Source organism: Alteribacillus sp. YIM 98480 (assembly GCF_009765375.1).
Classification (GTDB): Bacteria; Bacillota; Bacilli; order Bacillales; family Marinococcaceae; genus Alteribacillus.
The window spans coordinates 461,371-519,041 of record NZ_VTOK01000001.1; the positions used below are offsets into that span (position 1 = coordinate 461,371).

The window sequence follows — 57,671 nt, forward strand, 5'->3', positions numbered from 1 at the left end:
AATAATTAGCAGTTGAAATAAGGGTTTCTCAAAAGTGTCAATGCTTGCGGGAAACCCTTCTTGTATTCGTCAACTCTTTGTACATACATCTGATTGATGAAATTATAGAAAAAGTATGATATGTTTGGGAGAAGAAATAGGAGGGATAGTAATGGAAAACCTCGATTACTTGATTATTGATGGCAAAAAAAGAATATCGATTCAGCCGCAAAGAATGGCAGTTTACCTCCAAAGCAAGATTGTAGAAACGGTAGATAAAAATAGAGGCGTTTATTATCTTTTCTTCTATAAAGACGAATATCTTACTGCTTTAAAAGCAGCAAGTGTACGACGGCGTTCTCACTTAGAAAAAGCTTTTAAACATGGAATGACATTTCCTTCTGCCCACCCTTTTTGCCGCACGGTTTTATCTTCTGAAGGAACTTTTCAAAAACGAAGCTTCAATCAGATGCACGGAAAACTGCAAAAACAGTATACCCCTCATGAAACCGCCCTTATTCTAACTTTCTTCGATGCGTTTATCCCAAAGAGAAAACTTTTTAAAGACATTCAAGCCTACTTTTATCAATATCGCCGCAATGGCCAATTATTTGCTGCTTACCGTATTTTGCGTATATTGTTGGATTTTACGCCAAAGCACAGCTGGGTAAAGCAAACAGCAAATGAATTAGGATATGCAAAATTCAAAATGATGTATCAAGAGATGGCCGGCACTTTATGGGAAAAAGACCCTTTATTTGTGGAAAAAGCTTTGTTTGCCCGTCGGAAAAAACATCCGGAAAGAGCCGAGGAGCTTATCGATTTTCTTAATAATGAGGAGCGTTGGATAGATGCTCTGGCTTTGTTAATGAATCAGCTTATCCAAACTTCATCTGCTGTTTATTACAATCAACTCCAGCAATTACTTAATAAGCAATACACACATACTGATCTTCTTTTTATCTTGGAAGATTTATATCAGCGCATTCCGAATTTAGAATCCCTTCAGTATGAGTTACTCCGTTTTTATCTAAAGTATCATCATCTTAATTCATCCGTCCAATTAATGAACAAACACCACATGTCTCTTAAAGAAGAACAATGGTCGACGTTAGAAACAATGTTAGAAAACATAGATGTTGTTTCAGCGGATATTCAAGTTGAAGAGCTCAACTCCTACCTTGCCTCTCTTTTTAAAACACAACCAAGAAAAGCAGAGACCATTCTGCAAAAGTGCGTCACTCAATTAATGGAAAGCCGCGACCTCTCTTATATTTCCAATTGGCTTGATCCTATTAAAGAAATTTATTCCCAATCGTTAGTGGTAAAACGTATAGAACAAATGAAACAGCTCAGTGATGATCCCGATAAACAGCGGCAGTTAGGTGAGTTATATTATCATTTTGATCAGCTTGATCAGGCCATTGAGTGTTTCAGCTGGGAAATGGAGATGGACAAATCAGATCCTCTTCCTGTACGCTGGCTTTCAAAAATATATTTAGAAGCAGGGAAAAAAGAGGAGTCAAAAGCATATCAGCAGCTTTATCGAGATATGCAAAATAAGGCAAACGCATAACAGACCGTGCTGAAACTCGCCAATAGGCGGGTTTTTTTATTTAAACAAGAAGGGATTGATCTTTCCTTTTTAACAAAATAACCTTTACATATTGGAAAAAATTGATTAAAATTATCTGTGTTAATACAAATAATACAGATGAGACAAAAATATAAAAAGGAGGGGATGTTTTGTTTGAATTAGATGTGCGAAGCCGAAAGCCAATATATGAGCAGCTCATTGATAATATTAAAGAACTGATTGTTTCTAAAGTATTGAGCCCAGATGAAAAGCTTCCTTCTGTTCGTATGCTTTCTAAAGAATTAACGATAAATCCAAATACAATACAAAAAGCCTATCGCGAACTAGAAAGAGAAGGCTATTTATACTCAGCAAACAGAAAGGGGTATTTTGTGGCTCCCATTGAATGGATATCAAATGATAAAAAATTAGAAGAATTAAAGGGGCAGTTTCAAGCTTTGTTGAAAGAAGCTATTTATTTCGGCTTGACGAAAGAAGAACTAGAGCATTGGTTTGAGGAAGTGCAAGAGGAGGGAGAACAAGATGATACACGTTGAAGGAGTAACGAAAAAATTTGAAAAAGAAACAGCAGTAGATACGATTGAATTATCTATCAAGACAGGGTCTATATATGGTCTGCTTGGTTCCAATGGAGCGGGGAAAACGACATTGTTAAAAATATTGGCAGGCATTTATCAGCCTGATCATGGAAATGTTCACATTGAAAAACAATCAATCTATGAAAATGTATCTTTAAAACAAAAAGTAGTTTTCATTCCAGACAGCCTTTACTTTTTTCCGCAAGCCACAATACAACAAATGGCAGATTATTACAGATCGTTTTATCCAGATTGGAATCAAGAACGGTATCAAGCATTACAGCAAGTATTTAATATAGATCCATATCGAAAAGTACAACGATTATCAAAAGGGATGCAGCGTCAAGCAGCTTTTTGGTTATCTCTATCTTGTATGCCGAATGTTTTGATACTAGATGAACCAATTGATGGACTTGACCCTGTCATGCGCCAGAAAATTAAAAATTTATTGTTTCAGGATGTAGCAGAAAGAGATTTAACGGTAATTATCTCTTCTCATAATCTAAGAGAAATTGAAGATATTTGTGATCATGTTGGCATTATGCATAAAGGAAAATTAGTCATTGAAAAAGAGTTAGACGATTTGAAAACAGATACACATAAAATTCAAGTTGCATTTTCATCATCAGAACAAGAAACAACCGTGCTAAAGCAGTTGAATATTCTTCATCAAGAAAAAAGAGGAAGTGTAAATCTTTTAATTGGAAAAGGTCAAAAACAACACATAGAAGAAATCATTCGATCTTCCCAGCCGTTGGTATTTGATATGCTGCCGCTTACGCTAGAAGAAATTTTTATTTATGAGATGGGAGGGGTCGGCTATGAAATTGAAAACATCCTTATTTAATCCAGGTATACAAAAACAAAATATGAAGCAACATGGATGGATTAGTCTCATTTACCTTATAGGTCTGCTATTTTCTGTTCCATTGCAAATGGTGTTATATGCTGCTGATGAAAATCGCACGCAATATCAACATATCGAACATTTATTTAATATAGGATTTCCTATGCAATTACTAATGTCGTTCATTGTACCGATCATAGCAGGTATTTTTCTGTTTCGATATTTACAGACAAAGTCCGCAGCCGACATGATACACAGTTTGCCGATAAAAAGAGGTGCTTTGTATGTCAATCATATGATCACCGCTGCGCTTATGTTAATGATTCCTGTATGGATAACAGCAATTGCTGCTTCAATGGCAGTTAATGCTTATTCTGTGTTTGAATCCATTTCTGCTGCTGACGTATGGATCTGGACCATTGTTATGACAATCATGTCATTATTTTATTTTTGTTTTTCGGTATTCATTGGCATGATGACAGGGATGTCTGTGGCTCAAGGTATTCTAACTTTCATTATTTTGATGCTTCCGGCAGGTTTGTTTGTATTAATTAGCACCAATCTTAATTATTATATGTATGGATTTTCTAATCAATATTATACAGGAGAAACGGTTACCAGATGGGCACCAATTGTTATGATGAGTGAGTTTAATCACATTCCGGACATTCCGGTCGGAAAAATACTCATTTACTTGCTTTTAACTGTGCTGTTTGGCGCAGCTGGTTATATCCTATACAAAATCCGTCAAGTCGAAATGGCTGGCCAAGCGATTACCTTTCAACCGCTGCGTCCCATTTTTAAATACGGAGTAACCATTTGTGCGATGCTCTTGGGAGGTGTATATTTTGAACAGTACGGAACAATGGGATGGCTGATGTTTGGTTATATATTCGCTTCGCTCCTCGGTTATCTTATCGCAGAAATGATTCTTCAAAAGACATGGAGAATTTGGAATGGGAAAACGTTTTTTCATTATGCTGGTTATGCTGGTGTGATGGTCATACTAGCATGTATTATTAATATGGATGTTCTCGGTTATGAGTCCAATGTTCCAGATCATAATCAAATCGAAAGTGTATACTTTGGCAACGATGTGTTCCCATTGACAAACAAGGAGAATTCTGACGTTTTTATTTCGGATGAGAGCTATATTAAAAATGTTAAAGAAATACATGAACATATTGTAAATACAAAGCCTGAAGAGGTAGATGCCCATACGCCATATGGGAACAACCGATACGTGATAGCCTATCAGCTGGAAAACGGTTCAACGCTTGTACGTCAATATGAGCTGCCGATCGAGGCAGTGGAGGAAAAATTAGCTGGTATTATGGAGTCAGAACCGTATAAACGAATGCAATATCACGTTGATGAACTTGATCAAGAGCTTGATAACATCGTTATTACAGCAAGCGGGCCTATACAAAAGAACGTTACAATAACGAATACAGACGAAATAAAAGAACTTCAGCAAATATTAAAATATGAAATTTCTTCAATGAAACTAAATGAAATGACCGCAGCTGGGATGAACTGGGGACATATCTTGTTAGAATCTACGACACAAGAAGAGAATCCATCACTAAATCAACCACAGCCTGATATTCCATGGAAAAAATCGTTTTATGAATTAGAACAATGGCTAGACGAAAAAGGATATTTAGAACAGGCTCGATTAATGCCAGAAGACATTAATGCACTAGAAATACTGCGGGTGCCTGGTGGAACGCGTGGCACACCATATCCCGATCAAGTTTTTAGAGAACAAAGCGAACAAGGCATGGAGCAATCTGTTAAAGTGGAAGATACAGAAGTAATAGAAGTAGCATTAGAACAATACAGAAACATTGGAGAAGGGGAATATTTTGTTCGGTTCCTTACCAATAATCGTAGAATAGAATTGTACGGTGTTTTTCCTGAAAATCAGGTGCCAGACGAGATTATATCAGCTTATAACAACGAATAGATAAAAAACTCGCCGAAATGGCGAGTTTTTCTTAAAAGGTAAGAAATTATAAATAGTTGGCGTTTTAATGTCTAGCGCAAGCGCCTACTCGCTCGAGATTCCTTCGGTCCATCAATGGAAAGCAAAGATCAACTTTCCATATGCCGGCCCTCCAGGACTTGTCGCTCGTGAGCAAGGCGCTTGCGCTTTTCTTATTCCCGTTTGAATCCTTCTTTTTCCAAGTAATCTGCTGCTTCCGGATAAGAGTTGAAGGTGCCATCAAGATCGGTGTCTGCATACACATTCCATTCATCTCCTTCCTTAAGAAGGACAAGTACTTGGTCATTGTCATTAATCCATTCTTCTAAATACATTTCCTGGTCTGAATCATTGGCAGATAGAGATGAAATAGAAGCATTAATAATAGAGCGAAGTTCTTCTTCAGAAAAGTTCCGAATGTTAACCAGCCCTTTTTCATCAGAGTCGTATTCTTCAAGCAAACCGGCATAAACAAAGCCATTACCATTTGGATGTAAATGATAAACGACATTCTTTTTATCATATACACTATCTTCAAACTGAAAATTCAATCGTCCCAGTGACACTTCTTTTTTTGTCAATTCTGGAAAAGTTTCTATAATTTTTATTTTCTCTTCAAATGTCAGCATATATCCTCCACAAGTTTTTGATATCTAAGTATTTATTATAGCATGGTTCAAGCCAATCCGAAAAATGGCGTGCTTTCCTTTCAGGAGCCTAAAAACGTAATCTTTAATGTATAAGAACAGGACTTATGATATAGTGAGAAAAAATGACATAAGGACGGAGTTAAGGTGGGAATCATTGGCCGTATGCCCATTCGCGGCAAGATCACATTTTTGGTTTTTAGTATTGTATTATTTACTTTTATAATGATAGGCATTATATTGCTTGGTTATGCATCAGACGTAAAAGAAGAAGAGTTAACACAACGAGCAATGATTACTTCTCAAAATTTAGCTCAAAATCAAACTGTTAAAGAATCAGTAACTGAGCTAGATGGTGCTGATCAAATACAACCCATAGCTGAACGAATTCGTAAATTGAACAAAATCGATTATGTCGTTGTTTTAAATATGAATAAAATTCGTTTATCACATCCAATCCCGGATAGACTTTATTCTTATTTTAACAGTGATGATGCAGAAGCAGCTTTTTCAGAGCATGTTTATACCACAAAAGCAAAAGCAAATGACGATATTACGGTAAGAGCATTCGTACCCATTATGAATGATAATCAGGAACAAGTAGGTGTCGTAGTAAGCGGTAATATTTTGCCATCTACTATGTCACTTATTGAAGAATTCCGTAATCCTGCCATACTTATATTTATCATTACGATTCTATTTGGAACGTGGGGAGCATGGCTTTTAGCATCCCATATTAAAAATCAAACGTTTGAAATGGAGCCAGAAGATTTAGCGCGGGTTTTAGTGGAACGAACAGCCACATTTCATGCCATCCATGAAGGGGTCATTGCCATCGATGAAAAAGAAAAAATAACGGTTATGAATCATGCTGCAAAAAAGATGCTTAGTGTTGCAGGAGAGCCTATCGGTCGACCCATTAAAGAAGTTATCCCTGATACCAGACTTCCTGAAGTATTGGAGATGAATCGAGCAGTTTTTCAAAAAGAGTTTTACGTACAAAACAGAGCTATTTTAAGTAACCGCATTCCTATAAAAGTGAATAATAAAACTATAGGGGCTGTAGCTATTTTTCAAGATAAAACAGAAGTGAACCGGTTAGCCGAAGAATTAACTGGGGTAAAAACGTTTGTGGATGCGCTTAGAGTTCAAAATCATGAATATTCAAATAAACTTCATACCATTGCTGGCTTGATTCAAATGGATGAAGGTAAAAAAGCGCTTGAATTTATTTATGATGTAACAAATAGTGAAAACAATTTTATAAAAAGGGTAAGTGATCAAATTCATGATGATAGCATCACCGGGCTGTTAATTGGAAAATCAAGTAGAGGAAGAGAGCTGGGGATTGAACTGTCTTTGAATAGAAACTCTTATTTTAATCAATATCCGGAAGGAATCCATTCCAACGATTTAGTCGTTATTCTTGGAAATTTAATTGATAATAGTTTTGACGCGATGAAAAATATAGAAGATAACGACAAAAAAGTCTTTGTCCATATTCTAGAGAGCGAACAAGCATTATTAATAAGAGTAGAGGATAATGGCACTGGAATGAAAGAAACTGTATTAAAACATATTTTTGAAAGAGGATATTCTACGAAAAGCAATGAAGGACGGGGTATTGGTATGTTTTTGGTTAAGTCGATTGTAGACAGAATAGATGGGCAAATAGATATTACATCTGATAAGCAGGGCACAGAAATAACGATCATACTTCCTATGAAAAGAAAGGAGGGCCATCAGAGTGAAACAAGCTAAAACAGACATCCAAATCCTGTTAATTGAAGATGACCCGATGGTACAGGAAGTTAATAAAATGTTTATCGAAAAAGTGGATGGTTTCTCCGTAGCTGGAGTAGCAGCCGATGGCCAAAAAGGCAGGGAACTTGTGAACGAAATCGAACCTGACCTCGTATTGCTCGATGTTTATATGCCTAATGAAGATGGTATAGAGTGTATTCAGTATTTAAGAGAAGCAAGAATTAATATCGATATCATAGCTGTGACAGCTGCAAATGATACAGCAACCATTCAAGACTTACTAAGAGCAGGTGTCATTGACTATATTGTAAAACCGTTTACGTTTGAAAGAATGAAAAGGGCATTAACTCAATACCGACAACGAAGTGCACAATTTCTTAACCGGGAAGAGATGTCCCAAAATGAGCTTGATGAGATGATTTTGTCTGGAGAAAATCAAGACCAGCAGCAAGATGAACTTCCTAAAGGTTTACAAAAAAAGACCCTAGAGCAAGTCGTTGATTTTCTCAATAAAATACAAACACCTCTGTCAGCAGAGGACATTGGTCAAGATATCGGGCTGGCACGGGTAACCGTAAGAAGATATTTAAATTATCTTGAAAGTATAGGAAAAGTAAAAATTGAATTAACCTATGGACAAATTGGAAGACCGATTCAGTTGTATAAAAGGATAGACAACTCAGAGGAGTCAGGTTAATGAAGAATTTAATTACCATTGCTGCTTTTGTCGTAATTGGTTTAATGACATCTTTGTATATTGGTTTTGGTTATGAGGAAAATCAAAACATCGCAGCTGAAGATGAAGAAGTGAAAGGTTTAAATGAAAAAGTGACTTTGAAATTTAGTTATGTAACAGCAGAAAACACACCTAAAGGGAAAGCTGCTCGTTATTTTGCCCAGGCAGTGAAGGAAAAAACGAATGGCTGGGTCGAAGTGGAAGTATATCCGAATGGGATGCTTTACGAAGCGCAAGAAGAGTTTGAAGCTTTACGTAATAATCAAGTACATTTTATTGCACCGGCTTTTTCTGAAATAGCTGTTCGTGATAATAAATGGATGGTAATGGATTTCCCATTTGCTTTTGAGAACGAAAGAATGGTAAAAGAAGCTTTTCAAGGAAAAATCGGTGAATTACTATTTGAGAGTATTGAAACTTCTCATTATAAAGGGCTTGCCTTTTGGGAAAACGGATTTAAACATATTACGAACAATATTCGTCCCATTACAGATCCTAAAGATTTGAAAGGGCTTACGATGAGAGTGATGCCAAGTAAGGTCTTGTCAGAAACGTATCATAAGGTGGATGCCAATCCAAAAACCTATCCATTTAATAGTGTTTATTCTTTGCTCAGCGATGGGAAAATAGACGGAACAGAAAATACACTTTCTAATATTTATTCTAAAGGTTTTTATGAGCAGCAGCGTTATATGACGATAAGCCGCCATAACTATTTAGGGTATGCTGTACTTACGAACAAGTCTATGTGGAACAGGCTGCCGGTTGAACATCAGCAAGCTATAGAGGACGCAATGGATGAAACAACAGAATGGCTGCGGACCCATGCAAAAGACATTAATAATGAAATGTTAGAGAGAATGAAAACACAAAATGTGATGGAAATACATGAATTAACTGCTGAAGAGAAAGAAAAATGGAAAAAGACGTTTACACCAGTTTATAAACAATATGAGGAAAACATCGGACAAGAATTAATAAAAGAATTAAAGAAATTACAGAAAAAATATGATATCTCCTAATCCAGCACTCTATTTTCAGCTATAGAGTGCTGTTTTTATGTTCATGAACAAAAAGACCAAAAAGATATTTAAGACCAAATACTGAAATTATAATGTAAACGCTTTATAATTCAAAAAGTGAAAATATTCTATATAACACAGGGGGAAAAATCATGGAAAAATATTTAAAACGTACGCTTTTATCTGCAGTGAGCGGTGCTGGTATTTTATTTGCTGCGGCTTGCGGCGGGTCTGATGACAGCGGCGCAGAAGATGGTGCTGATGGAAGTGCAGATGGAGAAGAGCAAGCTTCCGAAGAAGAAATCTCTTATGATGACTATCCTTCTACCGTCAAAATTGGTACAGCATCACAAGGCGGTACTTACTATATTTATGGCGGTGGAATTGGTTCATTATTGGAAAGTGAATTAGATATTACGGCAAACGTAGAAGTGACTGGTGGTCCTGTTCATAATATGCAGTTAACAAATGGAAAAGATCAAGATATCGGTCTTGTAACACTTGGACCAGGATATGAAGGAGTAACAGGGACAGGGGAATGGACAGAAGGAAATAAAATGGAAGATGTTCGCGTAACCTTCCCAATGTATACAACTCCATTTCACTGGTGGTCTCTTGAAGATAGTGGTGTAGAAAGTATAGACGATATGGATGGTATGAAAGTTGGTGTTGGACCTGCAGGTGGAACGTCCGGAACGTATTTACCACTTATTCACGATGCGCTTGAATTGAATGTTGATCCCGTACAAGCTGGGGCTAGTGATATGGTAAGTCAACAAATGGATGGACAGCTTGATGTAATAGGATTTGCGGCTGGTATTCCAATCTCTGCGGTAAGTGAGGTAGAGGCTCAGCGTGATATTAATTTCTTTGGTATTAACGGAGAACAGCGCGAAAAAGTCATCGAGGAATATCCATATTTCTTTGAATACACTATTCCAGCAGACACCTACAACCAGCTGGATGAAGATTTAGAAACAATTGCAATGTTTAACTTTGGAATTGTGCATAAGGAAGCAAATGAAGAATTCGTGTACGACTTAGTAAAAGCATACCATGAAAACCAAGAAAAATTGATGGATACGCATTCTGCTGCAGAAGAAGCTGAAATTGAAGCAATTCTTCAAAATGATGTAATGCCATTGCACCCTGGTGCTATTAAATTTTACGAAGAAGAGGGTATTGATCTGCCAGAAGATGTATACCCGTCTGAATGGGAAGAGTAATAAATAAATGTGGGGCGGGCCTGTTAAAAAGGCCTGCCTATTATTGAAAGGTATTTCAGTCTTCAATAGGGTGTTGAACCATACGATACTCAGGTTCTTTTCGTATTGAAGGCTGAAAAGTTACCGTCTCATAAAACGGAAAGGAGTAAAAAATATGGCAGAGAAAGACCAACGTTCACCAGACGAAAAAGAATCGTTATTATCAGACGATCAAGCAAAACAAATAGAAGAGGCAGCAGATGGGGGACCGAATACGCGTGAGTTGTCGGGAGTTGTCAAAATTGCGTTTACAACGATAGCAGTAGCTGCTGTTATTTTTCATTTATACGTTTTAAATTTAAGTCCAATGGAGCCGTGGGTATTTCGGACCATTCACTTAGCATTTGGTGCGATACTAGGATTTATATTATATAAAGGCTGGAGTACAACATCGAACAAAATTCATGCAATAGACTGGTTATTAATTGCTGCTACTCTTTGGGTAACGTATTATATTACAACGAATGTTTCTTCTTTATTGTTTAGAGTAGGTGTTATGCCTGAAATGCTCGACACGGTAACAGCAGTCATAGGGTTAGTTATTGTTCTTGAGTTAACACGGCGTACGAGTGGCTGGACACTGCCTATTTTAGCTGGTGTTTTTATCGCTTATGTATTTTTGGGACCTTGGCTTCCTGGTTTATTAAATCACAGTGGATATGGATTTGACCGGTTTGTTACGTATATATTTGCTGTGGATGGTGTGTTTGGTGTGACACTCGACGTATCATCGAAATATATTTTATTATTTATTGTTTTTGGCGCTTTTTTACAAATGTCAGGAGTCGGTCGTTACTTTATAGACTTTTCGTTTTCCCTTGCTGGCGGAATGCGTGGTGGTCCGGCTAAAGTGTCCGTTCTTTCTAGTGGTTTAATGGGAATGATGAATGGTACGTCTGCCGGAAATGCTGTAGCAACCGGATCCCTTACTATTCCGTTAATGAAGCGTGTAGGCTATAATGGACGATTTGCGGCGGCTACAGAAGCGACCGCATCAGCTGGCGGACAAATTATGATTCCTATTATGGGAGCTGGTGCTTTTATTATGGCAGAAGTGACTGGTATCCCTTATGCTGAAATCATTGTTGCCGCTACAATACCTGCTTTTTTATATTTTATTTCGGTCTATTTTATGGTAGATTTTCAAGCTCTAAAAAGTGGGATGAAAGGTATTAAGCGGAAAGATTTGCCTTCTTTTAAAGGAATTGTAAAACAAGCCTATTTGTTTCTGCCAGTAGTGCTTCTTATTTATTTGCTTGTTAATGGGTATTCCGTTATTCGATCAGGTACAGCTGCTATTATTGCTTGTTTTGTAATAAGCTGGTTCACTAAAACGAATAAAATGGGTATTCGCCGACTGATAGGCGCATTTGATCTAGGAATGAGAAACACCATTCAATTATTGGCGGTTTGTGCTTGTGCTGGCATAATTGTTGGTGTTATTGCCTTAACTGGAGTAGGAATGAGATTTAGTTCCATGCTGCTTGGAGTGGCGGATACAAATCAGTTCCTTGCGCTTGTTTTTGCTATGTTTATTTCCATCTTACTTGGAATGGGCATGCCGACCACTGCTGCATATGCTGTAGCTGCGTCAGTTGTTGCTCCAGGTCTGATTGAAATAGGGTTTGAACCATTATTTGCTCATATGTTTGTCTTTTATTTTGCAGTGATGTCCGCCATTACGCCTCCAGTTGCCTTGGCAGCTTATGCAGCGGCAGGTGTAGCAGGTGAAGATCCTTTTAAAACAGGGGTGCAAGCATTTAAACTTGGAATAGCAGCATTTATTGTGCCATATATGTTTATTTATAGTCCTTCCCTCTTTATGATGGGAGACGCAGGAACGATTATACTCGCAGCTGTTACAGCAGGAGCAGGAATTTATTTCTTATCGGCTTCGGTTCAAGGCTGGTTTTCAAAAGGCCGGGCAGGCTGGGTTGTTCGACTTCTTTTACTTGGAGCAGCGATATCGTTAATAAACACAAACATCTGGTTTGACCTTCTGGCTATAGGCTTAGCGATAGTGGCTTTTATTCTGCAAAAAATAGCTGCTGTTGAAAAAAAGACAGAAGAACATTCAGGCATCCCATCTTAATATTCCGTTGTTTGCAAAAATATATCAATAAATGAACGTAAGGAGGACCTTTGAAAAAGGGGTCCTCTTTTTTTGAAAGATAAGAAATTATAAATAGTTGCCGTTTTACATGTCTTGCGCAAGCGCCTACTCGCTCGAGATTCCTTCGGTTCGTCAATGGAAAGCAAGATCAGCTTTCCATATGCCGCCCCTCCAGGACTTGTCGCTCGTGAGCAAGGCGCTTGTGCTTTTCTTAGATTAACCCGTATTTAAACGCTGATCAAACTAGGTGTTGCATGTAATATCAGATGAGTATGCGTCAGCCGTCCCTCTATTACTATTACGGGACGGCTTCTCTGTTACACAGACAAAACGTCAAGCGGACTATTTTCTTTAGTGATGTCTTGGAGTTCAAAAGTTGGAATGGGGAACATTGGAAACCCTGCATACCCAGGTGATATATCATATTCATTAAAGTAGATAACCAACGTTTTATCGGCAATATAGTACTTTTGATTTGGAGAAATTCCAGGAAATCCATTCAAAAGCGGTATATCCCTTTGTTTAATTTGCTCCTCAATAATGGCATTAATACGGGCTTCATAGTCACTTCCTTGTTTAAATAAATCCTTTAATTGGTAAATTTCTCCTGATTGAGCATCGGCAGTCAGCGAATCCATAAATTCGACTGGATGTGCGAGCGAAGGCATATTAGCAAAAAGCGTGAATGTGAAACTTACAATACCGCGCTGATTGTTTTTCATTTCGTAATTTCCCATGATCTCTGTCACGCCTGGTTCATAATACCCAAGCTCTTTTACTTGTAAAAACATCCCATCCATCTTGTTATAAATGGCGTCGTTTAATTTTTGTTGATGCATTGGGTTTAACAGCATTAACTGCGGAAAAAAAATCGAAATGTTCGGTGCCATAATGGAGTAGGAATGAACAGGGACCGGCAGACGGTATCGTTCCATTTTAATCAACCCTTGTCAATATGAATTTATACATTAGCCTATTCTTGCTATGTCAATAATGGAACAAATAGAAGAAAGGGAATAAAAAAAAACATGCTGTAAATATTAGTAATAGCATTTTGACTTTTTATAAAGAAAGAAGGGAACAAGATGAGTAAAAAAGTATTTATGCTTTTATCATGTATATTAATAACAACAATCTTTACAGGGTGTAATACGGGTAATCAGGGTGCTGGTGACCAGAGAAATAATGAATATGAACAAATAGGTTTTACACCGGGAGATGGTGCAGAAAATACAGAAAGACAACAAAATAATAATCGTTTCCCATTTAATCTTTTTCCGGAAGGGGAGGAAGACGGAGATGGCGGAGAAACACCAATGCTGCCTGTACCAAACCCTGATTTAGAAATTGAAGATCCAGAAGTGGAAGTGCCAAATGCAGAAGAGTTCAACGTTCCAGAAGAATCAGAACAAGAGCAACCAGATCAATCAGCTGAACAGCCTGACGAATCTCAAGAGAAAGAAGATTCTTCTGATGAAGGCGACGCTGGATCAGGTATTGAACAGCAAGTAATTGAGTTAACCAATCAAGAACGAGAAAAAAATGGATTGTCCGCTCTGAAAGCAGATTCGCAAGTAGCAGAAGTAGCACAAGCTAAATCAGAAGACATGGCAAAAAACAATTATTTTGCACATAATTCACCGACCTATGGAAGTCCATTTAATATGCTGAATGACTTCGGAGTTGACTATACTGCTGCAGCTGAAAACATTGCCGCAGGTCAAGGGTCTGCAGAAGAAGTCGTTCAAGCTTGGATGAATAGTGAAGGCCACCGTAAAAATATTTTAAATAAAGAGGTAACGCATATAGGTGTAGGATATGTAGAAGAAGGGAATCACTGGACGCAAATGTTTATTGGGAAATAATTCTAAATGTGTTCAACCGCCTGTAAAAAGGCGGTTTTTCATTTCACTTTAAGAAAGTTTAACATTATTAAAGGGATAAAGTATAAGAAAAAATAAGGATTTCACCATTAAGGACTTGGCGACAAGTCAAGTTTTTCTAAAAAGGTAAGAAATTATAAATAGTTGGCGTTTTACATGTCTAGCACAAGCGCCTACTCACTCGAGATTCCTTCGGTTCGTCAATGGAAAGCAAAGATCAGCTTTCCATATGCCGCCCCTCCAGCCTTGTCGCTCGTGAGCAAGGCGCTTGCGCTTTTCTTATGTTAAAGGATCAAATTACAAGTACGCCTTTTGCCATAGGGCTTTACGGAGAGCCGAGTTTTTCAAATTAATTGTATATAGGTGGGACAGTTATTCCAGGTTCTTCTTTTAAGGAAATATGAATTTCCAGATTTTCATTAATAGAGGCAAAAAAGACGTTACTCATATCTTCGACTCCTTGAACTTTTAGTTGATGCCGCAGCCAAATTTCATCAACATTAAATTTTTGTAATACGCCTGGATACATTTGGCCTTCCATAATGACAGGAAAAGCAATGGAGGCAGTTTTAGTCGTTAAATTCATGTCTTCTAAGGTGACTGTGTTTTTTAATGGCTGTTTTAAAACACTCACATTTCCATTGGCTTCTACAACTGCTGTTTTTACTTGGCTGATGTCAAATATATCTTTTTCACGTAAAGCTTCAAGAATGTTATCTATAGAATATCGTATTTTTTTAAGGTTCTTGCGAAGAATTTTACCATCTTGAATAACAATAGTAGGTTCGAATGTAATATATTTTCCAATTGTACGGTTTGATATTTTTAATCGTGCCACCAAACGCTGAAGAACACCGATGAACACAACAGCTGCTGCTGTCGGCAAATGCTGGACGTTTGGATCTGCAATATCAGCCCCCACTACTGAACCAAGTGTTATCACAATTAAAAAATCAAATACAGGAAGTTCTCCTATTGCTCGTTTCCCCATAAATATAGTCATGAATAACAACAAAGGTAAAATAGTAATGATTCGTCCCGCAACAATAAATATATCCATTAAGTTATTCACAAATGTTTTACCCCTTTATGTTATAGATGGTAAATTCTTCTCTTATTTTCTTACAAAACAAAGCATTTATACGTAGTACTCAAAACAGCATTGTAATTATTGTGTATCATAACTGAAACCTTATTTTCATATTATGTTTTGGTAATGGAAGGGAAAGGAATAGTTACGATAAATGGTTATATTGTTTTTCATTGATAAGGGAAGGGAGGAATTTATATGAAACCAAGGAAAACACTTGGTCTATTGATTGCCATCCTTATGGGGCTGGGGATACCAGCTATTTCTGTACAAGCAGGCGAAAAAACGAATACAAATCCTCAGTGGCTGCCTCATACGATGCAATATGCAGTAGATTATATGCTTAACGAGAGAGTGTCGGAAGTCGAAGAAAAGAACGATTGGAATTTCATATTGAATACACCAGAAGGAGAAAAAGTCCTAAAAAGTAAGGAACGTACACTATCAACGGAGGTTGGTGCGTTATTTGAACAAGACGGCGACACTAGTTATTTAGACAAATATAATGATGAAAAACTAACACTTAGAATAAGCAATCCTGACGTCTTAAGGTTAGATAAAAGAAAGACCGGAAAGATCACTCTAGCAGGCGGGAAAACGAAAAACATCAACGTTAAAGCATATGCACAAAAAAAAGGGGCAGCTGTTTTATACCTTGACCGTGTTAAAGACGGTAATGTAACTACGTTGGCTCAAACAGAAATTGAAATAAAATAAACAATACCGGGGGTGTCCCATAAGTAGAGCGGTTACTTTTTTTCAATAATTTCAACTGAAATACACGTAGACCCAGCGCGAAATACATTAATCTAATGGAATTAGCGAGAGCCGTGAAGCGAGTCCGTCAATTTGACTGGAAAGAATGGGTTTTCACTTTCAATATTATCAGTTTACAAGGTATTTTACCTTTGGAATGTTTTTCGAAAAGCGACAGCTGAAGTTCCCGCAGTAACGTTACTCACGAGGAAGCTAAAACGCTACCCACACGGCAAAGAAGACACTACGAGAACTATCAAAGAGAGTTTGAGCAGATGTCGCACTTGTGCCCTGAGGGTGAAAGCGAAGTGTATTTTAAGCTGAAAAAAACCGTTTGTGACAGCCCCTTTTCATTCACGTTATAATTTTGTGAATTTACTGCTGTGACCACAAACCTTGTAAAGTTCCTCGAGCTGGCGATTAATATAATCTTTATCCCAAGATAAAAGAGATTCTTGATCGATTCCTTCCATTATATATTCCGTGAATTTGTATACAACATCCTTAATTTTATCCGAATTGTTTGCTGCTATAACCCCCAGTGCTTTTAGACCTGCTGATAAGACAGAAATATCTTTAAAACCGTGTTGACGGATTTGATAAAAGCATTTGTAAAGGTAGTCTGAAAAATCTGGCTTTTCCATTATTACTCTTAATTGGCGCTGTTCATCATTATGAAATGCACGGGGCAAGTGTTTGCTTCCCAAGTGAGATAATACTTTTCCAAGATTTTCAATACAATTCACAGCTGTATTTGGATCATTTATTCCTGAAGATAACGCCCTAAGAGCAATCTCTGTTATTTTCGTTACAGCTATTTCAACTGTATCCTTGGAAGATCTTTCTGGTCCGATGGAAATAAATTTATGATAAGTTTTGGGATTATTAGGAGTATCTAGTTCCCACATAGACAGAAACACTCCCCCTTTCTCTATGTAATCATTTATATTGGCGTTAATGCGTACAATACAATCGTCTTTTTGGGCTTGTTTAACCATTCCTTCAATATCAATATTTTGGATATAGCCAGAGTGTTCAGCACGAATGATACGAGGATCTATATGTTTAATATCTTCACTTTCCCAATCATCCCACGGATCATCAGCTTCTATTTCTGTCTCTTTCTTAAATTCCTTGTCTATTTTCTCAATGGTGCTCCGTGTTATATAGTGCAGAAGACTGCTCACTTGAATCCAGCTTGATACATGGTGGATGAAATACACAAATACAAATATACAAATGATTGCAAATAAAACGGCAAAAGAAGGAGCAATGAAGTGAGTAACCATTTCAGTTTCTCTTATAAGAAGCAGTAATAGAATCGAATAAATAATACCAGCAATAAAACATCCTAAAACTCGCTGTGTGTTGGGATCACTAATGAAATTTTGTAAGGTGCGAGGTGAAAACTCAGATATATAAGTAGTTAAAACAACCAAAATAGTGGAGAACGTAATTGTCGTCATGGTAAGTAAGGCTGCTGAAATAGAGCCTAATATAGTTTGAGCCAAATCAATATCCATGAACAAAGAATCAGGAATAAAACGGTGAAGATATTCTATACTCATTATATGAGTGTCTATTTGTATACTTGCAATAGCTAACAAGAGGGCAGCTATTCCATACAAAGAAGGAATGTATAAAAAATTAGAGCGGACACGTGCCAATATATTTTTTAATGACATTATTTTCCCTCCTTAAAGCTTTTCCCTAGTTTCCGCTACAAGAATTCATTTATTCGTATTATCATTTTCTGAATAATTTTATAGACTTAGAAGAAAATACAGGTAATGAAAGGATAGAGGAGGGAAATTAAGTTGAAATGTCATTTTAAACTTACAATGTTGTTAGTGATGGCAGCCTTGTTTATGATTCCGGCAAACATCGGACTGGCTCAGCCGGAGTATGCCAAATGGGGGCAAGCAGCGGTAAGCGAGGTAAAAGCGGAATATCCTGATTATGAATTGAAAGATTATTCTTATGACGGTAAAGTTGTTATTTCGGATGAAAGAGAACAATTTACGTTTACGATGACTCTTGAAAAGAATGGAGAATCACAAAAAGTAAAAGCATATGTGTTAGTGAATCCACAAACAGAAGAACAAATAGAAGTTTCTCTTGAAGAAATAGATTAATGATGAAAAGAGTACGGGCAGTCTAGAAAGAAGGACTGTTCGTTTTTTTCATTCGTTCCGAATAGGAGCGGTATGTGGTTAATAAAATAAAAGAAAGAAATGGTACAAACCTGTGCGGGAGGGGAAGCAATTGTTTACATATAAACATTTTCTATACAATGCACAAAGCAAGATCGAAACCATGCTTCATAATGTTCATTCAAAAAAACGATGGAAAGAAATAATAATAGAAAAGGAAGATGTGCAATGGGTCAAGGATCAAATAAAAAAGAATGGAGCTCAAAACAATAAAGTTCCTGCTTCTGTATTACCCGATGAGAGAGTATTAGTAGAACGTATTAAGGAAAAAACAACAAAACAGAACAGAAATAATGTCACAAGAACAGAAGCATACAAAGGGGTGTTTTTGAAACATCCGGAACTCCATTGGGCATTTTTGGCTCACATGGTATCTAGAAATGGCGGATGGTGTATGACAGACCTTAAAGGCGACTTGCTGCCTTATTTGTTAAATAGTAAAGAGCGGGAGCATTTATTTGAATTCTTTGAAAGAATTAATGCTTTAATATTTCAAGACGCCTATCCTCAGCTGCTCTTATATGAAGAAAGTAAAAATCAAAAGAAAAACTTGTTTCACCTATTGCCCGTCTTTCACGTTTCTGCATTTATGCGTCCTTTTTGGAATCATTTTTTAGAAAAACAAAATTCTGCGTTACTTACTGTCGCATTAATAATAAATGAGCAGCATTATATTGAAGACAGAGTCATTCAGCGTGAATATTTTCAGAAATATGTCCTTCAAACGTTGAAATTCAAAGGTCAGGAAGCTGTTCAATTAACACAAGTTGTATTTCCGTACGCTATATCTAAATTCCCCTGGCAATCGAATAAATATAGATTGGCCGGGTTAATTATTGAAAATTTCGAAAAAATAAATGAACGAATAGAAGTTGGGAAAAAATTGTATGCCATCTTGTTTGGAATCGAAGAGGTATATGCCGGGGCATGTTCCTTTGCTAAAGGACACCGGCACACAGGATCCCGCTCCGATTATTGGGAATATATGTTTTCAAGCAGTGAAGAATATATGCATAGGAGTTATGGAAAAGAAAGGATAATTGCTTGCAAATTGATCGCAGGAGCGCCCCTATTTTACAGTCCAGCTTTAACTGAGGCCTGGGAAGACAAGCCAGTGGAACCACCTGACATTTTTGAATGGTTCAAAGATTTGTCTGTTTTTGATTATTTGCAGACTTATTCTGTTCCAACTATTTTTGATATGACGAGCGAATATTGTTTTGGAATAAATAAAATGGAACTTGCCGTGTTAACAAAAGGGGCGATGAAACATCAGGATCGTAGCAATTGACGGCATTTCATCGGTTTTTTCATTAACTTCAGCTGAAATATATGTAGACTCCGAGCGAAAGTTGGAGTAGATGTCGCACTTGTGCCCTGCGGGTGGAAGCGAAGGGGATTTCAGCTTTAGAAAAACTTGGCTTGCCGCCAAGTCCATATGGCGGAAGCTCTAGTTTTTCTTATACTTTGATCATTTAAAAAAGTTAAACTTTCCTAAAGTGGAAAAAACCTTTTGGGACAGCCCTTCTCGTTTAATTATTATTCCGTTTGTTCCTCTATGACACCGCATGCTATACGATCTCCAGCGTCTCCGGATGGCTGGGATTCATAGTCATCGGCTTCTTCATGAATAACTAATGCTGTTTCATTTAATAAGGAACTCTCTTGTCCTGAGGCCAATGTTACATTTTCAACAATAAATTCTTCAGATGCTTGTCCGTTTTCATTTGTTGTTATATTTGGTAAGTCTCCTGCATGTGGTCCACCTTCTGAGTCGAAGCCATGATCGGAATCATCCGGATTAAAATGACCGCCTGCTGATTCAAAATCTGGTCCTTCACATGTTCCTGTCTCGTGAATGTGAAATCCATGTTCACTATCTTCCGGAAGGTCCGACGCTTCAAGCTGTATTTTAATCCCCTCATCGGTTTCTTCTAAGTTAGCGGTGCCGATTTCATTTTCTTCACCGTTCATCAATGAAACTGTAATGGGGGCCTGTTTTGCTGTTTCCTCTTGTTCTTTGCTTTCATTTTCTGTCCCTTCTGATGTTTCTTCATCTGCTTCATCCTCTGTTCCACTCTCGGTGCCATCGTTTTCTTCTAAGTCAGGAGAACCTGGATTTTCGTCGGTGCCCGGTTCATCCGTAAGGTCTTCTTGTCCACAAGCGTAAAGTCCGAATGATAATAAAAATACAAGAATAAGTAAGCTCCTCTTTTTGATCATAAAAATACATCCTCCTCTAATCATTTCCATAATCTGTTGCCTTTTCTGATTTATAGTAAACATGATATGGAAAAGTTAAGAAGAAGGTCGGAGAAAGCTATATAATTCAATATTACTGGTCTTGTATAATCCCATGCCTAAAAAAAGGAAGCGGTAGGTTCCACAATAGTGAGCGTATTGCCTGTCGTATCAAGGTTTGCTACAGCACCTATAGGTAAAGCTGCTTTAAATAATCCATGAGCTGTTGTTAATCCTGTCATCAGTGGTTTTTCCAGCGGAACTAGAAAATTTTCAATCACTTCTTGATATGATTCTCCATAGGATACAGAGCATCCTGTGCACTCTCCCATTATAATACCCAGGCAATCGTCAAATTTCCCTGCCATTTCAAGATGTTTTAAATACCGATATACTGTATTTGTTGGTTCATGTGTATCTTCTAAAACGATAATTTTATCAGCAGTATCAATTTCAAATGGTGTGCCCAGCAATCCAACGAAAGAAGTAAGGTTGCCGCCAACAATGGGGGCAGTAACATTTCCCGGTACACGGCTTACCAGTGGAATATCAGACGGATTTTCTATTTGCCTGGGGGATTCTAATGTAGACACAGCGGAATAAAATTGGTCAAAATTGTAAGCTGGGGTGGTAAGGCTGAAATCGATCAGCATCAAACTCTGAAAGGTAACAAGATCTCCAAATTGGTATAAAGCATTTAATACAGTTGTTATGTCACTGTACCCTGTGATTATTTTAGGGTTGTTACGAATTAATTGAAAATCAAGATATGGGAGAATACCAGCCACTCCAACGCCGCCCCGCGCAGGAAGAATCATTTTTACTTCATCTTCTGCAATCATTCGCATAAAATCAAACGCGCGCTCCTCATCTGATCCAGCAAGAAAACCGTCACGTTCAAATACATAATCTCCCAATATGACATTAAACCCCGACTCACGCAATATCTCAATTCGAGGATTTGCAGCAGCTGGATCAATGGGACTTCCTAGAGTAACGATTCCAATTGTGTCACCCGCTTGAAGAAGCGGAGGTTTATTCGCCATTTTTTATCCCTGCCTTTTCCTAATACATTTAATAGATGTATATGGAAAAAAGGCAAAATCATCACAGGATCAACTAATTTCCAATAATTAGTTAAATTTAGCCTGGCAAGCCAGACGATAGTTAGAATCAATTTCATTTCCTAACTTTTTTTTCTCTGCTTGATTTACAGAAGATACCATATTTTTTCCTTTCAATAATTTAACACGACATTTACCACATGTTCCTTTTTCACATTTATAGTCAAGGTTGATTCGTTGATTTAAAGCACTATGAAGAACGGTGTTATTGCGCTCAGGTTTTATCTTAAATGTCTTTTGATGCTGTTGGATTTCAACCAAATCTTCTGAAGCTTGAGGGGGAGCAGAAGAACTTTCAAGTGTCTTGTTAAAAGCAGGTTTTCCTGGTTTCAAGGAACCAATTGTCAATTTATTTGTCACAGATAGTCACCTTTCCTTATTAAATATTTCAGTTAATATTCAGAATGTATATTGACCTAATGCTTTTTTTCACTTACAATTATGATAATGAGAATCGTTATCATAAAAGGTGATTGATATACTGGAAAAGGAGAGGTATCAGCATGAAAAACCAGATTAATGGCTATGATGATATGTATACCGTCCTTGCGAATGAAAGAAAAGTTGGAGGTGTTATCGAAAGTGAGTACCTCCGTCTCTCAAGCGGCGATGAATTTCACAATGTAGTTATTACGAAAGTTGAGTTAATAGGTTCTGCATTGTGTTCAATTGGTTGTGTGACTGAGAGTGGGCAAAGGCTTATTGTAAATGCTAAAGACATTAGTATGATTCATCAGCCAGAACATAAGAAAATATTCGAGTTACGTAATCAAACATTCAAACATATAAAGATGAAGGAAAAATTACAATATTTAAAACGTCTTTTTGAATTAAATGAAGGAAGTTACAATCCGTTTTTCAAAGAGGAAGCTGCAATGCTTATTGAAGATATTGGCTTTAATAATGCTAAGCAAGAAATAGACGTGAGTGTTATCTTTCCCGAAGAAAAAGTATATACCATAGCATAACGAATATTTTCATTCTTATAGAAGAGCAGGGTCAGTTCTCTCACAAAAGAGCTGACCCTGGTTTTGTTTTAACAGGTAAGAAATTATAAAGATTTGGCGTTTTTGATGTCTAGCTTCAGCGCCCAGCCGCTCAGGCGCACACGATAAAGAGGAACTTTTGCTAAAACCGCGACGTCCTGTCGCAACGCAAAAGTCAACACCTCCTGTGCAAGCCAGTTCAGCGTTGTCACAGGACGTCCTTCCACACGATGTGGTGACTTCTACGATGCACACTCGTCGCCAAAAACGCCACGTCCTGTGGCATTGGCGACATTAGCACATCCTATGCGTCGACGTCTGCGATCTTAGTAGAAGTTCATTAAAATAAGCTGAACGTCTGATGTCTTCCCTTTCGACTCCGGGCCGCAGGCGACTCTGCGCGAAAGCTCCAGAACCTGTCACGGCTGACCAGGGCGCTTGCGCTTTTCTTATTTACAGCAACGCTTCTGAGCTTTAAGCTCTTTACTTTTCAAAATCTTCAAGTGTACAAATAGCAGTTGGGCGCTTAATTCGCAACGCAATAGCTTCATACACCCTAAATAGGTAGTTCATATTTTCTTCGTCTAAGAATGAAGTGTCAAAATCACTAGCAATAGCAAGGTCAAGATTTTGTTTTCCAGTATCGACGACCACTCCGCGGCTGCCTCTGATCATTGGAGATTGAAAAACACCTGCTGTCATCAGTTCACGGACATGTTCAATTTCTAACACATGAGTGTCTTGGTGAACACGGTGAATAAGAGCGTATAATTCTGGAGAAAGAACCAGAGCAAAAGGACCGGTATGTCCCATTTGTAACAATTTATTTCTTGCTTCCACGACATCAGTAAAAGCATTTCCTGATTTCATCCAGTCACTGCGAATATGAGAAAGTTTGCCTTTTATATTCATGATTCCTTTAAGGTCAAATTCTTTTGAGCCATTAAAGATGAGATCATCTTCTAGTAGTGCACATTGCTGTGCTGCATTAGCGGAAGCAGAATAATCAATGGGACTGTTCAGTGTTTTAGCTTGTTGAATATCACGCCAAAACAGAATAAAGTCTTTATATAAAAGCGGAATCGTAAGGTTGACTCGCCGGGTTGGATTAGATAGCTCAGAATCTGCCCCGTGAAAACTCATGCCGCCTCTGCCAGGGGCCTCATAGATATCTGTAGGAACAGATTGCATCCCTTCTCCCAGTGGACCGTAAATATCGATAAAACGTCTGCCGACTAGTTGTTTTTTTGCATGTTCAAATACTGTTTGATCTAGTTCATTCCACTCACTATTATTTAATGGCGAATCAGTATATAGATTTGTTTTGTCCATGAGACAGGCCTCCCTTTATTTCTTTAGGCTTCCGACAGTTAATTGTTTTCTTTTCGTAAATTCATTGATGTTCTTATTGGCTGGAGCTTCGCTTTTTGAAGATGTATACGCGTCAACTTTTAAATTTTCATCAATATCTTCTTTCTCATCGGTTGGTACGGAAGCGTTATATTGAAGTGTTCCTTTAAAATCTTCATTTAGCTCTTCTAATAATTGTTTCGTTTCCTCGTAATCAGATGCCGTCATATCCCGTAATGAACGAATCGGCTCTTCAAGTTCAGTATCTTTAAACGTATAAAGAGAGAGATCCAAATGTTCTAGAAAGTTATGTAATCCGAATTTTTCTAAGCTGATATCTTGGAGTAGATGGACAAACTCACTGCTGTCAGGTGAAATAGGGGGTTCATTTTCATTAATAGCATGCAGGGCAGGTAATAAATGATCTAATCGATCATGCCGATGGTCTTCTTCTTCATAAATATGATGCCAGTACAGTCGTTCATGATCATCCTTGGCATTTTCAATAACAGGAGTAATGATATCTTTGAATTCATTTAAAGCTTGGCGGTTACGTTTAAAAATATTTTCTAATTGCGAAAAAGACAATGTCACCATAACACCTCCAATTTATAAAATTCAGCATTTTTATCATTGTACCCAAAAGTGATTGGTTAAAACAAGTTAATTGAAAGAATTATGAGCAATTTACCCCAAAAAATGTTCTGGTATAAAGAGGGATGGTAAATTCTTCTATAGGATACTTTCAGAAAAAAACCTGCTTTGCTGCCAGTCTTAAGAGAATTAACTACGAAATGAAATAGAAAAAAAAGGGGGGACAATTATGGGATTAGACCAACAAACCAAATATGTACTCTACCAGTTAGAAAAACCTGGTGCTCCTAATTTGCACTCCCTTTCAACAGAGCGGGCAAGAGATGCGTTTGTAAAAATGTTTACGCGGCAGGAAGAAACGGTTCCAGTTGGAAATGTCGAAATCTATCCATTGAAGGGTCAGCTGGTTACATTGCCGTACGAGTATACTATCCTAAAGTTGAGCGTGAAACTTATCCCGCTCTCGTAGACTATCATGGAGAGGGTTGGGTGATTGGCAGTATGGAGAGTCATGATGGTTTATGCCGAGCCATTATATACGCAGCGGAATTTGTCACTATTTCAGTAGATTATAGATTGGCACCAGAATATAAATTTCCTGCTGCTGTGAAGAATACTTATGCAGTTGCAGAATATGTTTACCAGCATGCGGAAGATTTTAAGGCTGACAAATCCAAAATTGCAGTAGGAGGAGATAGTGCAGGTGGAAATTCAGCGGCAGTCGTAACGCATCTTGCTAAAATATGAGCACTCCGCTAATTGCTTATCAATTACTATTATATCCAACCATGGGAGTATCAAACACACCTTCTGGTTCCATGAAAGAAAATTCACAAGGCTACTTTTTAACAGAGGAGATGATGACGTGGTTTCGAAACCAATACTTACATTCTCTCTACTTACATTATACTCCTAATTATAAATTATTTATAGACTACTCTTTCTATAGTTCCTGTCCTATACTGTTATATACAAATCTAAAAATATATGAGGTGTAACAGTATGAATGATAAAAAAGATGTCTTAGATAATGGTCCTTTCTTTCATGGTACTAAAGCAGAACTAAAAATTGGAGATCTATTAAAATCGCAACATTTATCAAATTACCAAGACAAAAAATCTAACTATATTTATTTCACTGCAACATTAGATGCTGCTAAATGGGGCGCTGAATTAGCAACATCTAAATCAAAAGAAAGGATTTATATTGTAGAACCATTAGGTGATTTTGAAAATGATCCGAACCTAACTGACAAAAAATTTCCTGGAAACCCAACACGCTCTTATAGGTCTAAATCGCCTTTGAAAATAATAGCGGAATTAAGTTCATGGGAAAGACATTCCGATGAAGAAATAAATCATATGCTTACGTCTATAAAAAAGTTACGTGAACAAGGAAAAGATGTAATATACGATTAACCTTCAACGTCTATAAAGTCATGACTTAAAAGAATTTTACAATTGTTTTTTCGTTTCCACGCCAGAACGCACCTAGATGTGCAAAAAATAGACCTTAAGTGTTGCACCCAATGAGGCTATCACATTCCTGCCCAATACTAACGTAAAGAAAAGGCGACTGTTCATATTGAATAATCGTCCCCGTTAGCTTTACTAATCACTTTTCTTCATATTGTAATATCGCTAAACATATCATTCCAATTGATAAAAATGTGATTGGGCTACTTACTTCAATAGACCCTTGAATAACCAAAACAATTGTAACTACACCAATTCCTAATGGAACTGCTCTTAGAATAAGTCTAATCCATTTCCTAAATATTCTTGCCCCCCAAGACCACTTTGTAAGAAAATTAAGACGTATCATTGACTCTTATATTTTACTGCTCCGTTAGTTTAAGTACATCTTTTCACAGACTCTCTGGTACTCTTAATATTATTTTAACATATATATCCAAAAACCTTGGTAAGCACACTATAAATCACACACAAAATCACAACAAATTCACATACCCTCTAATAATTATTTCCACCTCTGAGAATTTACCGGTGATATAATATGTGAATTTATAATAAAAATCCCATAGTTCCTAATATGACAATGAAAAACGCACGGTGAATTGATTGTTACCCCCAAAGGTTAGAGTTCTTTATACGATCATAGATTGGAAAAATCCAGCGATTGGGTTGCGTCGGTATCCTTGAAGTACTGGGGAAAAACCTAACTCCAATACACGCGGTTTCTCATAAATTTAACGGCGTGGGTGCCTTTAATATTGTTTCTTATAATGTAACCATTTGATTTCCAATTCGACAGCTTCATTAACGCAATCATGTACAAAAGCCTCAAATTCATCCATATCTAGTTCTGGATTTTGTTTTCTTGCATTTAAAAATATTAATAAAGGACTGACATGAATTGTTCATCCCGATTGATAAAATTAATAATTTTTGCAGTGCCTAAATTTTTTTCATTTCGTGCAAGATTATAAAAGAACGCAAAAAACTATATATCCTATAACGGGTTAACGTCAAGTATGTTTAAATATTAAGAGAATAAGTGAAAATCAAGTATGAGGTGAAAAGCATGTCTTTCAAACCAATAGAATCTACATTTTTTAATCAGCCAACACTTGAAATGGCAAAAAAATTGCTGGGGCAGATTTTAGTAAAAGAAACGGAGGCAGGATTGGCGGCTGGACGTATTGTGGAAACCGAAGCCTATATGGGTCCTGATGACAAGGCTGCGCACAGCTATGGAAATAGACGTACAAAGCGTACAGAGGTTATGTTTGGACCTCCTGGGTACGTGTATACTTATGAAATGCATACGCACTGTTTAGTTAATGTAGTTTGTGAAAAACCAGGGATGCCGCAAGCCGTATTAATAAGAGCTGTAGAACCAGTTGAAGGCATTGAGTTGATGTATAAGCGTCGGGGGGATAAAAAAGCAATAAATTTAACAAACGGACCTGGCAAGCTAACCAAAGCACTTGGTATTATCAAAGCTGACTATGGCAGGCCGTTTTATGAAAAGCCTCTATATATAGCCGAAGGTCAAGCGCCCTCATCGATTACAAGTGGACCGCGGATTGGGATTGAAAACACGGGTGAAGCAAAAGACTATCCATGGAGATTTTGGGAATCGAATAATCCCTATGTATCAAAATAAAGAGTTAGTATTTCCAAACCTATCCTTTGACAATAATAAATGTCCCTTGTATCCTAATTAAACGTAGAATTCCTACTAAAACGATAAATTTTGAGGTGATTATAAATGCAAGCTAAGGTTCAGCCTGTTTCAGAGCAAAAAAGTTCAGGAAAAGACAGCAGTTCTTTAAAGCAGGCTCAAACGCCGCTTGTAATAGGAGGTTTAATTGCTGCAGCAATTCTCTTTATTTTCCTGTCGTTTACCCAGAACATCGTGCAGCCAATGCTGCTTATTATAGGACTTTTATTAGGATACACTTTGTTTCATGCACGCTTTGGCTTTACTTCAGCTTTTCGACGGTTTATGTCGGTAGGTAATGGTCAAGCATTAAGGTCCCATATGATAATGCTTGCAGCCGCAGTCACTCTGTTTGCTCCGATCTTAGCAACAGGTTTCACTTTTTTTGACGGGACAGCAGAAGGCTATGTAGCTCCCATAGGAGTGAGTCTTTTTGTTGGTGCGTTTATGTTTGGAATCGGTATGCAGCTTGGAGGAGGCTGTGCTTCAGGAACACTTTATGCTGTTGGTGGTGGAAGATCGGTGATGTTTATCACTTTGCTTTTCTTCATCATAGGTGCGACTATTGGTGCTTATCATTTTGATTTTTGGACAAATGATTTGCCGGCTTTTGAGCCAATTTCTTTAGCAACCTCTACAGGACTTGGATATGTTGGAGCCTGGTTTGTTTCTATTCTATTTTTCGGACTCATCTTTATTATCACGCTGCAAATAGAAAAGAAAAAGAATCCGCCAAAAATGGCGGCTTTGCCTTCCGCAAAAGGGTGGAAACGAATTTTTCGTGGATCATGGCCATTAATAACAGCTGCAGTAGTACTTGCCTTTTTAAACGCTTTAACCTTAATGACTCGCGGCCAGCCGTGGGGAATTACGTCCGCATTTGCTCTTTGGGGATCAAAAGCAGCTGAAGCGGCTGGAATTGATGTATCCAGCTGGGGATATTGGCAAGCAAATGCAGAGCAGCTGCAGGCTTCTATTTTTGCAGACTCGACTACAGTCTTAAATATTGGTGTTATTTTAGGAGCTTTTCTTGCCTCAGCTGCAGGCGGACTTTTTAGGTTTAATAATATTACGCGGAAAAATGCTGCAGCTTCTATCATTGGTGGTTTACTGATGGGATATGGAGCCCGTCTTGCCTTTGGTTGTAATATCGGTGCATACTTTGGAGGAATTGCATCCTTTAGTCTGCACGGTTATATTTGGGGTGTGCTTGCTCTTGCTGGAACATTTTCAGCGCTGTTCTTACGCCCGCTATTTGGTCTTTCCGTACCCAAATCTAAAGATTCGTTCTGTTAAAATAAAAACAGCCTTGAGGATCATTCAACCCTCAGGCTGTTTTTTTCTATAGAAACTTATTTGTTTCCTCTAAAGCCTCACTAATGCTGTGTTCTTGAATCACTAAATCAGCATGATCGTCAAGTTCAGTAGTCGTTTTATTAATTATAACAAGTTTTGCTCCGTTTTCTTTTGCTTCAGCTGGGAATGCTGAAGCTGGTGCCACAGATAAACTTGAACCCAGCACAATGAATAAATCGGCTTTTGCTGTTTCTTGCTCAGCAAATAATATTGCTTTTTCTGGCAGCATTTCTCCAAATAAAACGACATTAGGGCGAAAAAAACCTCCGCATTCGGGGCAAGTAGTTTTATTTTCGAGGTAAGCCTCACTAGATAGTTTATATCCGCAATTATGACAGCGAAGGGCAGCAATAGACCCATGAAGCTCTGCCATGTTTTTGCTGCCGGCTTTTGAATGGAGACCGTCAACATTTTGTGTAATAAGACTTTGCAGGAGCCCGCGATGTTCCCAGTCTGCCAGTGCATAGTGGCCGTTATTGGGCTTTACTTCTTCTAGAGCTTTTATTCTTGATTGATAAAAAGAAAAGAAGGCTTTCCTGTTGTTTTGCAAGGCTTCGGTACTTGCTAAAGCGATAGGATCACGATCTTTCCATATCCCTTTGTTAGAACGAAAGTCAGGCAACCCGCTTTCAGTTGACATTCCAGCCCCTGTCATAACCACAGTGTAGTTCGCATTTTTTATCCAACCTGCTAGTTTTTCCACGTTATCACCTCTAACTGCCCTTTACGGGGAGGACTGTTAATTTTCCATCACATTTTCTGCATGTTCTATTTCTTTTTGCAATTCATCTAAAATTTCAGCACCATCTTGACCTACTTCTTCTTTGTAAGTATCAAAAACTTGTTGACTTTTTTCTCGAAAAGCATTTCTTTCTTCATCAGAAAGCTCGGTGATCTCCACTTCATTGTCTGATTGAATAGACTCCAGTGCTTCTTCATTCCGTTTTTCTTGAATCTTAAAAGACTCTTCTGCAAGTTCTTCAATGGTGTCATCCACTTTATCTTGAATGTCTTCTGGCAAGCTTTCATAATAATCAGGATTAACTGCGGTCGTCGTAGCGTACAACGCGTGTCTTGAGTCAATCAAGTAATTCTGGACTTCATGAAAGTTCATTTCTTCTACAGCAAAAAAAGGATTTTCTTGTCCATCAATCATATTAAGCTGCAGCCCGCTGTACACTTCCTCATATGCCATGGGGGTTGGATTAGCCCCATATGCTTCATATGAAGCTGTAAGAAGCGGAGATGGAATGGTGCGGAATTTTAACCCGCTAAAATCGGCGGGCTCAGAAATATTATTGTTTGACGTCCATTGTTGAAATCCTTCGGTCCAGTAGTCCAGTACTTTGATATTTTTTTCTTCGTAGAGCTGTGACAGCTGATCAAGCGCATCGCTTTCATTTAATACTTTTTGGTTCACTTCCATATTATCGGAAAATAAAAAATGGAGTACAAATAATTGGTTTTCAGGTACCATTGTACCCGTGTTACCAGGTGAAACGATAGCAAAATCGATTGCTCCGATTTGCAGTTGTTCTGCTTGCTGGGTGGCATCCCCTAATTGGCCGACAGGGTAAATTTCCACCACGACACGGCCGTCTGTTTTCTTTTCTATTTTTTCCTTAAAAGCCTCTGCATAGTCATTTTGAACACTATCTGGAGATTCTTCATGGGCAAAACGAAAAACATATTCAGGGCCTTCATCCCCGCGCTGTGTTTCAGTGGGGCTTTTACATCCCGCCGGTATTAGCAAACAAGAAGCGATTGCTATAATAATAAATTTCTGCATTATGTGCCACCTCCTGAAGCTTCCGGTGTAAAGTATTCATAGATGAGAATGAGCTCTGGAAACAGGATAAATAGGGCAGATGCAAAAAGCAGTATTAGAATAAATGGCCATGAGCCTCTAATAATCTCCGTATATGGTCTTTCAAAAACGGCAACAGCTGTAAATATATCGACTCCAAAAGGAGGGGTTGCTGAACCAATAGCAGCTTGCAAGGTAATGATAACTCCTAAAGCGATCGGATCCACTCCTGCTTCGGTTGCTACAGGGAAGAAAATAGGAGTTAAAATAAGAATAACAACTAATGGATCAACAAACATACAGCCAATAAAGAAGAATACAGCAACTATAAACAATACATACGTTTGAGAAGGATCACTGCCGATCACTGTATCTGTAATAGCCTCAGGCAGCTTTGCATAAGAAAGCATCCAAGACATAGCTGTGCCGGCTGCGACTAATATGAAAACTGCTGCTGTTACAACTGCCGTCGATTCAGCAATTTGCGGAATATCTTTTAGATTTAATTTCTGGTAAACGAGTACTTCTAAAATAAATGCATAACCGACACTCACGGCTGCTGCTTCTGTCGGACTAAATATTCCTGTATAAATTCCTCCAATAATAATGACAGGAAAACCAAGAGGAAGAATTGCTTTTTTAAAGGTATAGAGCCTTTCTTGCCAGGGTGCTTTTTTTTCTCTGCCTTGTAAATTGTGTAAGCGGGCAAGCAGATAACTATATACTGCGAACATAAGAAATATTAAAAGACCAGGAAAAATTCCGGCAATAAACAAGTCGCCAACAGAAGTACCCGTAACGACAGCATACATAATCATACTGATACTTGGTGGAATCATTAAAGCTAAATCACTTGCATTAATTATAAGCGGTATGGCTTGTTTTTCTTTATACCCAGTAGCTAACAACTGTTCACGCATCGGTTTACCTACTGCAACCACTGTTGCCTGGGTGGAACCTGAGATAGATCCAAACATCGTACAGGCAGCAGCAGTAGTGATTGCATAACCTCCTCGAATGTGGCCGATAAAACTGCTGATCATATCAAGCAATCGTTTTGACGTATTACCAGCTGACATTATATCTGCGGCAAAAATAAACATAGGCACTGCAAGAAGCACAAAAGATTGCAGTCCAGCGTAATACTGTTGAATGAGAACGACAGGGTCTAATTCCGGAAAATAGATTAGTATTAATATAATAGGAGCAGCAATCATAGGCACTTTCATAGAAAAGCCAGCAAAAAGAAATCCAAACAATACGAGAAGAAGAACCCAAATCATGAAGTCTCACCTTCTTTCTCCATGACTTTCTCTGTCCCTTCGTGGATTCCCTTACGCTTTACATTACGCAAAAAGGTCCGTAAATATTGGATCCCCCCAGCTAGAAAGCCGATTGGCATAACCCCAATTAATATGTAGAGAGGGATTCTCAAGGCAGGTGTTACGCGTTGTAAATTTTCTACTGTTAACATATATCTTGCAGACAAATAAGCAAGATATAACAGGAGTAAAGAAGTAAAAAAAGATATGACTAACATCATATTTTTCTTTGCACGGAAGGAAAGTAATTCTAAAATCGCGGTCATGCTAAGATGCCGTCCTTTACGAGCAGCATAACTGATTCCTATAAAGGTAATGACCACTACGAAAAATTCCCCTGTTTCTTCTGTGAATGTCCAGCTTTCATTAAATATAGAACGGCTGACAACATTTCCAATAAGAATAAGCGTCATTAGTATAATAGAATAGCTGATGATCACTCTTTCGAGCATGGCAAAAAAGTCGTCTACCCGTTGCAGCATAAGCAATCTCTCCTTTCTTTCATTGTCTACCCAAATAAATGTTTGCTTAATCTTAAAATTTTTTCCGTAAATACGTACTGAAAATGATTCTCTTAGCTTTCAGAGATAAATTTATCCTCAAGATAAGAAAGGATGCTTTCTGCTATATGATGCTGAGTTTTCTTTTTTGCCGCAATTAGAGGGAAAACAGAGAGGAGTTCTATACATCATAAAAAAAGAGCTATCCGTCAATTGGACAGCTCTTGTATTAAAAAAATTATACTATTAGGAATAAAAAGGAGAAAGGTTGGTGCGGCTGAGAGGATTCGAACCTCCAAGGGCGTAATGCCCACACGGACCTGAACCGTGCGCGTCTGCCAGTTCCGCCACAACCGCAAGCCAGATTATATTATAAAAGTAGAATGCCAACATTGCAAGAGTAAATCCCGGAAAATTAATGGTAAAATAAAAATATCATAGATTCAGAGAGAAAGTAGTGTCCATATATGACATCATCAAATGGGGATCGTTCAAAAATAGATATTACATATGAAGTAATTATGGTTCTTTTGGCCGCTGCTTCTGTAGGAACTTTGTGGTATGACACAGGGGTGGACGGTTATCTGATTTGGGGAACATGGGGAGTTTTTTTTCTTGACTTTTTATACCGGCTGGTTATGAGCGAAAACAAATGGAAATTTGTAAAAGCAAATCCATTTATCGTTATAGCAGTCATACCGCTTGATGCTGTCTTCCAAGTGGCAAGAGCAGCTAGAATACTACATTTATTAAGACTAAAAACAATAACAAAATATTATACAATGCCGTTTGTGCGGTTTTTAAAACAACAAAATCTCGCCGTTATTGTATCTTTGTCTTTTGTATTTCTTTTTATCGTCATTATTCCTCTTTATTATCTAGAACCAGAAATTGACGGTTATATAGAAGCATTTTGGAGCGGATTGCTGTCTTTTGTATTATTTGGAAGGTCTAATTTTGACCCAACAACGATGACAGGGCATATTATTTTAGTTCTTCTCAGCATTCTCGGGGTAGTTTTTTATGGCCTTATGATTAGTACGATTTTTGATACTATCTATCAATCGAATTATGTACAGAAGATTTTACAAAAGTGGAAAAAATATTCTAAATCATAATGGGGGTTCATAAGATGAGTTAAAACGGATAAAGGCAGGTGTCAGCATGAAAGAATTTACGCAGCGGAAGTTTTACCGTCCTTATGTCAGTCCGTTTGATCCTTGCCCGCCGATCAGGGTAAAGTCTTATGAAACTCCTCCAGAACTCTATTTAGGCTTTCAGCCGCCCGGCCTTCCGCAGTATAAACCTCATCAGGCCTTATTTTGCGGAACTCTTTGGCCTGTTCTATTTTCTCCGTACGAAAAATCTTATACACGGGGGGATGAAACATGAGCCAGCATCAGCTTCCGCAAGAATTTTATCCATTAATGGAGGAACTGCAAGCAGTCGACTTTGTATTGGTGGAGCTTACTTTATATTTGGATACTCATCCAAATGATACAGCTGCTATTCAGCAATTTAACGAGATGGCGTATTATCGTCATCAACTAGTGCCGCAAATTGAACAATATTATGGACCTTTGCAGCAATTTGGAAACAGCTATAGCGGTTATCCTTGGAACTGGAACCAATCACCATGGCCGTGGCAACTATAGAAGAAGGAGGCTGCCTATGTGGATATATGAAAAAAAGCTGCAGTATCCAGTTAGAGTCAGTACATGTAACCCGATGCTGGCAAGATTTTTAATTGAACAATATGGAGGAGCGGATGGTGAGCTTTCGGCGGCTCTCCGGTATTTAAATCAGCGGTATTCTATACCGGATGAAGTAATTGGATTACTTACTGATATTGGAACGGAAGAGTTTGCTCATTTAGAAATGATAGCAACAATGGTATATAAACTGACAAAAGATGCTACCCCGGATCAAATGAAAGCAGCAGGTTTAGGAGATCATTATGTAAATCATGATAATGCACTATTTTATCATAATGCATCAGGAGTGCCATGGACCGCCTCTTATATTCAGGCAAAAGGCGACCCGATAGCTGATTTGTATGAGGACATAGCTGCAGAAGAGAAAGCACGTGCGACATATCAATGGATTATTGACATGTCTGATGATCCTGATTTAAATGACGGCTTGAGATTTTTAAGAGAAAGAGAAGTCGTTCATTCCCAGCGTTTTAGGGAAGCGGTTGAAATATTAAAAGAAGAAAGAGATAAAAAGAAATATTTTTAAATCGGAAAAAGCAGGCACATGGAAAGTTGTCTGCTTTTATTCTGTATGATCCTCAAAATTCTTTAAGTGTAAAAGCCGATCATCTTGTTCTTCCGGAGTGCCGCGGCCGTCTCTATTATTTGTAATAACATACATATTATCATTTTCAATATATACATCTCGAAGGCGTCCTTCCCCTGAGAAGACAACTTCTATTTCTTCTTCCTCCAAGTTAAATCGCATGAGTTGATTGCCTCTCAACCCTGTAGCGTAAAGGTTTCTATTATGAAGGGATAGACCGGACGGGGCCCACGTGTTGTTTCCTGAATGAAAAAGTGGAGACTGCATGGCAGAGTTCGTTGCATCACCCGTTATGACAGGCCATCCATAATTTTGGCCAGCTTCTATCAAATTGATTTCATCATGTCCAGAAGGTCCGTGTTCCGAGATGTACAACCTTTCATTTTCATCCCAAGCCAGTCCTTGAGGATTACGGTGGCCGTAAGAAAAAACATAGGAATCCTCCAATGGGTTATCTTCTGGAACCTGGCCGTTTAATTCCATTCGAAGTATGCTTCCAGCAAGGATTTCAGGCTGTTGTGCTTCGTTTTCCATATCTGCATCTCCTGCAGTGGCATAAAGCATGCCATCTGGTCCAAGTTTCAAGCGGCCGCCGTTGTGAATGTCAGCGCCTGGTATGTTTTCTAATAGAGGCTTTTGTTCAATCCAATTATCCCCTTGTTTTTTAATAACAGCGATTCGATTAAACAGAGAATTATTATCACGATAAGTATGATAAACATAAGCAGTTTGGTTTTCTTCAAAATGCTCATCAAGTACAAAGCCGAGCAGACCGCCTTCTCCTTGGCTGGCTACTTCTTCTTCAAGTTCTACTTGCTGACGGCTTACCGATCCGTCTTTATCGATAAAAGCAATACGACCTTCTCTTTCTGTTACAAAAAAGCCATCTTCATAGGGTTGAATCGCCCAAGGAACATTCAGATCGGCTGCAACTGTTTCCACATAAAAATCTTCCCTTTCCGTTCTTTTCTCTGTGTTCGGGCTGGGGGTTTCTTGTGAAGAATCATATTCTTTTTGGGGCTCTAAAATACAGCCTAAAAGTCCTGCTGACGTTAGGAGAATAATTAAAAACAATGATATTTTACAATGCAAAAATCATCCTCCCTCCAATTCTCAATTAGATTTTATTTCTAATTCAACTTATTCCCGATTTATGTTGGACTTAACCTAAAGTATTTTTTTGAGTTATAATAAATATAAAGATTTTAGGATCGTTTTATTGCAGGAGGAAGTTTATGATAGCGGAAGCGGAAAAATATTTGAAAGAATACTTTGGGTATGATCAATTTCGCCCTGGACAGAAAAACATTATAGAAAAAGTTATTGAAAAGAAGCATGTGCTAGGAGTCATGCCTACTGGGGGAGGAAAATCCTTATGTTATCAAATTCCGTCTCTCCTATTAGACGGGCTAACCGTAGTAATTTCACCGTTAATCTCTTTAATGAAAGATCAGGTCGATGAAATAAATGAGGCAGGAATACCAGCCACTTACATAAATAGTTCTTTAACCTATGAAGAAACAGAACAATGCATGAAAGATTTGCAAAATGGGGAATACCGCTTGCTTTATTTAGCACCGGAAAGGTTAGAACACCAAGCTTTTTTACATCAAATAAAAAAAGTTCCGATTTCTTTGATTGCCATAGATGAAGCACATTGCCTTTCCCAATGGGGACATGATTTTCGTCCAAGCTATCTTACTATTCCACGTTTTTTAGAGTTTGCTGGCAGAAATATATCCGTTCTGGCTCTTACAGCTACAGCAACGCCGCAAGTTTCTGCAGATATCAGCAGGACTCTTTCCATACCTGAAGATAATGTTATACTTACTGGTTTTAAAAGAGAAAACTTAACTTTTTCTGTTATTAAAGGACAGGATCGCGACAGTTACCTTACAGATTACATCAAAAAACACCGTGAACAAGCAGGAATTATTTATGCAGCGACAAGAAAAGAAGTGGAACGGCTCCATCATAAGTTTACAATTGAAAATATAAAAGCAGAAAAATATCATGGAGGAATGACTGCTGAGAACAGAGCTGCCGGCCAAGAACGGTTCGTTTATGACGAGTCAAATGTAATGGTAGCAACAACAGCTTTTGGAATGGGCATTAACAAATCAAATGTTCGCTTTGTGCTTCATGCACAGATGCCAAGAAATATTGAATCTTATTACCAAGAGGCAGGCAGAGCAGGAAGAGATGGATCAGAAAGCGATTGTATATTATTTTTTTCTCCAAAAGATACCCATACTCATCAATATTTAATTGAACAGTCTCGTTTGGATGAACAGCGTAAAGAGATGGAATATAATAAATTAAGGCAGATGGTTAATTATTGTCATACAGAAGATTGCTTGCAAAACTATATTTTAAAATACTTTGGAGAAGAGCCCAAAGACACTTGTGGGACATGTCTTCATTGTACGGATGATCGATCACTAAAAGATGTAACAACAGAAGCGCAAATGGTGTTTTCTTGTGTAAAACGAATGAGAGAAAGATACGGGAAAACAGTGGTTTCTCAAGTTCTTACCGGTTCATCAAATCAAAAACTCCGACAATTAAGACTAAATACTTTGTCGACCTATGGACTGTTGAAAGACCAATCACAAAAACAAGTAAATGAGTTCATTGACTTTTTACTAGCTCACCAATACCTTCAGCTCATTGAAGGAGCCTATCCAGTTCTTAAACTGACTAACCGCGCTTTCCATGTTTTAAAAGGAAAACAGAAAGTGATGAAAAAAGAAACATTAAAAGCGAAAAACGTGGACAAAGAAAATCCATTATTTGAGGAAATGAGAAAAGAGCGGGCAGTTATAGCCAAACAGCAGGGAATAGCTCCATATATGGTATTTTCTGATCGTACTCTCTTGGATATATGTGCCTATCTTCCTGCTGATAAGACACAATTGCTCCAAATAAAAGGTATAGGGAAACAAAAACTAGAATCGTATGGAGAAGTTTTTTTAGATATAGTAAATAGTTATAAAACCGAGTAATAAACTCAATAATTTCTGAGCATTACGCATGAATGATTTTCATCGTTAAAAAGGAGCGCTATATTGGGAGGGGCTAGGGAAGGAGGTACTTCTGAGGGTAGTACTCGTTATATGTTGGATGACCATGAAGGAAATCCAGTTTATATAAGTGTTCACGATATTACGATATTAAGCTTTTTCTCTTTATAAGATTTTATAATTTGTCTACAATTTGACATTAAAAAGAAGGGAGAGGGCTTAACATTTGAAGGAGAAAGTAATAATAATGCTCTAATAGTATTTGCTGGTATATTTACTACATTTTTCTTAAACTCACAAACAGTAATTATTTCGTTGATTATTCTTATATCCCTTTCAATTTATGATATCTATAAAAATACTAATAGAGCAAAATCTTATGGTACGTTACGATATTTACTTTATTTTGCATATATATTTTCTTAAATTAACCTCTCCTTCTTTTTTTCTTTCTCCTACTAGAAAACTCGTAATACCAGTAAAGTGCACTGTGTTCCTTATGTCCGAAAAAGTAAAAAGAACTCTCCGGAGAGAGTTCTTTGGTTATTGGTTTTACATTACTGTTTAGTTACGTTTGCAGCTTGTGGGCCGCGGTCGCCTTCAACGATTTCAAAGCTAACTTGCTGACCTTCTTCTAATGTTTTGAACCCTTCTTCTTGAATAGCAGAGAAGTGAACAAATACATCGTCTGCGCCTTCACGCTCAATAAATCCAAAACCTTTTTCTGCATTAAACCATTTAACTGTTCCTTGTTCCATGTGATCCTCCTGTGTGCGCGATATACGCACGAAATAAATTACTTATCTTGCTAAACACTATGATCAAAGCGACCTCTGACCCTAGGTTACAAAATAGCAATTACATCTTATCATGTACTTAAAATAATTGCAACTCCTTAAGCAAACAAAATATTATTTTCAATATTAAATAAACTTAGAATATGCAAAAACGTTTATTATGGGGAACAATAGAGGAATAACAATATATACAAGTTAATTATAAATAATAAAAGAAAAGGTGATGAAAAATGGAACCAATGTTTACTTCCCATGCTGCGGCCAAGGGAGGAAGAGAAGGACATGTGAGATCTGATGATGGAGTAATTGATTTAAATCTCGAAATGCCAGGTTCAGGTTCTTCAGAAAAAGGAACAAATCCAGAACAATTATTTGCAGCAGGTTATGCCGCATGTTTTGATGGAGCGCTAAACCTTGTGGCAAAAAATCAGAATAAAGAAATTGATTCAAAAGTAAACGGAGCTGTTAGTTTATTGAAAGATCAAGAAGATAATGGATTTAAAATAGCAGTCAGGCTAGACGTAGAAGTGAACGGTGTAGACCAAGAAGAAGCAGAAGAGCTGACAACAGCTGCCCATCAGGTATGTCCATACTCCAAAGCTACAAGAGGAAACATTGAAGTAATCATTAATACAATGGCTATATAAAAACAAGAAGCAAGCTGTCCTAAAATCAATTCGAGGGCAGCTTTTCAGTGTGTAGAATGTGCAATTTGTGAAAGAATTAATTATTAACGAGTAACTAGACGGAATGAAATTTTTCAATCACCAAGTTTTTGTTTTAAAGGATAGAAGGTTAAGCTTTGGATGAGAAGGGAAAACATAATCATCATAAACGCCCATGAAAGCAAATTGTCATGGCTGCCTGATTCTCCGGATATCCCAAGTAATAATGCAAGAGACATCGTTCCTTTAATTCCGCCCCACGTTAATAACAAAATATCTGCGTTTGTATAGTTTTTTCGCCAACGCGGAACGGTTTTCAAAATAGGAAAAAGTGTACAGGCCCGCACAATAATCGATAACAAAAAACCAATTACTGTAAAAAGAAGACCATCTATCGTGACAAAGTCTAAACTTTCTATTCCAATCATAATAAAAATTATTGATAATAAGACAGGTTCTATAGTGCCCCAAAAACTTTTTAAATCTCTTCGCAATACTTCTTCTTTTTTATTTCCTGAAAGTTCTTTTGATAAAAGAAGACCGCTAACAACCGTAGCAAGGACTCCGGAAACACCTAACGCTTCACCAAGATAAAAACTCCCATAAGCAAGCATCAGACTAAGCCAAACTTTGTAAGCGTGATGGTCGACTGAGTGAATTCCTTTTGAAATACTGTAACCAATAATAAAACCTGCCAGCACCCCGCCAACAGAAGTATAAACAAATTCCCAAGTAAATGACCCAAGATGAAGAGATTTCTCCCCAAAATAATAGCCCGTAATCAAACTAAAAATTACGATGCTTGTACCGTCGTTAATTAAAGATTCTCCCTCTACAGCTTCAGCTAAGTGATGTTTGTCTTTACTTTTACTTAATATGGAAACAACAGTGACAGGATCAGTTGGTATTAATAAAGCAGCTATGACCATTGCCCCTGAAAGAGATAAGCCTACAAGAGGCTGGCCGACAGTATACAATGAAAAGCCGAGCAGAATAGCAGAAAGAAAAATACCCCCGGTGCCAAGCGTAATAATTAAACCTGCTTTTTTTCTAATTTGATCAAGTGGGAACTGGTAAGCCGATATAAACAATAAAGCTGGCAAAATCCAATCGAAAATGAAGCTTCTTGTTAAGCTAATAGTGGAAAAAAAGGGAAATAATGCTAAAATTATTCCAGCTGCTATTAATATGATGGGGGCTGGAAACTTTTTTTGATTTTTATCGAGAGAAAAAACAAAAAAACCAATTAACGTGATAATAAATAATTTATGCGGGTCCATCACTACCGCCCCTTTCTTGATTCCAACAGAAAATAAATTAATAATCGCTGGCCAAACTTGAAAAAGGAATAAGTTGAAAAGCGAGTATCCAATATGTAAAAGTCATGCAGGGAGTTTTAACAAAGCTATCTAAATAATAGCCGGAATAAAGGGAAATGAAACATATCATGTTAACAGAACGGTTTAACAGAAAGGATAAGAGCAGTGGATAAGTTATTTTGGGCAAATCATTGTGAAGGCGGCAAACCAAAACAAGCTGTCCCTTTTGTTTTTGGGACAGCTTCATGTTATGCCGAATTTTTCTTATTACTACGATAGCCTTGCCAAATAGGCACAGTAAAGGATAAGAAAGCAGCAATAAGCATACCAAGTGCAATTGGTTTATTTATAAAAATACTTAAATCATTATTAGACATTGTCATAGCCTGCCTAAAGGATTCTTCCATCATTCCTCCAAGGATAAAGGCAAGAATAAAAGGTGCAGGTGGGAATTTAAACAACCGCATTAAATATCCAATAACCCCAAAAATCACCAGCAAATAAAGATCAAAAGTATTAAAACTAATTGAATACACACCAATCATGCTAAACATGATGACTAGTGAAATTAACAGCGGCCTGGGGATGGCAAGGATTTTGGCGATATAAGGAATCAACGGCAGATTTAAAATTAATAAGAATAAATTCCCAACATACATGCTTACAATCACACCCCAAAATAGCTGAGGCTGTTCACTCATTAATAGGGGACCAGGCTGGATATCTAATACTAATAAAGCACCAAGTAAAACAGCGGTCGTACCAGACCCAGGAATCCCCAGACTTAAAAGTGGAACAAATGCACCACTTGTGGCTGCATTATTAGCTGTTTCTGGCGCAGCTACACCACGTACAGCTCCTTTCCCAAATTCCTCGGGTTTTTTAGCCAGCTTTTTCTCTGTAATATATCCAATAAAAGATGCAATGGTAGCACCAGCTCCAGGTAGTACGCCAAGAATAAAACCTAGTATTGATTGTCGTCCCATAGGACCGCTCATATCTTTCATATCGTTTTTGGATAGTTTTAAACTGCCTAGAGATTTACGATCCTTAGACGTTTGATTGCGGTTAATAATTAAGGCACAAACTTCTGCCAGAGCAAACAAACCAAGCGCAACCACTAAAAAGTCAATGCCTTCAAGTAAGTTAGGATTATTAAATGTAAAACGAGTAGTTCCTGTTTGACTATCAATACCTATAGTTACTGCCATTATGCCAAGTACAGCTGAAATCAATGCTTTAACCGTTGATCCGTCTGACAAGCTGGAAATGGCAGTTAAGCCGAGCACCATTAATGCAAAGTATTCGGGCGGCCCAAACACGATAGCTACACTTGATAAAACAGGTGCGAAAAGCATTAATAGTATAACGCTGACTGTGCCTCCAAAAAAAGATGCAATAGCGGCAACAGCCAGCGCTTTTCCAGCTTCTCCGCGCTGAGCCATTGGATAGCCGTCAAATGATGTAGCAACTGTTCCGGAAATACCTGGTGCGTTTAATAGAATAGACGAAGTTGAACCGCCAAATACCGCACCGTAGTAAACTCCAGCCATTAAAACTAAAGCAACAGTTGGATCCATGTTATAGGTTAATGGAATCATGATAGCAATGGCGCTAATCGGGCCAAGGCCTGGCATCATTCCGATTAATGTACCAGCAAGAACACCAAGAAAAACAAATAAAATCCCTTCTATACTAAAAGCTAGTTGAACTCCGCTTAATATTCCCTCTATAGAACCCATACATATGCCTCCTTTCTAAAACGGAATAATTCCTGATGGTAAACTGATTCCTAAGAGCATCGTGAATGCACTGTACAGAATAGCTGGAAATAGTATAGAAACAAGAAAATTTATACTGTGTTTGGTGTAGCCTAAAAAATATGAACAAAAATAAATAAATAAAAAAGAAACGAGAATAAAACCTAATCGTTCTAAGAAGAATATATAAGCTAGAATCATTAAAACGACTCCAGCAATCTTTATCAAATCAGCTTTGGGAATATGACGCTTCTCTTTTTCTTCCTTTGTTTCCTGTTCAGGGGTGAAGAACAAAAAAAGACTTAAAGCAATGAGACCAAACCCCAAAATTTTAGGCATTGTAGATGCATTTATAACGGAATTTGAAAAACTTGGAAGCTGGTAGGCTAAATATAAATAAAAAATGGCAAGAGCGATCAGAAGCAGGCTGATTTTTCTGTGGACAGGTTTCAGCATTTGTCCATACCTCCTTTTCACTCGCATATTAAAATGAGAGCAGTTTTATAAACAAAAGTCGTGACCTAAAGAAGATCACGACTTCTGAAAGGTTATTTTCATAAATTACTCTTCTTCCACGTTTACTTCATCAAGCAGTTCCTGCATGGATTCTTTTTCATCTTCTAAAAATTCAGCGTATTCTTCGCTGTCCATATACAGTTCATTCCACGCATATTTATCACGCGTTTCATCCCAAAATTCAGAGTCGTTTAATTCTTTGAATTTCTCTTCATAGTAAGTGATTTGCTCATCTGTCATGCCAGGAGGTCCAAAAAATCCTCTCCAGTTCACAAACGTTTCGTCAATTCCTTGTTCTGTGGCTGTAGGAAAGTCTTCAACTACATCGCCCTCTAAACGCTCTTCAGCAGTGACGCCGAGCACTTTAATTTCACCAGCTCGTACTTGTTCAACAGTTTCAGTCACACCAGTGGAATAAACATCTGCGTTGCCGTTTAAAAGGTTAGTCATGGTACTTCCATCTTGAGCTGAAACATATTTTACGGATTGTGGGTCGACACCTGCTTCTTTTGCGATTTTTACAAATTGAATGTGGTCCATACTTCCTGGGGAAGATTCACCGATTACAGTAATATCTTCTGGACTGTCTTTCATATCTTCAAACAAATCATTTAAATCATCCCATGGGGCATCCTCACGAACAGCAAAAGCACCATAGTCTGAAATCATGTTTGCAATTGGTGTAAAATCTTCATGTCCGTATTCTGATTGACCATTTAAAGGAATTAACAGTAAAGGTGGTGACGCCACAAAAAGGTGATGAGGGTTTTCGGCTTTGCCGGCAATGTATGACCAGCCGACGGCCCCGCCGCCGCCTTCTTTATTGACAACTCCGATTCCTTGATCCATAATGTCTTGTTCTTCAAAACCTTCTGCGGCCATTCGTGCTGTTGTATCCCAGCCGCCGCCTGCACCAGAAGGGGCAACGAATTCAAGCGATTGTTCTGGCTCCCAGTTTCCGTCTCCAGAGGAGTTACCCTCTGCATTGGAATTTTCTGAATCTTCTCCGCCGCCGCAAGCAGCCAATGTAATACTTGTGAAAAGTGCCAGTGTAGGCAACCAAATTTTTTTCATGTTGTTATCCCCCTTTTTTTAATTATTTTAAGTTTAAAAAAAATAATTAAATCTGTAACCGTTTTCAAAATAACCCGTATAAAAAATATAAATATCTATTTTGTTCATATTGTTCACTAATGAAAAAAAGGATGTTTGAGAAATAAAAATACCGCCCCATGATGAGGACGGTTATAATTAGAATTGTGTTTTCGTACAAAAACTCTAAGGTTTCTCATTTGGACTTGGCGTAAACTAAGCTTTTCTGATAAAATATCTTCTTTCTGGTCTGCCCACTATCCCATAAATTGGTTTTGCATCCGCCTTGTTGGACGAAATCATGTACTCAAGGTAGCGCCGTGCAGTGGTTCTAGATGCCCCAAGATATTGTCCCATTTCTTCAGCTGTCATTCCCGCCTTTGCTTTTTCAAGTTCATTTGTTACCGTTTGCAGTGTGAACGGATCTATACCTTTAGGAAGTTCTTCTACTTTTTCTAATTCACTGCCGACAGAAGGCTCTGGCTGGTGTCTGCGAATGGCGGTGAGCTGGTCGATATTTTCCTGAGTAACTTGTGTCGTTTCGTGTAACCGCTGATGAAATAATAAATAATCATGTAAGGTCTTTTCCAATCGTTCAAGAGAAACAGGCTTTATAATATAATCAAAAACACCATATCGTAAGGAATGCTGCACGTGTTCAGTTTCTGTAGACGCAGAAATAATCAATACGTCGACATTGGGATGTTTTTCACGAATTGTTTTAAGTAATTGTGTCCCAAGTTCATCCGGCATATAAATATCAAGTAATAAAAGGTCGATAGAATGCTGTTCAAGCATGCTTAATGTATCTTTGGCATTTAATGCTTGATGGCTGCATTGAAATCCGTTCACACGGTTAACGAGCTCTTGATGAATAGAAGCAATTCTAAAGTCATCTTCTGCTATTGCTGTTTGTATCAAAACATCTCTCCTCCTTTTTATGAAGATGGTGTTTTAGGCAAGTAAATAGAGAATATAGCACCACCTTCAGGCTGATTATCAAATTCAAGCATTCCGTCAAGGTCAGAAATAGTATCACGGATAATAGCCAGTCCGTAGCCTCGTTTTATATTGCCTGATTTGGTAGAATACCCCTTCTCCATTAAAGTTTCTACATCTGCAGACAGTCCTGGGCCATTATCGATGATTTCAAAAATAACATCATTACCTATATCTGTGACGAAAAAGTTCACTTCAGGTTTTGGGCTATTTTTAGCTGCATCCAAAGCATTATCAATAACATTTCCTAATATAGAAATTATTTTTGTTTGTGATATATGTTCTGGCAATGGCTCCAATTGACTGTTACTATCTACTTCAAACTTTATTTTCATTTCTGAAGCACGACCTGATTTGCCAGCAAGTACCGCTTGTACGGTAGTATCTTTAATTTGACTAAATATTACTGCTGTTTGTTTATCTTGATTCATCGTTTCTTCTTCTATTAATTGAATAGCCTCTTTTGTCTGTCCTAAATGAAGATATCCTGAAAGCGCATAGAGTTTATTTGTATATTCGTGATTTTGAGAACGCAGGTCATCCGAATATCTTTTAATATCAGAAAGTGTATTAGCCATTTCCATCATTTCTGTTTTATCACGAAAAGTAGAAACAACACCTGCTATTTCCTCGTTATCATAAATAGGCTGACGGTTAATAATAAATACTCTGCCCTTTAGGGAGAGCTCTTGGTTGTATTCCGGACGTCCGTGCTCTAATACCCGCTCCATAACCGAAGTAGGCAGGATTTCTTTTATAGCTCTGCCTTCAACTGGGTCGTGAAAATCAAGCATTTCTCTAGCGGAATGATTAATCATTGTTATAAATCCATCTTTATTAATGGCAATAATTCCTTCGCGAATAGCAGAAAGGATTGTCTGGCGTTCTCGAAACAGACTAGCTATTTGATAAGGTTCTAATCCGTACATATCTTTTCGAATACTTTTTGAAAGCAATACAGCACCTAACGTACCTATTACTATGGCTGATAAAGCTAAAAGTCCGAGTTCGGATAGACGCTCGAGTATGGTTGCTCGTAAATCTTCAATCAAAAAACCGACAGAGACAACTCCTATGATACTGCCGTTTTCATCTCGTATAGGAGCTTTTCCTCTTAGAGACGGACCAAGTGTACCTTCTGCCTGTGAAACATAGGATTCTCCATTTAATAAAGCTCGGTTATTATCCCCGCCGACCATTTCTTCCCCTATTTTCCACTCATCAGGGTGAGCGTAGCGGATACCGTTATCATTTCCGATAACAACAAATTCGGCTCCCGATTGTTCTCGAATTCTCTCTGCGTAGGGCTGTAAAATAGAAGGGGGGTTATCGGTTTGAAAAGCATCTCGAACAGTAGGTGCTCCTGCAACATAGGTAGCAGTGCTCAATGCTTTATCTCCTAAGGAGTCTTCTATATCCGTGGATTCCAAGTAGGCAAAAAAACCAGACAAAGTGAAAGTAACAAAGATAATTAAGGAAAGAATGAGAAGAATAATCTTTGTCTGAATAGTAACGTGCATTCTTGCTCCCCCTTTCTTCTAAGGTGTCAGAAATTGTCGGTTGATGAAACCTACGATAATGTTCTTTTCATAAATCGTCAAGTAGTGAACCTAGTGGAATAAAGGACTATAAAGATATGCTAAGATGTGAGAAGAAGAAAAAATTAAATCTTGTTGATCAACCTGAGATAACTAACAGAGAAAGGGTTTTTACATATGAGTAAATCAGTCATTCTTGCAGAGAAGCCTTCGGTTGGAAAAGATATAGCTAATGTGCTGGGCTGCAGGAAACAGGGAAACGGATACATGGAAGGACGCTCTTATATCGTCACGTGGGCGTTTGGACACCTTGTCACACTTGCTGAACCAGAAGCTTATGACCAACAGTACAAAACGTGGAAATTAGAAGATCTTCCCATGCTGCCTTCTAAGTTAAAACTTTCCATTATTAAAAAATCAGGTAAACAGTTTAACACCGTGAAATCCCAGCTTCATCGTAAAGATGTAAAAGATGTAATTATTGCAACGGATGCTGGCAGAGAAGGAGAGCTTGTGGCTCGGTGGATTATTGATAAAGCATCAATTAAAAAACCGATAAAACGTTTGTGGATTTCATCAGTTACCAATCAGGCTATAAAAAAAGGATTTAAGGAATTGAAAGATGGGAGAATGTTTAATAACTTATATCAAGCGGCTCAAGCTAGATCAGAAGCAGACTGGTATGTCGGCATGAACGCCACCAGGGCGCTGACAACTAAGTTTAATGCATCTTTATCATGCGGGCGCGTGCAAACACCAACCTTGGCGATGATAGAACAAAGAGAAAATGAAATAGCTCAGTTTAAGCCCATTTCATTTCAACGGATATATGCTGTAACGGAAATTGGGGTAACGTTTTGGTGGAAAAATCAAAAAAATGGAGACACAAGAATTTTTTCTAATAAAAAAGCAGATCAGGTATTAACAAGTATTAAGAATGAACCAATAACAATAAAGTCAGTCCGTAAAAAGAAAAAAACGGATGCTCCTCTGCAATTGTTTGATTTAAACGAGTTGCAACGAGAAGCGAATGGACGTTACGGTTTTTCAGCTAAAGAAACACTTAATACACTGCAGCGTTTATATGAAACCCATAAAGTACTCACATATCCTCGAACAGACTCGCGCTATCTTTCTTCTGATATAAAGAATACACTGGTGGAACGTTTAAAAGCTTGTGATGTGCAAGGGTATGCCAAACAGATTTTAAAAATTAAAAAAAACGGCTGGTCATTGAATAGTTCAATGATCAATGATAAAAAAGTAACTGATCATCATGCGATTATTCCTACAGAGGAAGCCCCTCGTTTTTCTGCTATGTCTGATAAAGAAAAGAAGATTTATGATTTAGTTATTAAAAGGTTTTTGGCAGCTTTTTATCCACCTGCCCAATATGAACAAACCGAAATCGAAGGAGTCATTAACGAAGAAATTTTTATTACTAAGGGTAAAAGAGTGCTAAGCGAAGGTTGGAAAGAAATTTACAAATCAGAGGGAGCGGAAAAAGAAGAAAAACTTCCGCTTTTTAACGAAAAAGAAAAATATAAGCTTATAAAAACAGCTGCAGAAACAGGGGAAACGAAACCGCCTTCTCTTTTTAATGAAGCTTCCCTATTATCGGCAATGGAAAATCCATCACGGTTCATGGCTGGAGATGATAAAAAGCTGCTAAATACGATTAAAAACAAGGGCGGTATTGGAACGGTTGCGACAAGAGCGGATATCATTGAAAAATTGTTAAGCAGCTTTTTGATTGAAAAAAGCGGAAAAAACCTTAAAATTACATCTAAGGGGAGACAACTATTAGACCTTGTCCCAGAGGAATTAAAATCTCCAACATTAACAGCGGAATGGGAGCAGCGTTTAGAAAGCATAGAGAAGGGAAAACTCACTAAACAATCGTTTATAGAAGAGATGAAAACCTATGCTGCTGAAGTGGTTCAAAATATAAAACAAAGTTCTAAATCTTTTAAACATGATAATGTAACGGGAACTCCTTGTCCGCAGTGCGGAAAGCTTCTTCTTGAAATCAATGGAAAACGAGGGAAAATGAAAGTATGTCAAGACAGAGCGTGCGGCTACAAGAAAAATATTTCAAAGATAACGAATGCACGGTGTCCTCAATGCAAAAAGAAAATGGAACTGCGTGGAGAAGGGGAAGGGCAAATATTTGTCTGCCGCTGCAACTATAAAGAAAAAGTGTCTTCCTTTAATAAAAGAAGAAAACAAGAAAAAAACAGTAAAGCAACGAAACAGGATGTAAAGAAGTATTTAAACCAACAAAACGACGAAGATTTGAAAAACCCGGCCTTAGCTGAAGCTTTAAAGAAACTTCAAAAGAAGCAATAAAATTTAGTAGTAAAAGTTGTTCTTAAAAACAATTTGTGGTAAAGTTAAAAAGTTGTGTTAAAGATTGATGGAAAGTACATGAAATAAAATATCCAAAATGGGCTGTATCCCGTTAAGGAATCGGGGTGCAGTTTTTTTATACTTTAGAAAGGTTTAACTTTGTTAAAGGATCAAAGTATAAGGAAAGTTACGATTCCCGCCATAGGACTCGGCGGCAAACCGAGTTTATCTAAATGCGTTTATTGGGAATAAATAAACCAAATACAGAAGAGTTTAATAATAAAAAGGAGTTATATTATATTGACATTGTTTACAGAATTACAGATGGATGAACAAATTTTGAAAGCCGTAAATAATATGGGCTTTGAAGAAGCTACTCCAATTCAGGCAGAGGTTATTCCAAAGGTAAAAGAAGGAAGAGATATTATTGGGCAGGCTCAAACCGGAACGGGGAAAACTGCAGCTTTTGGAATTCCTTTGATTGAGCAGATGGACCAAGAAGCACATCCTCAAGGGCTGGTCCTTGCTCCGACACGTGAACTTGCGATTCAAGTATCAGAAGAGTTAAATCGTCTTGGTCGTTTTAAAGGTGTGCAGTCGCTTGCTATTTATGGCGGCCAGGAAATAAGCCGGCAAATTAAAGCATTAAAACGCCACCCGCAAATTATTGTAGCGACACCTGGACGATTTATGGATCATATGAGAAGAAGAACTATTCGCCCAAAATATATGAAAATGGTCGTTCTTGATGAAGCAGATGAAATGCTGAGCATGGGCTTTGTGGAAGATATCGAAACGATTTTGAGTGAAATTCCTGAAGAGAGGCAGACATTATTATTTTCTGCTACCATGCCAAAACGGCTTCAATCAGTGACAGCGAAGTTTATGGACAATCCTGAGGTAGTTAAAGTTAAAAGCAAAGGCCTGACCGTATCGAATATTGAGCAGCGTTTCATTGAAGTTCCTGAAAAACAAAAGTTTGATACGCTGTGCCATTTACTAGACATTACTCCGCCTGAGCTTGCCATCGTATTTGGACGAACGAAGCGCCGGGTAGATGAAGTATCTGAAGCCTTAACGCGGAGAGGATATGCAGCAGAAGGTATACATGGAGATCTTAAACAAGCTCAGCGGGACAAAGTGCTTCGCAAATTTAAACAAGGCACTATTGACATTTTAGTTGCGACAGATGTCGCCGCTCGCGGACTGGATGTCAGCGGAGTTACCCATGTCTACAACTTTGATTTGCCGCAGGACCCGGAAAGTTATGTGCACCGAATCGGCAGAACCGGCCGGGCAGGTAAAGAAGGCATAGCCTATAGTTTTTCAACCCCTAAAGAAATCAGTCATTTAAAATTTATTGAAGAAACGACGAAAAAGAAAATGATCCGCCAGGACATTCCTACGTATGCTGAAGCAATGCATGGACGTTACCAGCAAGTGGTTAATAAACTGTTAGAAACAGTTAAAAATGAAGATACGGAAGACTTAGAGAGCACAGCAAAAACATTGCTAAGCGGACATGATCCTGTCACACTGGTAGCTGCTGCTTTGAAAATGAATACGAATGAACCCGACAATATAGAAATTAAATTGACAGAGGAAGCATCACTGCGGCCTAAGAAAGAACGAGGCAATCGAAAAAAAGGATTTAAGAAAAACCATCGTGGAAAGAAAAAGCCGTACAAACAATCGCGTTCACGCAATGACGGGTCTTCAAGAAAAAGAAAGAAAACCGTTTAAATGAAAATACAAATAACCGCCTGAAATAGGGCGGTTATTTTTGTGAAAAATAGGGCTGCGTCAAAAGGTTAGTTCAGGGTGTGTGTCTTCTATCAGTTGGAATATTCTAAGTTCTGCGTAGAAGAGGGCATTGTGAAGACTCTGTAGTGATGGATTTGCCCATGAGGAGACGAAATCGCCTCCTGCGGTAACGAAGACACTACACTACAGTTACGAACAAGGGAAGTTGGAGGAGATGCCGCACTTGTGATCTGAGAGTGAAGCGGAGAGCGGAGTATCTCTTTTGCCAAAAACTCACTTATGGAACAGCTCTTTTTGTGGGTGAAGAAGTTTATTAATAAAATCGTACCACTATATGTAATAAAAATACTGACCTCGTATGGTTAAAAACAAAAGATTTTTTACGATCTTAGGAGCCTATGCCAGAACGTTTTAAAGACAAGCCAAGCTTTTTAATGTTCACTCATGTTATGATAGAAGGTATGGAATTCCCTGATAAACGATAAAAAGGGGGAAACAATGTGAGTTTATTGAGGGCAGAACAAATATATAAAACGTACGGAGATAAAGAATTATTTAATCATATATCTTTTGTGATTGAAGAGCATGACAGGATTGGATTAATTGGTGTAAATGGGACAGGAAAATCGACGCTATTAAAAATATTAGCTGATGAAGACAGTGCAGAAAAAGGAAAATTGTTTCACGCCAATGATATGCATATCGAATACCTTCCACAAGCACCAGAGCTAGATGAAGATCTTACTGTCTTAGATCAAATTTATTATGGCGATTCAGCTATTATGAGAACAATGCGCAGCTATGAAAAAACACTCAGAGAACTCGAACAAAACCCTGAGAATAAGAAACTTCAGGAAAAATTGCTCGAAGCTCAGCAGCAAATGGATGAAAATGAAGCGTGGGCTGCCAATACATCTGCAAAACAAGTACTTACACGTCTTGGAATTACCGGTTTCTCAAAAAAAGTAAAGGAGCTTTCAGGAGGGCAAAAAAAGCGTACTGCTATAGCGAAAGCCCTTATTCAGCCAGCTGATTTGCTCATTCTTGATGAACCTACAAACCACCTTGATAATGAATCGATTGAATGGCTCGAAAGTTACTTATCCTCCTATCATGGAGCGCTAATCGTCGTCACTCATGATAGGTATTTTTTAAACAGAGTGACCAATCGTATTTATGAATTAGATCAAGGTCATTTATACACATATGAAGGGAATTATGAACTGTTTTTAGAGAAGAAAGCGGAGCGGGAAACGTTAGAAGAACAAAATGAAACAAAAAGAAAAAATATTTTACGCAGAGAACTTGAGTGGCTTAGAAGAGGGCCAAAAGCAAGAGGAACAAAGCAAAAAGCTCGGGTGCACCGTGTAGAGTATTTAAAAGAACAAAAAGGTCCTGCTAAAAAACACGATGTTGATTTTGCTATCGGTTCTGCACGGTTGGGGAAAAAGGTATTAGAAGCAGAGAATCTGTCTAAATCTTACGATGGCAAAAACCTTTTTTCTTCTTTTTCCTATTTGGTTACTCCAGGGGAAAGACTAGGTATTATAGGTCCTAACGGAAGCGGCAAAACCACTTTATTAAATATATTGGCTGGTAAAACGGAAGCTGATGAGGGGCATATTGAAGTTGGCTCTACTGTGCGTATTGGTTATTATTCTCAAGAACATGAGGATTTAAATGAAAATAAACGAGTTATAGAATATATTAGAGATATAGCAGAAGTGGTTCAAACAGTAAGTGGTCAAGAAATAACGGCAGAACAGATGTTAGAGCGTTTTTTGTTTGCTCGTCCTATGCAATGGAATTACATTCACCGTTTATCAGGGGGAGAGCGACGCAGGTTGTATTTACTTGGTGTGCTTATGAAAGAACCTAACGTGTTATTTTTAGATGAGCCAACAAATGACCTTGATACTCAAACGTTAAGTGTTTTAGAAAATTATTTAGAACATTTTCCTGGTGTTGTGATTACGGTTTCCCACGACCGTTACTTTTTGGATCGTGTCGTTGAATCCCTGCTGGTATTTACTTCAAACGATAAAGTGGAGCGTTTTCAAGGGAATTATTCTCAGTATTTAGAAACAATAAAACAAAACCAACCCCCAAAGGTAAAAACAGAAAAAGAAACAACAAAACAGAAACCGCAACGTACGCGCAAGAAGCTCTCCTACAAAGAACAACAGGAATGGAATGGTTTAGAAGACCGAATTGCTAAATTAGAAGAGAAGAAAGCCGAAACAGAAACTCAAATCGCCCAAGCTGGAAGTGATTTTGAGAAAGTTCAGGAGTTAATGGAAGAACAAAAAATAATAGAAGAGCAGTTAGACGAAGCGATGGAGAGATGGACAGAATTATCTTTATTAATTGAAGAAATACATGCTGAGAATTAGATTGCATGAAAAGCTATGCGAAATACGGAAATGATAACAACTATTAATAAATCCACCGACTTGCTTTATTTGCGATATTTTAGAAAACAATGGCAACAAGAGGACTAGAAGAAATGTGATCAATGAGTATAACAATAAAGACGATATGGGTAAAATAAGCGAACTAAAAAATGAGGGAGATTAATATGGACGTTAGTTTGCTTCTAGAATATGGATGGGTTTTATTCGTTCTTATTTTACTCGAAGGTATTCTTGCAGCCGATAACGCTTTAGTTTTGGCAATTATGGTGAAAAATCTGCCCGAAAAGCAGCGAAAAAAAGCGTTATTTTACGGGCTGGCTGGTGCTTTTGTGTTTCGCTTTGCATCATTGTTTGCTATTTCTTTTTTGATTGATGTTTGGCAGGTGCAGGCTATAGGTGCCCTTTATTTACTCTTTATGTCTGGAAATCATATCGTTCGTAAAGTTTGGCTCAAGAAAGAAGACACACCTGATGAAAAAGCGAAGAAAAAGAAAGTAACTACGGGAAGCTTTTGGGGAACGGTTTTAAAAGTTGAAGTGGCTGATATAGCTTTTGCCGTAGATTCAATTTTAGCAGCCGTTGCTCTTGCGGTAACGCTGCCTAACACCCCTCTTCCGACAATAGGGGGACTTGATGGTGGTAAATTTATTGTTATATTGTCAGGAGGACTTATTGGAGTAATCATCATGCGTTTTGCAGCTACTTTTTTCGTGAAATTGCTGAAAAAACGCCCTGGTCTTGAAATTGCAGCCTTTATTATCGTCGGATGGGTTGGGATAAAGCTTTCAATTTATACATTGTCACATCCTGCTTTAGGTATACTGCCAGAAGAATTTGCGGAATCAACCCCCTGGAAAATAACCTTTTATGTCGTTTTAGTTCTTATAGCCTTAGGAGGCTGGTTTTTATCTAAGGAAAAAACCATAGAAGAACATGAAAATCCTATATAAAAATAGGTGCCGAAACAAGTAATCACAAACGTGCTTATTGTTTCGGCTTCTTTAATACAAGTATGCTGTAAACAATAGTCTAGTCTGCCAGCAAAAACAGAAAGCGGATGTTAATATGTGCAGGGGGCTCACTTTGTCTAATTAGAAATTTTTGTAACGCCGCAAGCTATTCTATCTCCAGAATCCCCAGTTTTTAATGTCTCCTCATCAGGACCGCTTTTGTTGCTTAATTCTGAGGTGTAGCGATCAGGAATGTTTGCAAAATTATTTGCGTCGGAATGTACAATAACAGCTCGGCTTTCATTAGCTAACTGTTGAGGACTGAAACGATCCAATGCAGTCAACAAATAGGCAGAACCGTCTTCTAAACCATATAAACTCGGCATGTCGCCAGCGTGACTTCCATGGACGGAGTTATCGGGATTATAGTGCTCTCCAGCCGTAGTGAAAGGTCCGTCAGCTGCTTGAGGGTCACATAACCCCGTTTCATGGATGTGAAAACCATGAAATCCATGCGGAATTCCATTTTCAAAAAAAGCTTCGACTAACACAGCTTTATCTTTTTCATAAAAACGAACGCTGCCGATTGATTCTCCCTTTGTATTTTGCATGTTTGCTTCTGCTATACTGTTCTCTGATGAATGAACCACATCGGCAAGTACTTCTTCAGCATCTTCAGCAGGTATAGATTGATTATTTACCGAATCATCTTCTCTAGGAGATGACTGGTTGTTACACCCGCTTATAAATAATGCGGCCACCCCAATCAACATAAAGATTTTTTTCATACAACTACCTCCTTCCTTCCTACTTTCTCCAAACCAAAAAATTTTCATAATAAAAAATTGGTGTTTTTTACAAAAAAAGCTGAAGAAAAGAAGAGCATCCGTTATAATCAAAAGTAAGAACCTTAAAAAATGCAAGGTGATATAATTTGGCAAATATATTGAAAGTCCTAACGGGAATCTGGTTTATTATATTGATGGTACAAGTCCTATCTGCATACGGAAGGTACATAGCTGAAGTGCCTGACTATTTATTAATCATTTTCCTCCTTTTATTTTCTGGAGTTATCATTCGTGAGTTTAAAAAAGGAATAGTACGGGAACTGGAACAAAATTCATCAGGTCAATAGCTAAGCAGAGCTTCTGGAAGAAAGAAGCTCTGCTTTTATTAATGCTCTGTTTCAATTGTTATTAACCCTACTGATTCTAGTGCTTGCTGTAAATTACTTTTAATTGTAAGTGAGGTTAGGTCGATTCCTAGATTTACAATAGAAATAGCTGTTGCCGGTCTTAAACCAGTCAAAATGATTTTTACACCTATCATTTCTAAAGTCTATTGATGAACTATTATACTTAATAGAAGAATGGGGTAGACATCATTTCTCTAGAATGCAAAATAGAAGAGAGACATACGAAGAGAAACAGAATGAAAATGCGCAGCTTTTGCATGCAAAAAAGGGTCTCTTTTGAGGAATGAATACCTTTCCTTAAGAGGACCCTTCTTCTTTGAAAAAATCATATATTCGTTTTAATTTTATTTCTAATTCATTGGAAGATTCGCTAGAGAACGCTTTACCAATCATATCACCAGTTTGTCTCCGTTCTTTATCATCCATTTGTTTAATAGAATAAGGCTGATCTGAAAAGATATAACTTTCCCATTGTTTTATTTCGTTGTGTATAATTTTTGCTTTCTCCGATGCATCAGATGTCTGTTCCGACAGAGTAAGCATGTTATCAAGCAATTGTTGGGCTTTCATTAAATGGAAGTCAGCTGGAAAATCTTCTGTCTTTTCAAAGGTGCTGAATTTTATGGCAGCAGCCAGATCATATCCCATTTGAATTAGGGCGCTATCAATTTTTTCAGTCCCAACACTTTGGCTGGATTGATAGTAAATATTAACTCCAAAAACTATATTGGCAATAAAAGACAGAAAAAGTAAAATATGTATGACACGGTGTCTCATGACTGCCTCCTTTTGTTGGGTAATACAAAATAATAAGCCTGAAGGTGTTTTTTTCCTTTTTATGGTACTGACCAACGTCCCTCTTAAAGCTGGACCAACGGAAAAATGAAAATGATTTGAGGTGCCAAAACTCTTATTATGACTGGAAGGACTTGGCGGACAGTCAAGTTTTTCTATTAGTAAGACGTATGAACAGATAGAAAAGTTTCATAATAATTTGAAGAGGAGGCCGAAAAAATGGCAGCAGATAATAGGAAAGAAGTATCCTTAACTCATGGAGTTGTTACAAAAATCAAACCAGCTGGACTAGGCACAAGAGTTTGCATCGATTGTGCAGATCTTTTAACTCCTACAGAAGGAGTATTGGTTGGAAACACTGGTTATGGTTATATGCTTGTGTTATCTGAAAATCGTTCTACCGATACATATCCGCCAAGACCATTTCGGATTAATGCCGGAGGACTTCACCAATATTTGTTTCAAGATAATCTAACTGTTTATTTGTCTGAGCTAAGAGGCGGGGACTCTTTATATATATATAATGGTTCAGAACAAAAGGAAGTACCAGTAGGCAGAGTCAAAATGGAAAAAAGAGAATTAGTTCGGGTGGAATTAGAGACAGAAGGTGCGCATATTTCTGCTACTTTGCAATACGCTGATAGTGTATCTCTCTTAAATAAAAATCATGAAGTTGTTTCTGTCAAAGACCTAAAGGAAGGTGACGAGATATTTTGCTGTATCGATGAACCAGGGAGGCACTTAGGGAAAAAAATCAATGAAGAAATAAATGAATACTAATGCCAACTAACAGAGACAGGTTTATGTTAACTGGCAGACAGAAAAGGGATTCTGTTTGCCAGGTTTTATATGTTAATATTGAAAAGCGATTATAGATGCTCGTTGATTGCTTAGATAATATTATTTATGGAAGCGTGGTGTTCTGGGGAGGGACATCTCTATTGCTGTTAAATAATCATGTTCCGCCTTGATTATAAATATCGGTTTCTTTCAAGGATGTTGTAAAAACTTTTCTTTTTTCTGAATCTTTTGGGATGAAAGGTTTCACTTGTCCAGTCATAACTCCCGCGGCAGCTTTACTAAAAACTTGAATTTTATTCGTGCTTTGATGACCTAATCCTTTAAAAGCCTTGCGTTCTAGGTCAGTATAAAAAGAAAAGGGGTATGGGCCGTACGCTTTTTCAAAAGATAATAAAAGATCTGTTTTTGCAGGAAAGACAGTAATAAGTTTGTATAGCTTTTCTATTTGA

Annotated in this window: 61 protein-coding genes and 1 tRNA gene (1 of these 62 running past the window's edge); 36 read left to right on the forward strand and 26 right to left on the reverse strand. The window is 37.8% G+C overall.

Annotation, left to right across the window (positions count from 1 at the left end):
- The 6 genes from FZF09_RS02075 to FZF09_RS02100 all read left to right on the forward strand — a co-directional run.
- Positions 1–9, forward strand: the final stretch of a protein-coding gene (locus tag FZF09_RS02075; RefSeq protein ID WP_158734886.1) for an aldehyde dehydrogenase family protein. Its footprint begins 1,476 nt before the window's first position; only the last 9 of its 1,485 coding nucleotides appear in the window; its start codon lies beyond the left edge, outside the window; its stop codon occupies positions 7–9.
- Positions 10–151: 142 nt separating this feature from the next.
- A complete protein-coding gene (locus tag FZF09_RS02080) occupies positions 152–1,555 on the forward strand; it encodes a hypothetical protein (RefSeq protein WP_158734887.1) in 1,404 nt (467 codons plus the stop codon).
- A 170-nt stretch (positions 1,556–1,725) separates the two neighbouring features.
- Positions 1,726–2,112: a GntR family transcriptional regulator gene (locus FZF09_RS02085; protein WP_158734888.1), complete on the forward strand. Its 387-nt coding sequence runs from the start codon at positions 1,726–1,728 to the stop codon at positions 2,110–2,112.
- Positions 2,099–3,001, forward strand: coding sequence for an ABC transporter ATP-binding protein (locus FZF09_RS02090; RefSeq protein ID WP_158734889.1), 903 nt, complete (start codon positions 2,099–2,101; stop codon positions 2,999–3,001). The genes FZF09_RS02085 and FZF09_RS02090 overlap by 14 nt, the downstream gene beginning before the upstream one ends.
- The gene (locus tag FZF09_RS02095; protein WP_158734890.1) at positions 2,976–4,970 is read left to right on the forward strand and encodes a DUF6449 domain-containing protein; all 1,995 of its coding nucleotides are present in this window, start codon (positions 2,976–2,978) and stop codon (positions 4,968–4,970) included. The genes FZF09_RS02090 and FZF09_RS02095 overlap by 26 nt, the downstream gene beginning before the upstream one ends.
- Positions 4,971–5,037: 67 nt before the next feature.
- The gene (locus tag FZF09_RS02100) at positions 5,038–5,175 is read left to right on the forward strand and encodes a hypothetical protein (protein ID WP_158734891.1); all 138 of its coding nucleotides are present in this window, start codon (positions 5,038–5,040) and stop codon (positions 5,173–5,175) included.
- On the opposite strand, the gene FZF09_RS02105 is transcribed toward FZF09_RS02100, so the two are convergent.
- Positions 5,162–5,617: a hypothetical protein gene (locus tag FZF09_RS02105; protein ID WP_158734892.1), complete on the reverse strand. Its 456-nt coding sequence runs from the start codon at positions 5,615–5,617 to the stop codon at positions 5,162–5,164. The two genes, FZF09_RS02100 and FZF09_RS02105, sit on opposite strands and share 14 nt — an antisense overlap.
- A 165-nt stretch (positions 5,618–5,782) precedes the next feature.
- On the opposite strand from FZF09_RS02105, the gene FZF09_RS02110 reads away from it, so the two are divergent.
- The 6 genes from FZF09_RS02110 (at position 5,783) to FZF09_RS22935 (ending at position 12,755) form a co-directional block, all read left to right on the forward strand.
- On the forward strand, positions 5,783–7,396 hold the full coding sequence (locus FZF09_RS02110; protein WP_158734893.1) for an ATP-binding protein: 1,614 nt from the start codon (positions 5,783–5,785) through the stop codon (positions 7,394–7,396).
- Complete coding sequence (locus tag FZF09_RS02115) at positions 7,383–8,096, forward strand: response regulator (protein ID WP_233269372.1); 714 nt, start codon at positions 7,383–7,385, stop codon at positions 8,094–8,096. The genes FZF09_RS02110 and FZF09_RS02115 overlap by 14 nt, the downstream gene beginning before the upstream one ends.
- On the forward strand, positions 8,096–9,157 hold the full coding sequence (locus FZF09_RS02120) for a DctP family TRAP transporter solute-binding subunit (RefSeq protein ID WP_158734894.1): 1,062 nt from the start codon (positions 8,096–8,098) through the stop codon (positions 9,155–9,157). Before FZF09_RS02115 ends, FZF09_RS02120 begins: the two co-directional genes overlap by 1 nt.
- Positions 9,158–9,309: 152 nt before the next feature.
- The gene (locus FZF09_RS02125) at positions 9,310–10,383 is read left to right on the forward strand and encodes a TAXI family TRAP transporter solute-binding subunit (protein WP_158734895.1); all 1,074 of its coding nucleotides are present in this window, start codon (positions 9,310–9,312) and stop codon (positions 10,381–10,383) included.
- Positions 10,384–10,537: 154 nt separating this feature from the next.
- A complete protein-coding gene (locus tag FZF09_RS02130; protein WP_158734896.1) occupies positions 10,538–12,514 on the forward strand; it encodes a TRAP transporter permease in 1,977 nt (658 codons plus the stop codon).
- Between the two features lie 109 nt (positions 12,515–12,623).
- Positions 12,624–12,755 (forward strand): hypothetical protein, encoded by a 132-nt coding sequence (locus FZF09_RS22935; RefSeq protein ID WP_255450296.1) that lies wholly within the window; start codon positions 12,624–12,626, stop codon positions 12,753–12,755.
- A 97-nt stretch (positions 12,756–12,852) separates the two neighbouring features.
- Here the strand turns inward: FZF09_RS22935 and FZF09_RS02135 are convergent, their stop codons facing one another.
- On the reverse strand, positions 12,853–13,470 hold the full coding sequence (locus tag FZF09_RS02135) for an RsiV family protein (protein ID WP_158734897.1): 618 nt from the start codon (positions 13,468–13,470) through the stop codon (positions 12,853–12,855).
- 150 nt (positions 13,471–13,620) lie between these two features.
- Here FZF09_RS02135 and FZF09_RS02140 point away from each other — a divergent pair, with 150 nt between their 5' ends.
- On the forward strand, positions 13,621–14,400 hold the full coding sequence (locus tag FZF09_RS02140; protein WP_158734898.1) for a CAP domain-containing protein: 780 nt from the start codon (positions 13,621–13,623) through the stop codon (positions 14,398–14,400).
- 174 nt (positions 14,401–14,574) lie between these two features.
- Complete coding sequence (locus FZF09_RS22940; RefSeq protein ID WP_255450297.1) at positions 14,575–14,706, forward strand: hypothetical protein; 132 nt, start codon at positions 14,575–14,577, stop codon at positions 14,704–14,706.
- Between the two features lie 61 nt (positions 14,707–14,767).
- Here the strand turns inward: FZF09_RS22940 and FZF09_RS02145 are convergent, their stop codons facing one another.
- Positions 14,768–15,490: a DUF421 domain-containing protein gene (locus tag FZF09_RS02145; RefSeq protein WP_158734899.1), complete on the reverse strand. Its 723-nt coding sequence runs from the start codon at positions 15,488–15,490 to the stop codon at positions 14,768–14,770.
- 216 nt (positions 15,491–15,706) lie between these two features.
- Here FZF09_RS02145 and FZF09_RS02150 point away from each other — a divergent pair, with 216 nt between their 5' ends.
- Positions 15,707–16,225 (forward strand): hypothetical protein, encoded by a 519-nt coding sequence (locus FZF09_RS02150; protein ID WP_158734900.1) that lies wholly within the window; start codon positions 15,707–15,709, stop codon positions 16,223–16,225.
- Between the two features lie 398 nt (positions 16,226–16,623).
- On the opposite strand, the gene FZF09_RS02155 is transcribed toward FZF09_RS02150, so the two are convergent.
- On the reverse strand, positions 16,624–17,949 hold the full coding sequence (locus tag FZF09_RS02155; RefSeq protein WP_158734901.1) for a DUF2254 domain-containing protein: 1,326 nt from the start codon (positions 17,947–17,949) through the stop codon (positions 16,624–16,626).
- A gap of 132 nt (positions 17,950–18,081) precedes the next feature.
- Here FZF09_RS02155 and FZF09_RS02160 point away from each other — a divergent pair, with 132 nt between their 5' ends.
- Positions 18,082–18,399 (forward strand): DUF3889 domain-containing protein, encoded by a 318-nt coding sequence (locus FZF09_RS02160; RefSeq protein ID WP_158734902.1) that lies wholly within the window; start codon positions 18,082–18,084, stop codon positions 18,397–18,399.
- 130 nt (positions 18,400–18,529) lie between these two features.
- Positions 18,530–19,768, forward strand: coding sequence for a DUF2515 family protein (locus FZF09_RS02165; protein ID WP_158734903.1), 1,239 nt, complete (start codon positions 18,530–18,532; stop codon positions 19,766–19,768).
- Between the two features lie 248 nt (positions 19,769–20,016).
- Here FZF09_RS02165 and FZF09_RS02170 read toward each other — a convergent pair whose 3' ends face one another.
- The 3 genes from FZF09_RS02170 to FZF09_RS02180 form a co-directional block, all read right to left on the reverse strand.
- Complete coding sequence (locus FZF09_RS02170) at positions 20,017–20,700, reverse strand: superoxide dismutase family protein (RefSeq protein WP_233269373.1); 684 nt, start codon at positions 20,698–20,700, stop codon at positions 20,017–20,019.
- A 137-nt stretch (positions 20,701–20,837) separates the two neighbouring features.
- Entirely contained in the window at positions 20,838–21,764 is a 927-nt protein-coding gene (locus tag FZF09_RS02175) for a S66 peptidase family protein (RefSeq protein WP_158734904.1), read from the reverse strand.
- An 87-nt stretch (positions 21,765–21,851) separates the two neighbouring features.
- A complete protein-coding gene (locus tag FZF09_RS02180; RefSeq protein WP_158734905.1) occupies positions 21,852–22,202 on the reverse strand; it encodes a 2Fe-2S iron-sulfur cluster-binding protein in 351 nt (116 codons plus the stop codon).
- 143 nt (positions 22,203–22,345) lie between these two features.
- Between FZF09_RS02180 and FZF09_RS02185 the strand changes: the two genes are divergently transcribed.
- The gene (locus FZF09_RS02185) at positions 22,346–22,810 is read left to right on the forward strand and encodes a hypothetical protein (RefSeq protein ID WP_158734906.1); all 465 of its coding nucleotides are present in this window, start codon (positions 22,346–22,348) and stop codon (positions 22,808–22,810) included.
- Between the two features lie 83 nt (positions 22,811–22,893).
- Here FZF09_RS02185 and FZF09_RS02190 read toward each other — a convergent pair whose 3' ends face one another.
- The 3 genes from FZF09_RS02190 to FZF09_RS02200 form a co-directional block, all read right to left on the reverse strand.
- Positions 22,894–23,040, reverse strand: coding sequence for a hypothetical protein (locus FZF09_RS02190; RefSeq protein WP_158734907.1), 147 nt, complete (start codon positions 23,038–23,040; stop codon positions 22,894–22,896).
- A gap of 271 nt (positions 23,041–23,311) precedes the next feature.
- On the reverse strand, positions 23,312–24,160 hold the full coding sequence (locus FZF09_RS02195; RefSeq protein WP_158734908.1) for a family 1 encapsulin nanocompartment shell protein: 849 nt from the start codon (positions 24,158–24,160) through the stop codon (positions 23,312–23,314).
- A 15-nt stretch (positions 24,161–24,175) separates the two neighbouring features.
- Positions 24,176–24,775, reverse strand: coding sequence for an IMEF encapsulin system ferritin-like cargo protein (locus FZF09_RS02200; protein WP_233269374.1), 600 nt, complete (start codon positions 24,773–24,775; stop codon positions 24,176–24,178).
- Between the two features lie 226 nt (positions 24,776–25,001).
- Here FZF09_RS02200 and FZF09_RS02205 point away from each other — a divergent pair, with 226 nt between their 5' ends.
- The 6 genes from FZF09_RS02205 to FZF09_RS02230 all read left to right on the forward strand — a co-directional run bounded on the left by FZF09_RS02205 (position 25,002) and on the right by FZF09_RS02230 (position 29,255).
- On the forward strand, positions 25,002–25,241 hold the full coding sequence (locus tag FZF09_RS02205) for a hypothetical protein (protein ID WP_158734909.1): 240 nt from the start codon (positions 25,002–25,004) through the stop codon (positions 25,239–25,241).
- Positions 25,184–25,519: an alpha/beta hydrolase fold domain-containing protein gene (locus FZF09_RS22945; RefSeq protein WP_370514416.1), complete on the forward strand. Its 336-nt coding sequence runs from the start codon at positions 25,184–25,186 to the stop codon at positions 25,517–25,519. Before FZF09_RS02205 ends, FZF09_RS22945 begins: the two co-directional genes overlap by 58 nt.
- A complete protein-coding gene (locus FZF09_RS23295; protein WP_158734911.1) occupies positions 25,516–25,770 on the forward strand; it encodes an alpha/beta hydrolase fold domain-containing protein in 255 nt (84 codons plus the stop codon). Before FZF09_RS22945 ends, FZF09_RS23295 begins: the two co-directional genes overlap by 4 nt.
- Before the next feature lie 4 nt (positions 25,771–25,774).
- Positions 25,775–26,191 (forward strand): NAD(+)--rifampin ADP-ribosyltransferase, encoded by a 417-nt coding sequence (arr, locus tag FZF09_RS02220; RefSeq protein ID WP_158734912.1) that lies wholly within the window; start codon positions 25,775–25,777, stop codon positions 26,189–26,191.
- A 1,126-nt stretch (positions 26,192–27,317) separates the two neighbouring features.
- Positions 27,318–27,902, forward strand: a complete 585-nt coding sequence (locus tag FZF09_RS02225) for a DNA-3-methyladenine glycosylase (protein WP_158734913.1) — start codon at positions 27,318–27,320, stop codon at positions 27,900–27,902.
- 105 nt (positions 27,903–28,007) lie between these two features.
- Entirely contained in the window at positions 28,008–29,255 is a 1,248-nt protein-coding gene (locus tag FZF09_RS02230; RefSeq protein WP_158734914.1) for a YeeE/YedE family protein, read from the forward strand.
- A gap of 46 nt (positions 29,256–29,301) precedes the next feature.
- Here FZF09_RS02230 and FZF09_RS02235 read toward each other — a convergent pair whose 3' ends face one another.
- The 5 genes from FZF09_RS02235 to FZF09_RS02255 all read right to left on the reverse strand — a co-directional run bounded on the left by FZF09_RS02235 (position 29,302) and on the right by FZF09_RS02255 (position 33,301).
- Positions 29,302–30,018 carry an NAD-dependent protein deacylase gene (locus tag FZF09_RS02235; RefSeq protein WP_158734915.1) on the reverse strand — a complete coding sequence of 239 codons (717 nt, stop codon included), beginning with the start codon at positions 30,016–30,018 and terminating at the stop codon, positions 29,302–29,304.
- Between the two features lie 36 nt (positions 30,019–30,054).
- The gene (locus tag FZF09_RS02240; RefSeq protein WP_158734916.1) at positions 30,055–31,104 is read right to left on the reverse strand and encodes a DctP family TRAP transporter solute-binding subunit; all 1,050 of its coding nucleotides are present in this window, start codon (positions 31,102–31,104) and stop codon (positions 30,055–30,057) included.
- Positions 31,104–32,405 (reverse strand): TRAP transporter large permease, encoded by a 1,302-nt coding sequence (locus FZF09_RS02245; protein ID WP_158734917.1) that lies wholly within the window; start codon positions 32,403–32,405, stop codon positions 31,104–31,106. Before FZF09_RS02245 ends, FZF09_RS02240 begins: the two co-directional genes overlap by 1 nt.
- Entirely contained in the window at positions 32,402–32,926 is a 525-nt protein-coding gene (locus FZF09_RS02250) for a TRAP transporter small permease (RefSeq protein ID WP_158734918.1), read from the reverse strand. The genes FZF09_RS02245 and FZF09_RS02250 overlap by 4 nt, the downstream gene beginning before the upstream one ends.
- A 287-nt stretch (positions 32,927–33,213) precedes the next feature.
- Positions 33,214–33,301, reverse strand: a tRNA-Leu gene (locus tag FZF09_RS02255).
- A 110-nt stretch (positions 33,302–33,411) separates the two neighbouring features.
- On the opposite strand from FZF09_RS02255, the gene FZF09_RS02260 reads away from it, so the two are divergent.
- From FZF09_RS02260 to FZF09_RS02275, 4 genes are read left to right on the forward strand one after another with little or no spacing between them, the layout of a single operon-like run.
- Positions 33,412–34,062, forward strand: coding sequence for a hypothetical protein (locus tag FZF09_RS02260; protein WP_158734919.1), 651 nt, complete (start codon positions 33,412–33,414; stop codon positions 34,060–34,062).
- Positions 34,063–34,108: 46 nt separating this feature from the next.
- Positions 34,109–34,336: a spore coat associated protein CotJA gene (locus FZF09_RS02265; protein WP_158734920.1), complete on the forward strand. Its 228-nt coding sequence runs from the start codon at positions 34,109–34,111 to the stop codon at positions 34,334–34,336.
- The gene (locus FZF09_RS02270) at positions 34,333–34,599 is read left to right on the forward strand and encodes a spore coat protein CotJB (protein ID WP_158734921.1); all 267 of its coding nucleotides are present in this window, start codon (positions 34,333–34,335) and stop codon (positions 34,597–34,599) included. Before FZF09_RS02265 ends, FZF09_RS02270 begins: the two co-directional genes overlap by 4 nt.
- A gap of 16 nt (positions 34,600–34,615) precedes the next feature.
- Positions 34,616–35,185 carry a manganese catalase family protein gene (locus FZF09_RS02275; protein WP_158734922.1) on the forward strand — a complete coding sequence of 190 codons (570 nt, stop codon included), beginning with the start codon at positions 34,616–34,618 and terminating at the stop codon, positions 35,183–35,185.
- Positions 35,186–35,221: 36 nt separating this feature from the next.
- Here FZF09_RS02275 and FZF09_RS02280 read toward each other — a convergent pair whose 3' ends face one another.
- Positions 35,222–36,337 (reverse strand): PQQ-dependent sugar dehydrogenase, encoded by a 1,116-nt coding sequence (locus FZF09_RS02280; protein ID WP_233269375.1) that lies wholly within the window; start codon positions 36,335–36,337, stop codon positions 35,222–35,224.
- Positions 36,338–36,480: 143 nt separating this feature from the next.
- On the opposite strand from FZF09_RS02280, the gene recQ reads away from it, so the two are divergent.
- Complete coding sequence (gene recQ / locus FZF09_RS02285) at positions 36,481–38,250, forward strand: DNA helicase RecQ (RefSeq protein ID WP_158734923.1); 1,770 nt, start codon at positions 36,481–36,483, stop codon at positions 38,248–38,250.
- Positions 38,251–38,825: 575 nt separating this feature from the next.
- Here recQ and FZF09_RS02290 read toward each other — a convergent pair.
- A complete protein-coding gene (locus FZF09_RS02290) occupies positions 38,826–39,026 on the reverse strand; it encodes a cold-shock protein (protein WP_158734924.1) in 201 nt (66 codons plus the stop codon).
- Between the two features lie 269 nt (positions 39,027–39,295).
- Here FZF09_RS02290 and FZF09_RS02295 point away from each other — a divergent pair, with 269 nt between their 5' ends.
- Positions 39,296–39,712 (forward strand): organic hydroperoxide resistance protein, encoded by a 417-nt coding sequence (locus FZF09_RS02295; RefSeq protein ID WP_158734925.1) that lies wholly within the window; start codon positions 39,296–39,298, stop codon positions 39,710–39,712.
- 113 nt (positions 39,713–39,825) lie between these two features.
- On the opposite strand, the gene FZF09_RS02300 is transcribed toward FZF09_RS02295, so the two are convergent.
- The 6 genes from FZF09_RS02300 to FZF09_RS02325 form a co-directional block, all read right to left on the reverse strand.
- Positions 39,826–41,010 carry a cation:proton antiporter gene (locus tag FZF09_RS02300; RefSeq protein WP_158734926.1) on the reverse strand — a complete coding sequence of 395 codons (1,185 nt, stop codon included), beginning with the start codon at positions 41,008–41,010 and terminating at the stop codon, positions 39,826–39,828.
- A gap of 287 nt (positions 41,011–41,297) precedes the next feature.
- Positions 41,298–42,791, reverse strand: coding sequence for a tripartite tricarboxylate transporter permease (locus FZF09_RS02305; protein WP_158734927.1), 1,494 nt, complete (start codon positions 42,789–42,791; stop codon positions 41,298–41,300).
- A 15-nt stretch (positions 42,792–42,806) separates the two neighbouring features.
- Complete coding sequence (locus FZF09_RS02310; RefSeq protein ID WP_158734928.1) at positions 42,807–43,265, reverse strand: tripartite tricarboxylate transporter TctB family protein; 459 nt, start codon at positions 43,263–43,265, stop codon at positions 42,807–42,809.
- 105 nt (positions 43,266–43,370) lie between these two features.
- Positions 43,371–44,399 (reverse strand): tripartite tricarboxylate transporter substrate-binding protein, encoded by a 1,029-nt coding sequence (locus tag FZF09_RS02315; protein WP_158734929.1) that lies wholly within the window; start codon positions 44,397–44,399, stop codon positions 43,371–43,373.
- 234 nt (positions 44,400–44,633) lie between these two features.
- Positions 44,634–45,338 (reverse strand): response regulator, encoded by a 705-nt coding sequence (locus FZF09_RS02320; protein ID WP_158734930.1) that lies wholly within the window; start codon positions 45,336–45,338, stop codon positions 44,634–44,636.
- A gap of 17 nt (positions 45,339–45,355) precedes the next feature.
- Entirely contained in the window at positions 45,356–46,936 is a 1,581-nt protein-coding gene (locus FZF09_RS02325; RefSeq protein WP_158734931.1) for an ATP-binding protein, read from the reverse strand.
- Positions 46,937–47,131: 195 nt separating this feature from the next.
- On the opposite strand from FZF09_RS02325, the gene FZF09_RS02330 reads away from it, so the two are divergent.
- From FZF09_RS02330 to FZF09_RS02345, 4 genes are all read left to right on the forward strand, one after another.
- Positions 47,132–49,303 carry a DNA topoisomerase III gene (locus FZF09_RS02330; protein WP_158734932.1) on the forward strand — a complete coding sequence of 724 codons (2,172 nt, stop codon included), beginning with the start codon at positions 47,132–47,134 and terminating at the stop codon, positions 49,301–49,303.
- A 300-nt stretch (positions 49,304–49,603) separates the two neighbouring features.
- A complete protein-coding gene (cshA, locus tag FZF09_RS02335; protein WP_370514410.1) occupies positions 49,604–51,046 on the forward strand; it encodes a degradosome RNA helicase CshA in 1,443 nt (480 codons plus the stop codon).
- A 521-nt stretch (positions 51,047–51,567) separates the two neighbouring features.
- Positions 51,568–53,460 (forward strand): ABC-F family ATP-binding cassette domain-containing protein, encoded by a 1,893-nt coding sequence (locus FZF09_RS02340; protein WP_158734933.1) that lies wholly within the window; start codon positions 51,568–51,570, stop codon positions 53,458–53,460.
- Positions 53,461–53,645: 185 nt separating this feature from the next.
- Positions 53,646–54,431: a TerC family protein gene (locus FZF09_RS02345; RefSeq protein WP_158734934.1), complete on the forward strand. Its 786-nt coding sequence runs from the start codon at positions 53,646–53,648 to the stop codon at positions 54,429–54,431.
- A 137-nt stretch (positions 54,432–54,568) separates the two neighbouring features.
- Here the strand turns inward: FZF09_RS02345 and FZF09_RS02350 are convergent, their stop codons facing one another.
- Positions 54,569–55,219, reverse strand: a complete 651-nt coding sequence (locus FZF09_RS02350) for a superoxide dismutase family protein (RefSeq protein WP_158734935.1) — start codon at positions 55,217–55,219, stop codon at positions 54,569–54,571.
- 146 nt (positions 55,220–55,365) lie between these two features.
- Between FZF09_RS02350 and FZF09_RS02355 the strand changes: the two genes are divergently transcribed.
- Complete coding sequence (locus FZF09_RS02355) at positions 55,366–55,566, forward strand: hypothetical protein (RefSeq protein ID WP_158734936.1); 201 nt, start codon at positions 55,366–55,368, stop codon at positions 55,564–55,566.
- 38 nt (positions 55,567–55,604) lie between these two features.
- Here the strand turns inward: FZF09_RS02355 and FZF09_RS22950 are convergent, their stop codons facing one another.
- Both FZF09_RS22950 and FZF09_RS02360 read right to left on the reverse strand, forming a co-directional pair.
- Entirely contained in the window at positions 55,605–55,739 is a 135-nt protein-coding gene (locus tag FZF09_RS22950; protein WP_255450300.1) for an STAS domain-containing protein, read from the reverse strand.
- A gap of 184 nt (positions 55,740–55,923) precedes the next feature.
- Positions 55,924–56,403: a hypothetical protein gene (locus FZF09_RS02360; RefSeq protein WP_158734937.1), complete on the reverse strand. Its 480-nt coding sequence runs from the start codon at positions 56,401–56,403 to the stop codon at positions 55,924–55,926.
- A gap of 237 nt (positions 56,404–56,640) precedes the next feature.
- Between FZF09_RS02360 and FZF09_RS02365 the strand changes: the two genes are divergently transcribed.
- Positions 56,641–57,201 carry a 3-dehydroquinate synthase II domain-containing protein gene (locus tag FZF09_RS02365; protein ID WP_158734938.1) on the forward strand — a complete coding sequence of 187 codons (561 nt, stop codon included), beginning with the start codon at positions 56,641–56,643 and terminating at the stop codon, positions 57,199–57,201.
- Positions 57,202–57,671: the final 470 nt, after the last annotated feature.

What these genes read in the sequence shown, in the direction of transcription:
- FZF09_RS02185 (WP_158734906.1), top strand. Translation starts at nt 22,346, where the DNA reads ATGAAAAACCAGATTAATGGCTATGATGATATGTATACCGTCCTTGCG.
- FZF09_RS02345 (WP_158734934.1), top strand. Translation starts at nt 53,646, where the DNA reads ATGGACGTTAGTTTGCTTCTAGAATATGGATGGGTTTTATTCGTTCTT.
- FZF09_RS02155 (WP_158734901.1), bottom strand. Translation starts at nt 17,949, where the DNA reads ATGTCATTAAAAAATATATTGGCACGTGTCCGCTCTAATTTTTTATAC.
- FZF09_RS02150 (WP_158734900.1), top strand. Translation starts at nt 15,707, where the DNA reads ATGAAACCAAGGAAAACACTTGGTCTATTGATTGCCATCCTTATGGGG.
- FZF09_RS02090 (WP_158734889.1), top strand. Translation starts at nt 2,099, where the DNA reads ATGATACACGTTGAAGGAGTAACGAAAAAATTTGAAAAAGAAACAGCA.
- FZF09_RS02260 (WP_158734919.1), top strand. Translation starts at nt 33,412, where the DNA reads ATGACATCATCAAATGGGGATCGTTCAAAAATAGATATTACATATGAA.
- FZF09_RS02325 (WP_158734931.1), bottom strand. Translation starts at nt 46,936, where the DNA reads ATGCACGTTACTATTCAGACAAAGATTATTCTTCTCATTCTTTCCTTA.
- FZF09_RS02120 (WP_158734894.1), top strand. Translation starts at nt 8,096, where the DNA reads ATGAAGAATTTAATTACCATTGCTGCTTTTGTCGTAATTGGTTTAATG.
- FZF09_RS02080 (WP_158734887.1), top strand. Translation starts at nt 152, where the DNA reads ATGGAAAACCTCGATTACTTGATTATTGATGGCAAAAAAAGAATATCG.
- FZF09_RS02330 (WP_158734932.1), top strand. Translation starts at nt 47,132, where the DNA reads ATGAGTAAATCAGTCATTCTTGCAGAGAAGCCTTCGGTTGGAAAAGAT.
- FZF09_RS02135 (WP_158734897.1), bottom strand. Translation starts at nt 13,470, where the DNA reads ATGGAACGATACCGTCTGCCGGTCCCTGTTCATTCCTACTCCATTATG.
- FZF09_RS02365 (WP_158734938.1), top strand. Translation starts at nt 56,641, where the DNA reads ATGGCAGCAGATAATAGGAAAGAAGTATCCTTAACTCATGGAGTTGTT.
- FZF09_RS02275 (WP_158734922.1), top strand. Translation starts at nt 34,616, where the DNA reads ATGTGGATATATGAAAAAAAGCTGCAGTATCCAGTTAGAGTCAGTACA.
- FZF09_RS02200 (WP_233269374.1), bottom strand. Translation starts at nt 24,775, where the DNA reads ATGGTGACATTGTCTTTTTCGCAATTAGAAAATATTTTTAAACGTAAC.
- FZF09_RS22940 (WP_255450297.1), top strand. Translation starts at nt 14,575, where the DNA reads ATGTCTAGCACAAGCGCCTACTCACTCGAGATTCCTTCGGTTCGTCAA.
- FZF09_RS02270 (WP_158734921.1), top strand. Translation starts at nt 34,333, where the DNA reads ATGAGCCAGCATCAGCTTCCGCAAGAATTTTATCCATTAATGGAGGAA.
- FZF09_RS02265 (WP_158734920.1), top strand. Translation starts at nt 34,109, where the DNA reads ATGAAAGAATTTACGCAGCGGAAGTTTTACCGTCCTTATGTCAGTCCG.
- FZF09_RS02105 (WP_158734892.1), bottom strand. Translation starts at nt 5,617, where the DNA reads ATGCTGACATTTGAAGAGAAAATAAAAATTATAGAAACTTTTCCAGAA.
- FZF09_RS02315 (WP_158734929.1), bottom strand. Translation starts at nt 44,399, where the DNA reads ATGAAAAAAATTTGGTTGCCTACACTGGCACTTTTCACAAGTATTACA.
- FZF09_RS02250 (WP_158734918.1), bottom strand. Translation starts at nt 32,926, where the DNA reads ATGCTGCAACGGGTAGACGACTTTTTTGCCATGCTCGAAAGAGTGATC.
- FZF09_RS22935 (WP_255450296.1), top strand. Translation starts at nt 12,624, where the DNA reads ATGTCTTGCGCAAGCGCCTACTCGCTCGAGATTCCTTCGGTTCGTCAA.
- FZF09_RS02305 (WP_158734927.1), bottom strand. Translation starts at nt 42,791, where the DNA reads ATGGGTTCTATAGAGGGAATATTAAGCGGAGTTCAACTAGCTTTTAGT.
- arr (WP_158734912.1), top strand. Translation starts at nt 25,775, where the DNA reads ATGAATGATAAAAAAGATGTCTTAGATAATGGTCCTTTCTTTCATGGT.
- FZF09_RS02225 (WP_158734913.1), top strand. Translation starts at nt 27,318, where the DNA reads ATGTCTTTCAAACCAATAGAATCTACATTTTTTAATCAGCCAACACTT.
- FZF09_RS02230 (WP_158734914.1), top strand. Translation starts at nt 28,008, where the DNA reads ATGCAAGCTAAGGTTCAGCCTGTTTCAGAGCAAAAAAGTTCAGGAAAA.
- FZF09_RS02175 (WP_158734904.1), bottom strand. Translation starts at nt 21,764, where the DNA reads ATGGCGAATAAACCTCCGCTTCTTCAAGCGGGTGACACAATTGGAATC.
- FZF09_RS02290 (WP_158734924.1), bottom strand. Translation starts at nt 39,026, where the DNA reads ATGGAACAAGGAACAGTTAAATGGTTTAATGCAGAAAAAGGTTTTGGA.
- recQ (WP_158734923.1), top strand. Translation starts at nt 36,481, where the DNA reads ATGATAGCGGAAGCGGAAAAATATTTGAAAGAATACTTTGGGTATGAT.
- FZF09_RS02125 (WP_158734895.1), top strand. Translation starts at nt 9,310, where the DNA reads ATGGAAAAATATTTAAAACGTACGCTTTTATCTGCAGTGAGCGGTGCT.
- FZF09_RS02095 (WP_158734890.1), top strand. Translation starts at nt 2,976, where the DNA reads ATGAAATTGAAAACATCCTTATTTAATCCAGGTATACAAAAACAAAAT.
- FZF09_RS02245 (WP_158734917.1), bottom strand. Translation starts at nt 32,405, where the DNA reads ATGATTTGGGTTCTTCTTCTCGTATTGTTTGGATTTCTTTTTGCTGGC.
- FZF09_RS02205 (WP_158734909.1), top strand. Translation starts at nt 25,002, where the DNA reads ATGGGATTAGACCAACAAACCAAATATGTACTCTACCAGTTAGAAAAA.
- FZF09_RS02100 (WP_158734891.1), top strand. Translation starts at nt 5,038, where the DNA reads ATGTCTAGCGCAAGCGCCTACTCGCTCGAGATTCCTTCGGTCCATCAA.
- FZF09_RS02130 (WP_158734896.1), top strand. Translation starts at nt 10,538, where the DNA reads ATGGCAGAGAAAGACCAACGTTCACCAGACGAAAAAGAATCGTTATTA.
- FZF09_RS02240 (WP_158734916.1), bottom strand. Translation starts at nt 31,104, where the DNA reads ATGCAGAAATTTATTATTATAGCAATCGCTTCTTGTTTGCTAATACCG.
- FZF09_RS02140 (WP_158734898.1), top strand. Translation starts at nt 13,621, where the DNA reads ATGAGTAAAAAAGTATTTATGCTTTTATCATGTATATTAATAACAACA.
- FZF09_RS23295 (WP_158734911.1), top strand. Translation starts at nt 25,516, where the DNA reads ATGAGCACTCCGCTAATTGCTTATCAATTACTATTATATCCAACCATG.
- FZF09_RS02360 (WP_158734937.1), bottom strand. Translation starts at nt 56,403, where the DNA reads ATGAGACACCGTGTCATACATATTTTACTTTTTCTGTCTTTTATTGCC.
- FZF09_RS02295 (WP_158734925.1), top strand. Translation starts at nt 39,296, where the DNA reads ATGGAACCAATGTTTACTTCCCATGCTGCGGCCAAGGGAGGAAGAGAA.
- FZF09_RS02195 (WP_158734908.1), bottom strand. Translation starts at nt 24,160, where the DNA reads ATGGACAAAACAAATCTATATACTGATTCGCCATTAAATAATAGTGAG.
- FZF09_RS02300 (WP_158734926.1), bottom strand. Translation starts at nt 41,010, where the DNA reads ATGGACCCGCATAAATTATTTATTATCACGTTAATTGGTTTTTTTGTT.
- FZF09_RS02170 (WP_233269373.1), bottom strand. Translation starts at nt 20,700, where the DNA reads ATGATCAAAAAGAGGAGCTTACTTATTCTTGTATTTTTATTATCATTC.
- FZF09_RS02310 (WP_158734928.1), bottom strand. Translation starts at nt 43,265, where the DNA reads ATGCTGAAACCTGTCCACAGAAAAATCAGCCTGCTTCTGATCGCTCTT.
- FZF09_RS02350 (WP_158734935.1), bottom strand. Translation starts at nt 55,219, where the DNA reads ATGAAAAAAATCTTTATGTTGATTGGGGTGGCCGCATTATTTATAAGC.